We start from the raw sequence: 41,090 nt of genomic DNA on the forward strand, positions 1-41,090 counted from the left end.
TTGAGCAACATTATTTCGAGTTACCGAACCACATTGTTGCAGATGCAGGTTATGGTAGTGAACAGAACTATAATGATATCCTTTCTAATAGAAAAAAAGAAGCGCTTATTACGTATAATTTATATTTAAAGGAACAAAAGAAGAGGTACCGACAAAACAAATTTAATCCCGACAACTGGGAGTATGATGAGGAAACAGATACATATACATGCCCAAATCAAAAACGTCTTCAATTTCAATATCATTCTATTCGCAATGATCGTACAGGATTTGAACGGAAGTTCAAAATCTATGAGTGTGAAGATTGTTCCTCATGCCCCTTCCGTTCATTATGCACAAAAGCAAAAGAAGGCAACAATCGAAAACTAATGGTGAATGAAAAATGGGAACAGCAAAAAGAATATGTAAGAGGGAAGCTTTTAGAAGAGAAGACGGGTGCCATCTATCGAAAACGAAAAATCGATGTGGAACCAGTTTTTGGATTTTTGAAGGCGAATTTGTGTTTCTCTCGATTTTCTGTACGTGGAAAATCGAAGGTAGAAAACGAAATTGGCCTCGCGTTAATGGCAGTGAATCTAAGAAAACTCACTGCCAACAAATAGGATAATAGAGGCACTACCACTCTAAATAGAAAAAGGCGAATTTGAGCTCGCTCAAATTCACCTTTTTCACTTTTTGAGGCTAGTTATGTCCCAGCCTCTTTTATCTTTAAGCATTGATAATTATATCAAATCATATTTAACAGCTCTAATTTATTTTATTTTTTAAATAACTGAATAAATTGAAATATTTGTTAAGTTAAATACAACCGACAAAAAGATATAAGTCAAAATGAACTATTATAGTAGGGTCACCGAAGAAAGGTGGTGAAAACGTGGACTATCGTATTGTTTCCTCTATAGTGTTCCTAATATCCTTATTTCTCGTCATACCTACTTACGTGTCTGGGGCAAGCAATGGTAATGCTAATAAAGACCTTAAAGTAGAGGCTGAAATAAAAATAAACAGCAAGAATAAAAATAACAACAAAGAAAAAGGGACGTATAACAGTCAGGCGCAAAAAGAAGTTTCAAAAACTAAGAAAAATGAAAAACAGAATCAAGCTAAGGAAAATCACAAAAACATCCAGTCAACCAAGAAGACTAATAATGGTAAAAAATCTTTTAAGAATACCAAAGTTCTAGACAAGACAAAGGACAAGGCTAACCAACTGAAAAAGATAAAGGGTAGTCCATCTGATCAAGTTGTAAACCATAGTGATGATGGACAGAAAGCCAAACAATTTAAGCAATCTATTATTAGGTCGACTAAGACTGAACAAAATATGCAAGAAAGAACTAAGTCAAGTACAACCAACTATAACTCAAAATCTGAAGAACAAAGTAAAAGAGGAATGCTACTAGACTATTACTATGTTGTGGTGAACATTAACAACTTGCACAGTTCACCTAGCTCTTCTACTGATGGAGGAGGGCAAGGGTCTAACTTAAATCACCAATTACAAGCACTTGAATTAAATCAACATAGATTTAAAATTTCACAGAAGAAGGATAGTGTTTCAAATATCCAAGCCTTGAGCAATCAATGGATAAATGCGCCTCCTTCTCAACCACCGGATTTATCTTCTTCTTGCTAATTATCAAAATAAATTCTAAAAGAAGAAGGAGAGATTATTAATGAACAAGGTTGTTAAATCATTTGTTGTAGCGGGAGCAATTTCAGTGAGTCTATTAGTTGGAGCTGGTATGAGTGAAGCTTCAGAACAACAAGAAATAAGTGATATCCAAAGTGTTCAAAAATATGATGAACGTGATGATATTGATGAAGTAAAGACGAAGGAAAAGAACAATCCTTCTAAAGAAAATAAAGCAAACTCAAAAGCAAGTGAAAGAGCAAGTGAGAGAGCCAAAGAAAGAGCTTCAGAAAATTCAGCAGTGCATGCATCAATTGAGGAACATATTGAAAGTGATGATATCATTACAAAGCCTCAAAAAGATGAAGAAAGTATAACTGAAGATGATTCTGAGGATCAAGAAGTTAGTCGTGAAGAAGATAGTCAGGATAAAGAAAATACTGAAGAAGTAGATGAAGAATTAATTTCAGATAAAAAGACAAATCCGTCTTCACAGAATAAAGCTAATCAACAAGCTAAAATACATGCGTCAGTTAACTCTGCGGTACATGCTACAATAGAAGAAGTGATGAATGATGAAACTGAAGAAATCGCTATAGAGCTTAATGAACTAGCATTAGAAGAGGATGCTGAACAAGAAGTTACTGATGGAGAAAAGAAAGATGAAGAAACTGTAGTAATAAATCACGTTGACACAAAAATAAATCCATCTTTGGAGAATAAAGAAAACTCAAAAGCGAGTGATAAAGCGAGTGATTCAGCTAAAGAACATGCTGCAACAAATTCAGCTGTACATTTCATGTCTTTAAAAGATGAGGAAGAAGTTGAGTAACTACATTTATGAAATGTTCTATCTAAAGGATAAATAGATGAAAGAAAAAACGCTTGGTTTTCCAAGCGTTTTTTAAAAAAATTTATTAAAGAATAACATCTTTTAAAGGGAAGCGAGGTGTCGGATGAGCTGGTGCAACTGCTTTACCGATAGAAATAAGCATAACAGGAACGTAGCGCTCAGGAACATTAAATTCTTCAACAAATTTTACTGAATCGTAACCACCCATTGGGACAGTGTCATATCCAAGTGACTTAGCAGCTAACATTAATTGCATCGCAGCTAATGATCCATTACGAATTGCTTCATCACGTGCTGCGTTCGGAATGCTAGCATATGCACCGTTAATTTGAGCGATTAATGTATTTTTAGCTTCTTCAGGCATAAAGCCTTTTTTAACTGCTTCGCCATACACGATTTCTGCATTTTTATTCGCTTGTAAATCACCTAAAACTGCAACCGTTACGCTGCTGTCAACAACTTGTTCTTGATTATAAGCGATTGGAAGTAGGCGTTGTTTATCTTCTTCTTTGTCAATAACGATAAATTTCCAATGTTGTAAGTTCCATGAAGATGGTGCTGTTACTGTTAAGTTAAGAATTTCTTCTAGGTCTTCCTTAGGCATTACATGTCCCTTTTCATATTTACGTACTGATGTGCGTGCTTTCATCACTTCTGATGCAGACATATCTTTTTTTGTAGTTGTCATGAGTTAAATTCTCCTAACCTATATTTAATGTAATTTTTTTTGTTACAATTAACTGTCAAAAAAGTTTAATCATTCGTGACAATTAATATTATACTGTAATTCTAGATGTTACAGTTAGAAAAGTCAATAAAAACTATTTAATATTTATAAACATTCTTCGTAACGCATATCCACTTGTTTTTTCGATCTGTGTGATTGTATTGATGTTTTCAATTTTTGTAACAAATTTGTAGGCTGTGAAATTTGTTTGTCTAAATATTGATTAGATAACTCTTCAACGATATTTAAAGCAAGCTTAGGATTATTCCCCATTAATTGAGCATAGTTATAAGCATCAATTTGAAAGAATTCAGCATTAGACAAAGCTTTGGCACTTATATGCTTTGAAGAAAAAATTGATCGGTCACCAAAAAATTCGCCTTCATGAACGATTTTCTCAGTACCTTTTTCAGCATCTGTTAAAAGGATCGTTCCTTTTACTAAAAATAACACAGAATTGATAGGTGCTTGAGGACTATATATTACCGTTCCATGTTCGACTTGATGGTTTTGTCCGTATGCTTCTAATTTATTTTGATCTTGAAAAATTTGTTCATTATTAGTTGTATAAGACACAACGTTCATATTCATATGATCCCTCCTGAACTGTAATTGTTTAAATTACATTTAGATCAAATGCTTGGTCGAAACCAAGTCATTTGCTTATATATTTTGTGCATCTTTTTCTTTAATTTGAACTAATATATCAGCAATTGTAAATTGCCCTAAGAAATTGCCTAGATGCTCTTCAGCGTCTTGGAAGATGGAAAAAAGCACATGCTTCATATTTGCACCAATGATACATTGTTCATTTGCTTGGGAGCATTTTGGCTGCAGAGTTCCTTCAGAAGTTATTGAATAAATTTCTTTTAATGTTACTTCGCTAGGTTCACAAGCAAGTATAAAGCCTCCACCTGCACCCTCTTTTGATTTAATATAGCCATTTTTTTTGAGTAAGCTGAGCATCTTACGTATTCTCACTGGATGAACTGAAGCGCTCTCGGCTAAATAGTCACTAGTAGCCATTTTGCCAGGTAATAACGCAAGATATGTGAGGCTATGCACGGCAAGTGAAAATTCACTGTTCATTTTTGTTTTTCTCCCTCCCTTAACTACATGTCAAAAGGCAATTTCACCTTATTGTGTGAACAAAGTTATTGACGGTTAAGTTCTCTATCGCTTACAGCTGTTGTAGCATTCTTTACGCCAACTAGTTCTTTGTTATTGTTGCGAATAGCATTTAGTTTTTTTGTTAGCTTCATGAAAGTTTCTTCATCACGTTCAATAAGTGCGATGTCAATTAAGTTTAACAGATAACCCTCTTGTTGTAAGTCTGAGTGTTGAATAATCGAAATGGTAGTTATTGGTATTTTAATGGATTTTCCTTCAAGTTCATGGTTATCACTCTGAACAATACGAACGACTCCAGTTTGTCCTTCTAAGGATTCAATAAAACCATGATATAGTTCATCATTTCGACTTGTACCTTTCACCCAATCACCGATAAGTAAAGGCTTCATATTTATTCCCTCCTTTGTAATTAATGCTCTGTAACTTAGTTGCAAATGTTGCTAAAGTGAGCAGATCAAAGTAGTATTATACGATTTCATCAGCTTTTATTTTATGTGAAGTTTTTCTTGTACGAAAACAAATTAATAATAATAATTACTGTAATTATAAATGTTACAGTAGTGTTCGTCAAGAACTTGGTTTCTATTGGAAGAAGATTAGGTTATTGTATATAATAGGTAGAACATTTTTAAATATTGAAAACAGTTATATGAATGAGTTGTTCGAATTTATTGGTAAGTGGAATTTAACTATTATGCGATAATAAATAGTGGTTCATTAAACTTATGACATATATATATGGGGATTATTTAGGAGGTAATGACTTTGATAAATTTTGATATGAAATTAGAAAAATACGCTGAGACTGTAGTACAAGTCGGTTTAAATGTTCAAAAGGGTCAAACTGTTTATATTAACACACCTATAGAGGCAACAGATTTCGTTCATAAAGTGGTGAAGCAAGCTTATAAAGCTGGAGCAAAGGATGTATTAGTCGAATACATAGATAGTCAACTAGATCTACTTAAATATGAACTAGCACCTGAAGAAGGTTTAAAGAGTTTTCCACAATGGAAAGTGAAGGGCTTATTAGATATGGCTGAGGATAATGTAGCATATTTAAACGTTTATGCTCAAAACCCAGAACTGTTGAAGGATATTGATCCAAATCGTGTAGCGGTGGCAACAAAGGCTGCAAGAGCAGCTATGAAAGAGTTTCAAGGTTATATAGGTGGGGGAAGAATAAGCTGGGCAATTGTATCAGTGCCTACACCTGAATGGGCGCAGATGATATTTCCGAACTTAAATAAAGAAGAAGCTGTTGAACAGCTTTGGGAACAAATTTTTGCAGTTACACGTATTAATAATGGAGAACCAGTTGAAATGTGGAAGGATCATATTAGCTCCTTAAATGAACGTGCGAATTATTTAAATAATAAAAAATACAAAAAATTGCATTACAGTGGGCCTGGTGCGAATTTAACGATTGAATTACCAGATGCACATCAATGGTTATGTGCAAAATTCACAAACGACGCAGGAACAAATTTTGTGCCTAATTTACCTACCGAAGAAGTATTTACTATTCCTGTGAAAACGGGCGTGAATGGGAAGGTGTCGAGTACGAAGCCCCTTCATTATAATGGTACAATTATTAATAATTTTAGTCTGACATTCAAAGATGGGAAGGTTGTAGATTTTGCTGCAGAGGAAGGCTTTGAGGCATTGAAAGGTCTATTGGAAACAGATGAAGGCGCTTCATACCTTGGGGAAGTAGCGTTAGTACCACATCATTCACCAATATCTAATTCGAATCTAGTTTTCTATAACACTTTGTATGATGAAAATGCATCTTGTCACCTTGCATTAGGTAATGCATTGCCTATTTGTATTAAAAACGGAAAACAAATGAGTAAAGAAGAGCTACTACAAATCGGGTTTAACGACAGTATTACACATGTAGACTTTATGATTGGATCTGACAAACTTCATATAGACGGTGAAACTGTTGAAGGACTAGTTGAGCCGATTTTCCTTGATGGAAACTGGGTTATTTAATAGCTTGGAGGAAGTATAAGTTTAGAACAGTTTTTACATGGCAAAGTTAATGAATTATTAGTAAATCTTAAAAGTAAGAATATTGATGACAAGAAATACATGATAAAGGATTTTATTTACGTAGTAAGTGGGAGAAGACAATTGCAAATCATCTAAAGGAAAGTGGAAAGGTGAAGATATACTTAAATAGTGTCGGAGGTTTTTTATGGCACCTTTTTAGCTTTAAGAAGGTGCCGTTTTTACAAGGGGAAGAAGCCGACCTTGTATTTAATAATGAACCTAAAGGGACATGTTATATATTTTATCAGCAATTAGATATGGTGTTACTCATAGAAAATGCTGCTCACATATGTGCGGATGATTTTAAAGATGAACAGGATGTTTATATAGTAGATGAATATTTTAGTTAGACATATGTTGTTACACATGAACAAGGGGAATTAGGTCCGTATTTTAGTAGAAAAGAGTAACATAAAAGTAACAAAGAGGATTTTTGAATACATCGAAGAATAAAGTATGAGCATACATTTTTCAAGCAGGAGGTTTTATCGTTGTTATTATATTTTTAATACCCATCTGTTAACAAATATTTTACTAAAATGACAGATAGGGAGCTGGAAATATTGAAATATACATCGTCACTTAATGGAGTTACTCATGAAATGCTTGAAGGTTTTTTTGTAGATTGGCCGAATCCGCCTAGTCCACAAACACATTTAAGGTTGTTGACAAATAGCTATAAAGTTATCATTGCAATAGATGAAACAAATAATCAAGTTGTTGGGTTTATTACAGCTATAAGTGATGGCGTTCTTTCTGCTTACATTCCTTTGCTAGAAGTGTTGCCGACATACAAAAACAAAGGAGTTGGAAAGGAATTAGTCACTCGAATGCTACAAGAACTTAATGACATATACATGATAGACGTGATGTGTGATGAGGACCTTCAGCCTTACTATGAAAAGTTTGGCATGATGAGGTCTACCGGTATGATAATAAGAAATTATAATAAGCAATCAGGTAGAGGTTAAAAAAATTACATATGTTAAATGGAAAGAGATTGGATGCTTTTCCAGTCTCTTTTGTAAATTAGTGCTAGTGATATTCATTGATCGAAAGGATCTTCGTATACAGTTAAGGCGATATAACAGGCTATTTGCTTCTTTAAAATAAGGTGTTTCATGGATAGTTGTTTTTCGTTTAAAGATATAAGCACGTAAACATCTAGCGTTCGTGACAACTTTCCTTTTGTAAAATAATAAGCCACTTTGTATGGTCCCAATTTATAGAAAAAATTTTACGAAAAGAGCCTTACAATAACATGACTATCGAGGTGTGATTAATATGACTGATGAGGTTTGCATAAGACCAATTAAACGTGAAGAATTACAATCATTATTACATTTGTATACACATTTGAATTCAGATGATCCAGAGCTATCTGCTACCGATATAGCACCTTTATGGGAGCGAATTTGCTGTAACCCTCATACATACTATATCGTTGCAGATAAAAATGGTCAGCTAGTTGCATCATGTGTGCTAAACATTATAATGAATTTGACGAGGAACGCACGTCCTTACGGCTTAATGGAAAATGTGGTTACTCACAGTAATTATAGACGTAAAGGGTATGGAACGAAGGTATTGCAGGCAGCGTTGGACATTGCATGGGAACAAAACTGTTATAAAGTGATGCTTCTTACTGGCTCCAAAAAAGAAGAGACATTATCTTTTTACGAACGTGCAGGGTTTAAAAAAGGGATAAAAACTGGTTTTATCGCTACTCCTTGAAAACATCGCACGATATCGTTTTTAGCTTCATTTGTTGGAAATACAGACCTGAAAAACTTAATTCTTTAGTTTTCTTGCCTCAAAGGTGACCATATTTATGTACTAGAAGGCTACAATGAGCCTTCATGTATACAGTTGTATTTGTACTGCTTAATAAAATCATCGTTTTAGTTTAAAAAGGATGATCCCTAATAGAATAATACATATTCCGACTACTTTATTCCATGTAATCGTCATTGTATCAAACCCAAACCAACCGAAGGTATCGATGAGAAGCGCTACAGTAAACTGTGATACTAAAACAACAGAAACAGCATAAGCTGGCCCAATATGTCGAATACCTTTCATAATACAAAATACAATTCCTACGCCAATTACTCCGCTAAAGAGATAGAGTTTATTTATGTTTTCTAATTTGAATAAACTAGTATCATTATTCAAATAAAAGATGGGTAATGAGGCTATGAAGCCTAATCCTAGAACGAGTGTAGTCGTTGCCCATGAACCTACACGTTCACTAACTCTTGCATTAAATACCGTTTGAATGCTAATCAATATACCTGTAACGATTGATAATATAACGCCTTGCATATTATTCCTCCCTAGTTATTCATAAATATTCCCTTCTGCTCGTTCACTTAATAGACTAAGGTTTTTTACGTAAATTGAACCTTTTCTACGCTCTATCACACCTTCTTCATCTAGTTTTTGAATGACACGATTTAAATGTCGATAGCTCGTCCCAATTAAATCAGCTAGCTCAGTTAAGTTCGATGTTCTCATTTCTTGATGAAATAATGAACCCTCTTCATCAGATGAAATCGATAGTAAATAGCTTGCAAGCCGTACTTCGACAGAGTAAAGTATATTTAAACTAGATGTTTGGGATTCAGTAAAAAATTTTTGGGTCATTATTTCAAGTAAAAATTTCACAAAAGTGACTCGGTTCTCCTCTTTATTTCTAATTTGCTCATACGATACTCCGATTAAATAGCCATCAGAAGCAGCTTCAACCGTATAAATCACTTTGTTTTTTTTAATAAATTCTATATCTCCAATGATTGCTATAGGTTTTTTGAAGCGTACTATCCTTGTCTTTCCTTCAGGAGAAATCGTATATATTTTAATTTTTCCTTTTACTAGAAAATACATATGATTTAATGTATCTCCTCTTGTGCATAAGGTCTCTCCTTTAACGAAACGATGTAATGTCATCTTCTTTTGGGTTTCCTGTGAAAAAACGGAATCTAACTGATGGTAATTAAGATAAAGGATTAGTAAACTTGGATTATTAACCTTGTCCATCATGTATCACCAATCTTCATTAAATTTTAAAGACAATCACTCCACAAAACATTAAAGCAATACCAAGCAACTTTGACCAGGTGATGCGCTGTTTTTGCTCTTCAAACAAACCTTTAGTCTCAATAATGAATGCTGAAAATAACTGAGCTATTAATAGTACTGCAACAGCAAAAGTGGGACCTATAAGGTTGATTGCGGTCATTTGTCCGAATACGATCATAACCCCAAAGGTTCCACCTAGAAGGTATAGGAATGGTGTCTTTTGAAATCCACCTCTTTGTCCATCTCTCACAAACAAATAAATGACGAATGAAATGATAAATCCAATCAAATGAATGAGTGAGGTCGTATGCCATGGTCCTAGATCATCACTTAACCGGGCATTAAAAGCACCTTGTAAAGTTATAAAAATTCCTGCTGCTAGTGAATATAATAAACCTTTCATGATATCCCTTCCTCTCAAATTCGTTATAGATTAATTAAAATATAAAAGTAAAGTAAGAAGAAAGGACATATGTCCTTATTGTAGTCATTTTCTTTAATTCATAATATAGGGAAGTAATTTATTGATTTGTTAATAAATTACTTCCCTATATTAGTAATCGTATCTACGTCGTGCTGTTGTCCTTAAGGAATAGCAACATAGTTTGCAAAAGCCCCTAACAATTAAGGTTGATGAGGTGAGGATAGCCAAAAAATTAATTCTAAATTGACATGCCATTATAATTAGATTAATATCTAATTAGATATATATCAAATTCGCGAGGAGGTTAAAGCGTGCAATTAGAAAAGATTGTTCAATTTCATAAGGTTCTTGGTGATCCGACAAGAATTCGGATTTTAGTGTTGTTGGCACAAGGACCGTTACATGGTCAAGCAATAGCGGGAAAGTTAGGGTTAAGTCCACCGACGATTACTCATCATGTTACTAAATTAAGAGATCTAGGACTCATTAAAGAAAAAAGAGAGAAAAATACGATTTATTTTTATTTAAACAAGAAAGATCTAGAGCATAAATCGTTAGCACTAATAAATGTTATTAATCATAAGGGAGAAATAGGTATGAGTCGTGATACAAATAATCAGGCAATACTAAATAATTTTGTTACGAGTGATGGGAAATTAAAAACGATACCTGCACAAAGAAAGAAGAAGTTAATTATCTTAGAATATATTATTAAAGGACTAGAGCAGGGACGAAAGTACACCGAAAGAGAGATTAATGACCATATTAAACAATTTCATGATGATTATGCGACTTTACGTAGAGAGCTTATTATGGGACATTATATGTATAGAGAAAAAGGAATTTATGAATTAAATCCCCAAGAAATGTGGGCAAAAATTGATTAGATTGAATGGCTCTTTTCGTAAACTATGAGATATAATAATCAACTTTTATGATGGTTCATAATTATAAAAAGTAGAAAAGATGCCCTGAAGTCTAGAGGAATAATACGTGTTTATAGCATAGAGCGAAAAGCAACATTTAATGCGAAAACAGCGTTGTTGTTTGATTATAGAGGGGGATGTTTTATACGATACTCCTTTGGCTGTTGTAAGAGGTGAGGAAAGTGGAAGAGTCCCAGCTTTATGTAGTCATATAATGATGGTCATTTTAAGTTTCATTCTCATTGGGGGAGTAGTCTTGGAGGTTATTAGTACGCGGAAAAATTATGGCGTCGTTATGGAATCTAAGATTTTTTTTCTCATGAATGTAGTTGTAACCATTCTATTTCCGTTTATTTTTCAAAAATACGGTAATATTATGGCGAATATAAGCTTTTATCTAATTTTTGTTTTCTTCATTTTCGTCATCCTTTTTTTGAGATTTTATTATGGTGGAAGAAGTATATCAGTTTATGAGATTACACAACAAGAGGTAAAAGCTATCATTAAAGAAGTGTTAGATCATTTGCAAATCGTATATGAAGAGAAGGAAGATGATGTGAATGATAAGTACATATTTGACTTAGTCAATGACCGAGCGAAAGTAGTGATGAGTTGGCACCCTGTAAAAGGTCATAAAAGGACGACGATAAATATATCTATTAAGCGGTGGTGGAGAATATCTCGTCATGAAGAGGTATTGCAAGACATGCTTCTAAAATTAAAGGCAAACAGACAAAAAAAGTGGTATTGGGAAAAGCATACTCTCAGCTTTATCGTATTGTTAATCTATATTGTTTTTGTAATTAATATTATTGCTAAAATCAACTCATGAAATTAAATTTGGCTACCAACCAATGTATTTATATGAACCGATACGGTTTTTGGATCAAGAATCGTATAGATGACTAGCGCAAAGAGCTTTATCAAATTTAGCAATTCAAACACCCCTCATACATAAATTTTAACTATTATATGAATGTAAGGTTTATTTTGCTTGTGTATAAACAACAGCTCAATGAAAATCATATGGAATAAATGACGTATGAAATAAAGAAATTTAAGATCTAGCTCCATAGTAAAACGGGATAATAGCATGAATGGGGTTAAGAACAAGGCTAAAATACAAAAATGCTTTTATGATATTCCAGTATACATAAAATCAGAAGATAAGCTGAATTACTAATGGTGAATAAGTCTGAAATAATCCACATAAGCAAGCTAAAAAAGAATCTAAATCTAAAAATAGGGTTGTCTCATAAGTCGAATCTTTGACTTAGAGGCAACCTTTAATTGTACTTTAGCAACTTTATATAAATTATTATTACAAGATATAACATGAACTTTATGAACAATATTGCCTAAATAAAGCTAAAAGTTGTTATTTTTATAATATTCACAAAATAATATTCTTACTTTTATAATTGAAAGCGTTATCAAATATAAGATAAGGGGGGAATTTGTTGTGAAAAGATTGTGGGTTTTGATGTTCTGTACATTTATGTTACTGTTGGGTGCTTGTAGTAGTAATGCTAATAATGATGCTTCTACAGGTGAATGGCAACCAACTAAACCGATTGAAGTTATTGCTCCAGGTGGTGCTGGTGGCGGATGGGATACTACTGCACGTACTGTTTCAAAAGTTCTAGAACAAGAAGGGTTAGTAAGTGAACGTATGGCAGTTGTGAATAAACCTGGTGGTGGAGGTGCAGTGGGGTGGGCGTATGTAAACGAGAAAAAGGATGATAATCATACTATTTTCGTTACGTCACCACCTATTTTGTTTGTCCCATTAAATGGTCAATCAGATGTAGGTCATAATGATTTTACTCCCATTGCTGGGGTGATTGCTGATTTTGCAGCTTTTATTGTTCACGCAGATTCACCTTTTAATAATATGAATGACCTAGTGAAAGCCTTAAAAACAGATCCCCAATCAATTTCTGTAGTTGGTGATTCTGCTCCAGGAAGCATGGATCATTTGCAGTTTGTAAAAGCTGTAAAGGCTGCTGGTGTTGATATAAAGCAATTAAAATATGTATCTGCACAGGATGGTAGTGGAATGACCATGTTGCTTGGTAATAAGGTTGATGTGTATTCTACTGGATTGGCTGAAGCAACTGAACAAGCGAAAGCAGGAAAGGTCAAAGTATTGGCGATAACGGCCCCGGAGCGACTTGAAGGGGAAACTGTTTCGGAATTCCCAACATTAAAAGATCAAGGAATAGATGATGAGTTTGTAGTTTGGCGTGGTTTTATGGGAACACCTGATATGGACCCTATAGCAACAAAATACTATGAAACAGCTATTAAAAATATGATGGAGACTGAGGCTTGGAAGGGGCAAAGAGATAATTTTGGCTGGAAAGACAATTTTATGAGCGGTAAAGAATTTAAAGCATTTCTAGATAAAGAATATGAAACGATGGAAAAGCTTATGAAAGAAATTGGTCTTGCTGATTAGCAGTTGCAAGAGGTTGTTTTAAAAGGTCAGAATCTTAAATATTAAAAAAATGATGAAATATCAACATTCGTTAACATGGAGAGGGGTGTCTCTAAGCCGGAAATTCGACTTATCAGACACCCCCTTTAATATAAATATTTTAACATTCGGTTGCTCATTTCTTATAAAAGTAGGTGTTTTATGTGTTCAAGACAATGGATTGTAAACTATCATTGATATGTTTTACAATTGCTACTTGCTATTTGTTTTTAAGCTACCGGCTTCCAGAATATCCATACGCTATTATGGATGCTGATGTCATTCCAAAAGGACTAGGGTTTTTGCTTGTCATTCTTGCTTTCTTGCTTTTTCTTCAAAATAAGCCAGAGACGGAACAAGAGCGCGAAAAGAGGAATATTGATCCAAAGGAAATTCGTATGCTACTTGTCGTTCTTATCATTACAATTATTTATATTTTTTTACTAGAAATAATTGGATTTGTAATTAATACGTTTTTATTTTTGCTAGTACTCATACGTTTATTAGGATATAAAAAATGGTTAAGTAATATGCTTGTCTCAATCATTTTACCTATAGTCATTTATTTTGCATTTAATTACCTGCTCAAAATTTACTTACCTCAAGGAATCTTACCATTCTAATGAGAGGAGATAATGTTTATGGAAAGTTTAGATAGCTTATTATATGGATTTGATGTAGCACTCTCATGGACGAATATATTATATGCATTTGTAGGTGTATTAGCAGGGACGATTATTGGCATGTTACCAGGATTAGGTCCTATTAGCGCCATTGCAATAATGATTCCTCTTAGTTATGGTATGGAAGCTGCTTCTGCCTTAATATTGATGGCTGGCGTGTATTATGGAGCTGTATTTGGTGGCTCAACATCATCAATATTACTAAATGCCCCTGGCGTATCTGGAACAGTCGCAACATCTTTTGATGGTTACCCACTCGCAAAGCAAGGAAAAGCAGGAAAAGCCTTAGCAATTGCTGCAATTTCTTCTTTTTCAGGGGGGACGATGGGCGTTATTGCTTTAATGTTAATTGCTCCATTAATGGCACGTGTAGCCATTACTTTCGGACCAACTGAATATTTTGCATTAATGTTATTAGGATTGACAGCCATCTCAAGTTTATCAGAAGGATCAACAATTAAGGCATTAATTTCCGCAACAGTAGGTATGATGGTGGCTACGGTCGGCATGGAGCAACAAACCGGAACACAGCGCTTTACTTTTGATAGTATAAATCTAATAGAAGGGATCGACTTTCTTATTATAGCTTTAGGATTATTTGCTCTATCTGAAGTTTGTTCTTTAATTTTGTCACGACATCAAAAATCAAATGAAAAAACGAGTGTCGGAAAATTAACGATAACAAAACAAGAGGCAAAAGAAATCTCGGGGCCAATTGCGAGACATTCTATACTTGGCTTTTTACTCGGAGTATTACCTGGCGCGGGGGCTACAATTGCTTCGTTCATGTCTTATATTACAGAGAAACGGATAGCGAAGAATCCCTCTTCCTTTGGCAAAGGGAACTTGAAAGGGATAGCTGCTCCTGAAACTTCTAACAATGCAGCAACGAGTGGTGCATTCGTTCCATTGCTAACGTTAGGAATCCCTGGGTCAGGTACAACAGCTGTTTTACTTGGGGCACTTATGGTAGTTGGTGTCCAGCCTGGTCCACTAATGCTTCAAGATCATCCCGATGTTTTTTGGGGAGTTATAGCTAGTATGTATATTGGCAATATCTTTTTATTAGTATTAAATTTACCATTAATTCCTTTTATCGCAAAAATTTTGTACATCCCAAAACAGATGCTAATCGCTTTGATCATTGTATTTTGTTTAATTGGTGTTTATGGAGTGAGTTTTAATACATTCGACTTATATTTACTAATAGCATTTGGTGTTTTTGGTTATATGATGCGACTCTTCTCATTTCCAGCACCGCCGTTTATTTTAGCTTTTATATTAGGAGGGATGATGGAGCAATATTTCAGTCAAGCATTGACAATTTCTAACGGACATTATAGTACTTTTATAGAAAGTCCGATAACAATTATTTTATTAAGTTTATCTTTGCTTTCGCTATGTATTCCATTTATTCAAAGTCGTGTGAAAAATAATTATAATGGAATAAATAAGGGTGTGTAAATGTAGTTGTGTTTAACACTATATAGTAAAATATCTACGTTCAGGCCTTCCAACAGTTCCATAGGTAAGGTCAGCCCTAACTTTATCCACAGAAACTAAATATTCTAAATATCGGCGAGCTGTCGTACGACTGACGCCGATATCTTGTCCTAATTCTTCAGCAGTTATCCCTTTATCATATGAGCCCACTTCATCTAACACTTTGGTTAGTGTTAACGGGTCTATTCCTTTAGGTGTTAATTGTTGTTGATCATCTTTTCTAATTGAACGAAATAAATCATCTACATCTTGCTGTTCAAACATAATAGTATTTTCAATTTGTTGCTTATAAACTTTATATTTTTCTAATGTATCTTTAAACCTTGGAAAGATAATTGGTTTAATAATGTAATCAATTGCTCCGCCTCTTATAGCATCCTGCACCTTTGCTGCTTCTTTTGCAGCCGTTATCATGATTACATCTGTATTTCGGTAATGTCTTCTAATATACCATAGCAAGTCCATTCCATCTTCTCCAGGAAAATAAACATCTAGCAAAACAAGATCTGGATGTAATATTTCTAATAATTCATAAGCTTCTTCCGAATTTGTTGCGATACCGCATACAATAAAATTTGAAATCTTTTCAGTAAAGCGTCGATTGATCTCTGCTATACGCGTATCATCCTCCACAATAAGTACCTTGATTTCACTCATGTTTTGTCTCCCCTTTGGCTTTTGGAACAACGACTGTAAAGTTTGCCCCACCTAAGTTGCTTTTTGACAAAGTTATATACCCTTGTAAATTGTCCACGGCTTTTTCTACTAAGTGTAAGCCGTAACCTCGGTTTGAATTCTTTTTTGTACTAAAGCCTTTAGTGAAAATTTTCTCCTCCATATTTTTTGGTATGCCATTTCCTGAGTCTTCAACTTCAAAAATGATATCGTGTCCAATATCTGTCATAAATAATTGTACGACTCTGTCTTTTGGAGGTAATTCAAGAACTGCTTCGAAGGAATTTTCAAGTAGGTTACCTAAAATGGTAACTAATTTTTCTTTCTGAATGGTAGTAGGGATATCTTTTAAACTACTATCATTATGAACTACAAAATTTACTTTCAACTCATGCGCCCGATTATACTTTCCTAGAATTAAAGCTGATATAAGAGTATTAGGAACCGCTTTCATTAAAAAGTGAACTAAATTTTGGTACCCTGACGTCTCCGACTGTATTAAATCAAGTGCTTCTTGATGTGATTCCAACTGAATTAATCCTGCTATTGTATAAAGTTTGTTTGAATACTCATGAGTTTGTGCACGAAGTATTTCCGTATACTGTTGAACTTGAGAGAGCTCATTCGATAATTGGTCAATTTCGGTTTTTTTTCTGAAACTTGCGACAACTCCGCTTATATGATTGTTAGTGAAAATAGGTATTCTATTAACAATCGTATCATAATTTCCAATTTGTAATTCATCATTATAGTGACTTTCACTTGTTTCAAGTACTTCCAGCATTTTTGTATGTGGTAAAACTTGTTGAATTTGTTTTCCTACTATTAGTTCAGATGGAGGTAAAGCTAAAATTTGATACGCCTTTTGATTGGCTAATGTGATTTTCCCTTCATGATTAATTGCTATAATCCCTTCATGTATTGATTCGAGGATGGCATTCTTTTCTATAAATAACTGTGCGATCTCTCTTGGCTCTAAACCAAAAATTTGGTTTTTGAAATTTGTAGCGATAGAAACTGCACCTAAAATACCAATTGCTAGCACGATAATAATTAAAATGATCACTTTTGTTTTATACTCTTGGATAATGACTTGTACGTCTTCAGTTAAAAAACCTACAGACACAATTCCTATAACAGAGCCATCTTCATCAACTATGGGGACTTTACCTCGGATGGAAGGACCTAATGTCCCTACTGCTTGAGAAACATAAGATTCTCCTAGTAGTAACCCGCGATCATTATCACCACCTACCATATGTTTCCCAATTCGATCTTGAATTGGATGGGAGTAACGAATACCATCCTGATTTCCTACTACTATGAATTCAGCACCAGTTTGTACTCTAATATTTTCTACAAGTGGTTGAATGATAATAGAAGGATTATCAAGCTCAAAAGCATCAGAAATTTCCTGGATAGATGAAACTGTTTTAGAGACAGCCAATGCTCGTTTCCCAATTTGGCTTTCTATACTTTCTGACAACATCGAATTAAATAAGGCGCCGGCAATGATCAGAATAAACATTAATAATAAAACAATTAATAAAGCCATTTTTGTTTGAAGTTGAAGTGACTTTATCGATTTCATCCCATATGTCTCCTTTGTAGACATTCTCTAAACCTATTATAACGTTTTCTAAAGTTATTATAATAATAAATTAAGATAGTAAAACATTTTACTTTTGCTAAAATATAGATATTGAATATAGTTCTTGGGAGGATCAAATTATGTCTACATTACAAAAAGCAATTAAGCTGAGGGAAGAAGGTCATTTGGAGTCTTCAAAGGAGTTAATGCTAAAGCTTGTTGATGAAGAGCCTAACAATCCAACAGTGCTATATCAATGCGCTTGGTCACATGATGTACTTGGACTTGAAGTTGAAGCAGTCCCTTATTATGTGAAAGCACTAGAAACTGGTTTAGCTGGCGAAGACAAAAGGGGAGCATTGTTAGGATTAGGGAGCACATATAGAACGATAGGTGAATACCAGCTAGCAAAAGAAACGTTAGAAAATGGCTTAAAAGAATTCCCACATGCAAATGAGTTTTATCCTTTTTATGCTATGGCTTTATACAATTTGGGACATCACAAAGAATCAATGGAAGTGTTATTGCGTAACCTGGCTGAATTAACAAATGATGAGGGTATTAAGCAATATCAAAAAGCTATTCTCTTTTATGCAGATAAACTAGATAAAGTATGGACATGATTATTTAATTAAACGTTTGTTTAAATTTGCCCTATTCAATTGCTGTCTTATATATATAGCAACATCAAGGTGAGGTTATATACGACAAAGATATTAACTTTGTTGCTTATACGACAAAGATAAAAATGCTCTGTTAGTTAACTTTGTTGTTTGAATTTGAGTAACTGATGTGTATGCTATGGATTATAGAAGAGAGAAGAGAAGGTGCCCCGATCGTTAGTTATACTCGTGTTTAGATCTTATTAAAAAAGCAACAATTAACATGAAAACAGCCAAGTACAAAGAAAAGTTATCACAAAAGTTTGCTATTATTATTGCTAAAATTAAGATAGGAAACAGCCTCTAATTATAGCTTACTTGGATTTGAGTCAATATCTTGGACACAAAAAGATTAAGTTTTATGCAGAGTCTTTGAATAGTTCTTCTATTGCTTGAGGTGTTTTATAAGCAATGCTGCTATGCTTTCTTTTTCTGTTATACCAAGCTTCGATAAATTCAAAGATGGCGATATTGGCAGTATTATAGTCTAGATATTGAACATGATTTACTTCTTCTTTCTTCAATATAGCGTGGAAAGATTCAATACAGGCGTTATCATAAGGGTATCCTTTTTGGCTAAAGGAGTGTGTTATACCATAAGATTTAATACGGTCAGTAAATGCTTGGCTTGTATATTGTGAACCTAGGTCAGTATGTAGAATTAACCCTTCGGGTGGTAATTGAGTTACGTAAGCATTTTCTAGAGCTTTTATTACGACGTCTGTTGTCATTTCCTCTGAAAAGGAATAGCCGACAATTTTTCGCGAATGTAAATCCATCACCGATGCTAAATAGCACCATCCGTCTTTCACCGTATGCACATAAGTTATATCAGCCACCCACTTTTCATTAATTGATGCAGTTGAAAAATCTCTTTTCAAGATGTTTTCTCGATTTACAACTTTCTCATTTGAACTATATGGACGGAATTTCTTTTTAACAATAGAGTGGATATCAGCTTTTTTCATTAAACGTTGGACACGTTTCAAACTGATGTGTATTCCTTCTTCTGTTAGTTGATGGTGAATTTTTGGAGCCCCATAACGTCCTTTACTCTCTTTATGGATCGTTGTCATTCGCTCAGTGATTTGTCTATTTTCTTTTTCACGTTTTGATTCAACCTTATTTAATGATTGATAATATGTACTGCGAGGTACATTCAATACCTCACACATAAGTGACACTGGATGTTCTGTCGTTTTCTCTTGGATGAAGCCCGTTAGCTCGTCTGGATTTACTTTTTCGCGAATATGGCCATAGCCTTTTTTAAGATCTCATTCTCCTCTTGAAGACGAAGCATCTGCTTTTGCATCTTTGAAATATCATCAGCCGTAAAGCTTGAACCATCTTCTGTTTCAATTGGAGAGTACTTCTTATTCCAATTATAAATAGTTACTTCCGATACGCCATATTCATTACTAAGTTCTTTGACTGAGCTACCAGAACGGTAAAGTTCAACGATCATCTTCTTGAAATCTTGAGTATATTTTTTGCCTGTATTTTTGTTTCCCATCCGGACACAACCTTTCTAAGTACATTTTAAGTACTTAACGTTTTTGTGTCCATAAAACTATACTAACTCCATACTATTAATTGTTGTATGTAGTTTATTATATAGAAGGTTAGTAAAAATGAACAAAAGCCAGTACCGTTGTTGAACTAAAGGTACTGGCATTTCATAAATTAAGAAGAATGACTTTTAATCTCTTTTATCGCCTGTGTAAATTGTTGTTTTTCTTTCTTAGAGACATCTACTTCTCCGTATCGTGCTTTTTTATAAATCGCTTCAAATTCTGCTACGTGAATATGATTGATGTCTAGACGGTGTAGCCATTCATGGACAGTTTCATTGACTTTTCGACCTCTTCCCTTTTTAGCCATATAATGTTCAAGACGGTCAAACCTTTTCCGAATCATTCGATTTCCATGAGATGAATACATTCCTCTCCCATACATAATGGTTGTATGACTAACATCGTTATTAATGGCTAGCGGTTGTACTTTATGAGAAGGGTCATTTGTAGCATGAGCTTTTCTTTTGAACAAAAGATAAATAACTAACCCTGCAATGATAACAATCAAAACATACATAAAAGTGTTATTTCCGGTAGCGTCTTGATTAAAATTATTTTGCACTAGCTGGTCTAATCTTTCTTCCTCTTTGCCTTCGGTCTCGAATAGTTCTGGAATTGTCAACGGAGGTAATGGTAATTTCGAAACGATCCATGATATTGCGATAAAAGCTCCGGTAGCAACATATGCAATGCCAAGCGTCACTACTTTATAAATCATCGGAATAATAATTTTACCAACAAAAACGATCGTAATTACGATTAATAGAGAAAGTAACCCCCATAACCGGTTCGCCGTCTGACCTCCTGACAGTTCATTATTTTCCCGCCTAACGATTGGGAAGAATAATACCTGTACTACTAATAAATACAACATTTCGGGTTTGTTTAATACTAATACAATAGGGATGACTAACATCGAAACGATCATATGCTTCTCAAAACTTTCCCATTTTCTTAATTTAAGATGAACTAGAAGCCTCCAAACAGAAACGATAGAGATTGCAGCTGCTTCAATTACTGGGATATTAAGAAATAAGGCAACAACAAATAGAAATGGGATGTATAATAAGGCTCCTTGATTAAAGGCTTTTCCCTCCATTTTATATATGATCATTGCAATTGGGATTGCACCCACGACATATAGTAAAAAAAATAAACTTACTGGTACAATCTCATTAGTGAATATAGATAATAAGACTATACAGAAATACACGATCAAACTTTCGTAAAGATAATTTATAAAAGGGACGTAATTCGCTTTAAACCAGTTAAGCAAGTGCATCACTCCTTAACTTGAATGGCTGTAAATATCCATATTCTTCATTGTTTTCCACATTAAATAGTGACATACCACCGCGTGACCAGGATGCAAGGTAGTTTGCAATGGTTGATCCATAATCACCGAAATATAGCACGATTGCATCTTCATCAATTCTCCTGTCTAGAGAGTGGAAAAAATGGTTAATATGCTTGATGTAGTTCCCTTCATTGATTCTTGCAAGCATTTCGAGTGCAATGGATAGGTGTTTACCCCCAGTTCCTGGCTCCAAATGAAAGATTGAATCATTGCTGTTTGTAACTACATTTGCGTATATTTCAAAAGGGATATTTTGTTTGTAGGCATATTGACATATAAATGCAACATAGCTTATGTAGTCCTCCATCTCTTCTGACAAATCAAATGACATTTGACGATCTTTTAAAACATTTAATATGATCGTCCATTTATGGTAAACTGTTTTGTCATATTCCTTAGTCATTAGCTGACCGTTCTTTGCGGACAAATTCCAATGTATACGTGAAAATGGGTCATTGGCAGCATACTCTCTTGCACCTCTAATACGTGATACGTCCTCAAATAAAGAATGTGGGTAAATTTGTTCTCCAGCCCTCATCTTACTAAATGTTTGTATGTTTGCTAACGGTTTTGGTTCTGGATAAACAAGTATTTCTTGTCCGATCCCCCAAGTATTATAGTGTGATACCGTTCCTATATGAAATGGGTCAAATATTTGTAAATTAATCTCTCTTATACGTGTGACCCCTCTTTTATTGGCAACGATGTTTACAGGATATGATTTGGATGACTTGTATTGATATGTAAGAGGTAGTTTATAAGGTGACCTCTTAGCCATAACATTATCGTACAATTTAGGGATATTTGTACATTTTATTGTATTATTGCATGTAAACGTTACGTTTCCTTGAAGTAATGGTAGTATACCTTTATGATGCAACTTCAAATACAATGTAGCTTCATCGTTTGGAAACATCCTTATGGTCGTCTTCTCATCTTCAATGCGAATGTACTTCCCTATATTGTTCAAATATAAATAGATGAAAAAATATAATGAGCACAATAGGAAAATACAAAAAAATAAAATATTAGATTTGATAAAGATGAATTCGATAAATAGCAATAAAGAAACCAACCAAATAGATCGGGAAAATATGGTAGGTATGTGCACCGTTTTATACCAATTCATTATAGTGTGGCTCCTGATTCAACCGGTACTTCAACTGAATCTATAATATGCTGTATGATTTCATGAGATTGTGTTTTTAACATACCCTCTGTTGAAAGAACAAGTCGATGACTCAATATGTATGGTGCAAGTTCTTTAACATCTTCAGGGATACAATAATCTCGCTCTTTGAGAAAAGCTCTTGCTTGAATGGCTCTCATGAAAGCTAATGTACCCCGTGGGCTTACGCCTGTTTCAATGAGATCAGATTGTCGTGTTGCATGGATAATTGCTAGAAGATATGTTTCAATATCTTCAGATATTTTGATTTGTTTTATCTCATCTTGGTAGTTTAATAGTAGTGTTGAATCAACAATACTTTGTATATGTTTAAGCGGGTCTTCATTGCGATAGCGTTTAATCATTTCTTTCTCTTCATCAAATGAAGGATAGCCGACAGGAATAACCATAAAAAATCGGTCAAGTTGAGCATCTGGTAATGGAAATGTTCCGTGCGATTCAACAGGGTTTTGGGTGGCGAATACAATGAATGGCTCTGGTAATTTGTATGTACGACCATCAATTGTTACTTGTCGCTCTTCCATTGCCTCAAGTAAGCTGGATTGTGTACGAGGTGTTGCTCGATTAATTTCGTCAGCTAGTAAAATATTTGTATTTACTGGACCTAAGCGTAATTGAAAATCCTGTTCTTTAGGATTGAAAAATTGAATTCCAGTAACATCGCTTGGAAGTACATCAGGGGTGAATTGTATTCGTTGAAAAGAGCCATTAATGAGTGAAGCAAACGTTTTAGCTAGTTTTGTTTTTCCTGTACCAGGAACATCCTCCAGAAGTACATGACCCTTGCTTAGAATGGATACTAACAAAAGCTCGGTCACTTTTTCTTTGCCAATTAACACTTCGTTAACCGAATTTTGGAAATTTTTTAAAATCGAAGACATAGTTATCACCTTTCTTTGTAAGATTCGTAGTTATTTAATGTATTAGATGGGATTATTAGGATGATTATCATTATATAATAAATTTTTTATATATGAAATAAGAACTACAGACAACTTACCATTAACTGTTGTAGGTTCGCTTTCAGGTTGTGATACAAGCATCATATCACATATAAGTGTATTAACCGAAACGTAAAGTTAGGTGCAACATGATATAATAGAAATCAAGTATAATTCCAAAATGGCTGTTTTCGCATTGACCTACTAAGATATAAAAACGTAAACATTTATCTTCTGTCGTGCCTTTATTACTATAAGATTGTGGGACTTAAATGTCATTCTTAGTAAAAATAGCAACGAAGTTTACGAAAAGAGCATTTTAAATAGATTTATTTCAACTGTATAAGTTTATAATTGTCGAGCTTAAGGTGTCTTGAGGCCATAAGTCAATCTTTCAATAATGTAACAAGTATCTTTTTCGCCAGCTTATTTTAAGCTTGTCACCTATAAATCGTCGCTTTACACATTTGGAATCCCAGTTTTAGGCGCTCATCGCCTCAAGTTGCTTAGTCCACCATGTGAAATGGTTGCAACTCTTGTAGGGGGTTAACAAGGTGTCTATGTATTACTTAAATTATGGAGGTTTGTTATATGAAAATAAAATTAGGATTGCTGTACGGAGGGAAATCAGCTGAACATCAAGTTTCATTGCAAACAGCACTTGCAGTTATTAAGGCATTAAATAAAGATAAATTTGAAATCCATCCCATTTTCATAACGAGTAATGGGGAGTGGGTCCGTGGTAAGCAAATTACAGATTCAATAGATAATGTAAGTTCTTTAACATTAGTCTCGGAAGAAAATTCAATTGTCCCTAATACTTTTGCTAATGAGCTTTTCAAATCTTCACAAAGTGCTGATGGCAATCAGGATTCACTTGATGTCATTTTCCCATTACTCCATGGGACAAATGGAGAAGATGGTACTGTGCAAGGGCTACTGGAATTATTGAACCTTCCTTATGTTGGGAACGGAGTATTAGCATCAGCAACGGGAATGGATAAAGTGATTATGAAACAATTGTTTGCCCAAGCGGGGCTAAAACAAGTGAATTACGTAGGCTTCACTCGTAACGAGTGGCATAAGTTAAAGGAAGAAGCATACGAACAAGTAGAGGAGCAGCTGGGTTATCCATGCTTTGTAAAACCTGCAAACCTAGGATCAAGTGTAGGAATTAGTAAATGTAATAGCCGTGATAGCTTGGAGAAGGCTTTCGATGAGGCTTTCACTTACGATCGTAAAATAATTATTGAAGCTGCAGTAGTTGGTCGTGAAATTGAAGTAGGTGTACTTGGTAATGATGAACCGGAGGTTTCGGTTGCGGGAGAGATTGTACCTAAAGACGATTTTTACGATTATAAGGCAAAATACGAAGACGGAGATACTGCGCTAATCATCCCAGCCGATATAACAACATCAGAGTATGAAAAAATTCATAAAATGGCTATTAAAGCATTTAAGGCAATTGATGGCACAGGTCTAGTCAGAGCTGATTTCTTCCTAACAGAAGATAGTGAAGTTTATATTAATGAAGTGAATACAATGCCAGGCTTTACACCAGTTAGTATGTTTCCATTATTATGGCAACATACTAGTGTCACATACCCTCAATTAATCGAAAAGCTTGTGCAATTAGCAATAGAACGACATGAAGAGAAACAACAAATTAAATATACATTTTAAGTAAAGGATGATCGATAAATGATTAGACGAACATTACAAGAAATTGTTGAGATGGTTTTAGGAGAAGCAGTGCAATTTCAACATAATGGGCAGTTTATCGAGGGTGTATCTATTAATTCACGAGAAATTCAACATGGGAACTTGTTTATCCCGATCATTGGGGAACGCTTTAATGGACATGATTTTGTTAACGATGCGTTTGAACAAGGAGCCGTAGTTTCTCTATGGCAAAATGGGCAACCAAATATGCCAAAGGAAAGACCGTTAATTGTTGTTGATGACACACTTATGGCATTACAAAAGCTTGCTACACAATATCGACAGCAGCTAAATGTTAAGGTTATAGGTATTACAGGTAGCAATGGAAAAACAACAACCAAAGACTTAATTTCAGAAGTGCTTTCTACTAATTATAAAGTACTGAAAACAGAAGGTAATTTTAACAATCATTATGGGTTGCCTTTGACGCTATTACGTTTGGAAGAAGATACCGATATTGCAGTTCTTGAAATGGGAATGAGTGATCGTGGCGAAATACAATTACTATCTGAGATTGCTCGCCCTAACGCAGCTGTAATTACAAACATCGGAGAATCTCATTTGCAAGATTTAGGATCACGGGAAGCCATATGTGAAGCGAAGCTAGAAATATTAGCAGGGTTACAACCTGGTGCTCCCCTTGTGTACAATGGTGATGAGCCGCTGCTTTTAGAACGGGTGTCTAATCTGGATGGAGAGTTAATTTCATTTGGTAAAAATGAACGAAATAATTTTAAGGTAACTTCCATTTCACAACAAAGTGACCAAACTCTTTTTTCAATTAATCAATCTCAGAGCATTACATATATTCTTCCAGTGTTAGGGGAGCATAACGTCTATAATGCACTTGCAGCTATTGCAACTGCACGATATTTTCATGTTTCTTGGGATAAGATAAAAGAAGGTCTAGAGAAAGTTAAACTTACGAACATGAGAATGGAACGTATAGTAGCACCTTCAGGTTTAACAATAATTAATGATGCCTACAATGCTAGTCCTACTTCCATGAAGGCTGCGATTCACCTACTAAATGAACTACCGAACTTTTCGCGTAAGTTTGTTGTTTTTGGAGATATGCTAGAGCTAGGGAATAACGAAATTGAATTTCATCGTTCTATAGGAAAAATGTTATCACCAGCAAAGGTTGATTACGTATTTACTTTGGGCAGATTAGGAGCAGAAATCGCCCATGAAGCACAAAAAGTATTTCCAGCAGGGAGAACAAGAGTTTATAGTGATAAAAAAGAACTTATTAGAGATGTAAAGGAAATTATACAAGCTAATGATGTAATGTTGGTCAAGGCATCGCGTGGGATGGCGCTTGAGGAAGTTGTTGAAGCATTGAAATGATAGGTTGTTTATGCATTCATGGATTTACAGGTGGTCCTTACGAAGTTCAGCCATTAGTCGACTATTTAACTCAAGAGACTGATTGGGAAATTGTCACACCTATACTACCTGGTCATGGTGAACAACTCTCGTTGAGTGGTGTGAGATACACTAATTGGATTGATTGCGTGGAAGAAGAGCTGAAGAAATTGTTAGACAAATTCGACATCGTATATTTAATTGGGTTTTCAATGGGCGGTGTAATTGCTAGTTATTTAGCAGCGAAGTACTCAATAAGAAAACTTGTCTTATTGAGTGCAGCTGTATATTATACGAATCCAAAGCAACTTATTAGTGATGTACATGATTTATTCAAGCTAGGGTTGCAAGGAAAAATAAACGAAAATGAATTATATGAGAGGTATAAGAAAAAAATAATTGCAACTCCTCTTAGTGCAATAATTCAGTTCCAACAGCTCGTTCGAAAGGTTAGACCAGCTTTAAAGAAAATCTCTGTACCTACATTGATTGTGCAAGGGAAATGTGATGGGATTGTTCCAATGAAAAGTGCAGAGCATATACATCAAACAATCAGTTCTACAAGGAAGAAACTTATTTATATAGAGTCAGCCAAGCATCATGTCTGCTACTGTGACGAGCGTAAGGAGCTTTTTTCTGAGGTATATACCTTTTTAATGGAGTAGGAGTTTATTTACACATTTAGAAGTTGTTGGACAAATAGGAACAACTATTTAGTAATAACATTAATTTAATTTCATTAGAAAATTGCAAATGAATATTATTAGTGATATGATGTTGGTTTGGTACTTCATTATTAAATAAGCTCGAAGTAATGTTCGGATGCAAAGTAACTGTAGTTATTATGAAATAGATGTAAAAAGGAGTTAGAAATCAATTGATCATGTTTAATGAATTAGGTTTAAGTGAGCCTTTATTAAAGGCTATTAACAAGATGGGCTTTGAAGAAGCAACCCCTATTCAAGCTCAAACAATTCCGCTCGGTTTGCAGGAAAAAGATGTTATTGGACAAGCGCAAACAGGTACTGGAAAAACTGCTGCGTTTGGTATTCCATTAATTGAGAAAATTAATATAGCTGAAGATAAGACACAAGGTATTGTTATTGCACCGACTCGGGAATTAGCAATTCAAGTGTCAGAGGAGCTATATAAAATTGGATCGTATAAAGGTGTAAGGATCCTTCCTGTTTATGGTGGACAAGATATTGGTCGTCAAATTCGTGGGTTAAAAAAACGTCCTCATTTAATCGTTGGAACGCCTGGACGAATGATTGATCATATTAAACGTAAAACTTTACGTTTAGATAATATTCATACTGTTGTGCTAGACGAAGCAGATGAAATGTTAAATATGGGATTTATCGAAGACATTGAGTCGATTTTATCTCATATTCCAAATGAACGCCAAACATTACTTTTTTCAGCAACAATGCCTGGTCCAATTCAAAGAATTGCTGAACGGTTTATGAATAACCCTGAAGTAGTGAAAGTAAAAGCAAAAGAAGTGACTGTTCCTAATATTGAGCAGTATTACATTGAAATTCATGAAAAGAAAAAATTCGACATTTTAACACGTTTATTAGATATTCAATCTCCTGAGTTAGCAATTATCTTTGGTCGAACAAAACGACGTGTAGATGAGTTATCAGAAGCTCTTTCTCTACGTGGTTATTCAGCTGAAGGTATCCACGGAGATATGACGCAAGCAAAACGTATATCTGTGTTAAGAAAGTTTAAGGCAGGTTCTATAGACGTCCTAGTAGCAACAGATGTAGCTGCGCGTGGTCTAGATATTTCTGGAGTCACTCACGTATATAATTTTGATATTCCACAAGATCCAGAGAGCTATGTTCATCGCATAGGTCGTACAGGTCGAGCTGGTAAGACGGGGGCAGCTATTACATTTGTCACATCAAGAGAAATGAGTCACCTTAAGAATGTAGAACATACGACTAAGAGAAAAATGGAGCGTATGAAGCCACCTACACTCGATGAGGCTCTTGAAGGTCAACAGCATCTCGTTATTGATAAAATTGTAGAAACTGTTGAAAAAGGAAACGTATCCTTTTATAAACGAGCTGCAGAAGAGCTGCTTGAGGATCATGATTCGGTATCAGTAGTTGCAGCAGCAATTAAATTAATGACGAAAGAACCTGATCAAACGCCAGTTAATTTAACATCAGAACCGCCTTTACACATGAAAAAACAACAAAGGTCACAAGGTGGTAATAGTCGAAATCGTCATAAAGGCCATCATTCAAAGTCACGTCAACATTCAAATAGGAATCATCGTGGCAACCCGAAAAGAAGACCAAGAAAACAAGAATCAAGATAAATTAAGAGGTGCAAAGCTGATAAGCTTTGCACCCTTTTTACGTGGAACGAGGCTTAAGGATGTCTTGTTGTAGAACTTTTCCCTTGAGGATAAGCTTTACCAGTCAATTCTCCAAATTTATCGGTTATTTTATACAATATACTGGTCAAACTTACAGGTTTAACAATCAATATGCTAATTTATAGATCGATTGACTGCTTTTGATTATAAAACCCTTTTTATACCAAGAGTAATTTTGTATATAATAATAAGTTATAGTGTGTGTTTAAATTATGCTATGAATTTGAACATCCTCTTATAGACACGAAAAGATACAGTAAGGAGGAGGAAATTGTGAGAAATGCACCTATAAATCGAATAAGCAAACGTGCATTGCCGGTTTGGCGTATCGGTGGAATAATCGAATTTTTAGTGTCGTTAATTGCTTTTATTGTATTACTTATACTTACGATTATTTATCGTTGGCCAATATGGATTATTGTAGTTGGTTTATTGCTCACTTTGATAATGGGTTATATATTTATTATGCTTATTCCTAAATTAAGGTGGAAGCGATGGAGATATGAGGTGAACGAACATGAAATAGATATTCAACACGGCATATTTATTATTAAACGAACATTGATACCGATGGTCCGTGTTCAGCATGTTGATACGAAACAAGGCCCTATACTAAGAAAATATAGTCTTGCTACTGTTACAGTATCAACAGCAGCAACTGTTCATGAAATACCTGCTTTAGATCTTAATGAAGCAGATGAACTAAGAGATAGAATATCTATTTTAGCGAGGGTGGAGGATGATTAATGTTTGAAAAACGTCGTCTTCATCCAATATCAGCACTACTATCTATAATTAGCTTTATTAAAAGTCTCATTATCCCGATTATAGTTTTCTTTTTCATTGGCTCAGGTGATGACGGTATGATCTTATCATATGTGAAGTTTATATCGTTTGGAGTAGGCTTCATTGGTGTGTTAGTTGCAGGATTTCTCTACTGGTACAGCTATACATATAGAGTGGAAGATGGAGAATTACGAATTGAACACGGCGTGTTTATTAAAAAGAAACGGTATATCCCCATAGAAAAAATCCAAACCTTTGATATTTCTCAAGGGGTTCTGCATCGTTTATTCAAATTGGTTAAGGTTAGAGTAGAAACTGCTGGTGGTGGTAAAGAGGCAGAAGCAGAGTTAACAGCTATAACCTCTATAGAATCAAGACAACTTGAAAGAGCGTTGATGGAACAAACGGCCCAACAATTTGAGGAACAAATGGAGGAAGAGCATACTCATTCATTAGCTGAGGAAGGGAAGGACAAAGTACTATTTAATTATAAAGTTTCTACAAAGGAACTTCTTATTGCTGGATCAACTTCTGGTGGTATTGGTGTAGTACTATCAGCTATTATTGCTTTCTTTTCACAATTTGAAGAACTCATACCATATGAAATAATTGTAAATCGATTTGAACAGTATTTAAATCTTGGTCCATTGCTCGTAATAATAACTGCTATGTTTGCTATATTTATTGCTTGGGTTATTGCATTCATTAACACGATGTTAAAATACGGGAATTTTACAATTGAAAAATATGAAAATGAATTAGTTATAATTAGGGGAATCATTGAGAAGCGGAAGGTTACTGTCCCATTAGGAAGAATACAAGCAATTAGAATTTCAGAAAATATTATTCGTCAACCTTTAGGTTTTGCTACTGTATTTGTTGAAATTGCTGGGGCATCAACTGATATGGAGTCAGGTATGTCAACAATGCTATTCCCTATTATAAAAAAGAAAAAATTAGCAAAATTAATAAATGAGATATTAGTTGATTATCACATTCCGATATCTAAAACTAAGCTTCCAAAACGTTCATTAATAAGGTACATGTTAAGATCAATTTATCCTGTAACTATAATTGTAGTGCCAATGGTAATATTTTTACGCCCTTGGGGTTATGCATCTATTTTGTTATTTGTAGTTGCTATGGTATTTGGTTATGTGAAGTACAGAGGTGCACAATGGTCATTAGATGAAAAACAACTGTTCATGCAATTTCGTACTATTGGTAAAACGACAGTATTAATGCAAAGGAAGAAAATACAAGCTTGTACAATGCAGCAGTCATATTTTCAGAAAAGAAAAAGCTTATGTACTATAACATCCTCCATAAAATCAAGCGCAAGTGGTAAACATTTTAATATGATTGACATGGAGTTTTTTGAAGGGCGAGCTGTTCATGAATGGTATTCAAATGGAGGAAGTAATCGCTCGGAAAATGTAAATAGTGAACATTTGCCTATTAGTTTATTGAATAGGAGCTAAACGATATGATATGTATGGGGGCTATAAGTATAGTTCCTTTTTTATTATATATATTATTGTTGTAACATAATATTTCAAATTATAGTTATTTTTATTGTAAAGGAATTGATCCTAGTTAAAGCTGCAAATATTGATCAAGAAGATAATTACTTTATTCAAAAAAACGTATTCGAAAGTTTCGAATACGTTTTTTTTACTAGTAATAAGGAAGCGTATGTTACGGTGCTGTCATCATACGAAACGACATTACCTAGCAAATAAACCTAGTATGACCAGAAAGATGATAATTAGCCAAATGAGATTGTTTTTAGTAAATAGATTCGAGTAGTTTACAGGACGTCTTTGTGATTCGACATAAGTATAAGATGATGTATTCTTTGTAATAAGTAGGGGAGCTAAAATGGCTCCACCGATTAGCCCGAATAAATGAGCGACTACATTAATATTTGAATTTATAAATGTCATGATTAAACCGATTACCAAAATGGTTATAATGACTTGGGAATTGGCATGGTCAATTAAATCTTTTCGGAATTGAACAATATACAAATAAACCCCGAACAAGCCGAATATAGCACCAGACGAACCTACATGCGCATATTGTAATGGCTCGATGAAGTATGTAGCTATATTTGCAATAAAACCAGCACCAATATAAACAACGATGAATTTCCATTTTCCTAGCATTTTTTCAAGAGCAGGGCCAAACAATATGAGTGAAAATGAATTCAACAGCATATGACCAAAACCACTATGAATAATAATTGGTGTAAATAAACGCCAATACTCTCCTTGTGATATAAGAAAGTTCATCCCAACCATTTGTTGGAATATTGTATTTGACATTGTTGTAGGAATGGCTAAAATCAACCAAAATAAAAGATGAATAGCAATGATAATTGAAATAATAGGATATAAAAACAAAAAGGTGCGAAAGTTTTCGGTTCTCGTAAACATAAATTAATTTCTCCTTTACGTTTATATCTTTCTATATAGTATTATTAAGTAATTATTATATGCATAGAGAGGGTTTTCATATGATTATCGGAATTGGGATTGATATCGTTGAAATAAAACGTGTAGCCAGTACTCTTGAAAGACAAGGCGAAAGATTTATAAATAGAATTTTAACACAAAATGAACAAAAAAAATTTAATCAGCTCCAAGGGCCGAGACAAATAGAATTTTTTTGTGGTAGATTTGCTGCGAAAGAAGCTTATTCAAAAGCTCTTGGCACGGGGATTGGGAAGGAAATTAGCTTTTTAGATATTGAAATTACTTCAAATGAGCAAGGAAGGCCAATCATCGAAATTTCCGGTGAAAATCATATACATCTTTCGATATCTCACAGTCAAGAATATGCTGTAGCTCAAGTAATAATTGAAAGCTCGTCAAGCTAGTCTGCATATTGTGATACTTTGTCTCATATATTTTTATAGCGATAGGTGAGCGGATATGATCATCGCTCTAAGCTACTTAGAAAAGAGGCAAAGGGGCTGAGAAGGAAAATGAGGAAGATAGTATGGTTGTTTTTTGTACTTAGTGTTCTTCTTGCACTTGTAGGTTGTGGGAATAAATCGCAAGAAGATGTTGTAAACGCACTAGACTCGAAGGTTGAAGACATGAAGGGTTATAAAACTGAAGCCAAGATGACCATTCAAACTGGAGATGAACCACAAGTTTATGATGTAGAGATTTGGCATCAAAAGCCGGATAATTACCGTGTCAATTTAAGAAATACTGAAAGAGATCAAAGTCAAATGATTCTACGAAATGATGAAGGTGTATTTGTTCTAACCCCAGCGTTAAATAAAAGTTATCGATTCCAAAGTGACTGGCCAAACAACAGTAGTCAGCCGTATCTTTATGAATCAATCGTCAATGATATAATGCAAGACACAGAAGCGACATTTGAAGCAAAAGATCAATTTTACGTATTTGAGACAAAAACGAACTATCAAAACCATAAAATGCTACCTAGGCAAGAAATCACAATTAATAAAAAAGACTTGTCACCATCAGTTGTAAAAGTGATGGACCCTGATTATAAGCCTTTAATAACTATTGAATTTGGGAAGATGGAATTTAACCCTAGTTTTGATGAAGATGCTTTTGATACGAAGAAGAATATGACTGCTGCGAGACTAGATGATTTATCAATTGTTAGTTCGACTGACTTATCCTTTCCGGTATACTATCCGAGTGACCAACTCGTCGGTGTAACACAACAAGAAGAAGTGACAGTTGAAACAGAAAACGGGAAACGAATCATTATGACATACGGTGGTGAGAAGTCTTATACGTTGATTCAGGAACAAGCATTTGATGTTCCAGCAATGAGTTCTGCAACGATTATGAATGGTGATATTGTCAGCTTAGGAGACTTCACAATTGGAGCTTTAACAAATAATAGTCTGACTTGGACGTATAACGGGGTTGATTTTATGCTCGCTTCTGAAGATTTAACTCAGGAAGAAATGATCATGATTGCGAGTTCTGTTAAGAATCAATCAATTAAATAGAAAAACCCCAAACAGGCTCTACAATACACGCTAGGCCTGTTTTCTTTTACTTGACAAAGGAAGATATACAGCTAATAATCATTTATACTAATGGTAATATAAGAAGAAAGGGTTTTGTTGATTTTGTCAACTTTTCACAGAGATACATGGGTAGAGATAAATTTGGATCATATCCATGATAATGTTCAAGCTATGAGAAATCACATAGCGGATGATGTCCAAATTATAGCAGTCGTAAAAGCAAATGCATACGGTCATGGTTATACTCAAGTTGCACGTACAGCACTTGAAGCTGGAGCCACCATGTTAGCTGTTGCTTTTATGGATGAAGCGATATTTTTAAGAAAGCATGGTATTCAAGCCCCGATCTTAGTAATGGGCGCTACAAGGCCTGAGGACCTATCAGATGCTGTAAAATTTAATGTTATTATTACTATATTTCAAGCAGATTGGTTACATGAAGCTCTTAAGTCTTATCATGAAGATCAAGCAATACATTTGCATGTGAAGTTAGATACGGGTATGGGAAGGTTAGGGGTTAGAACCGAAGCTGAATTAAAAGAAATCGAAACCGTGGTAAACAATGATAAAAGACTAGTTTTACACGGTGCATATACTCACTTTGCAACTGCAGATGAAATAAACACAACATACCTTGAGCAACAATATAGTTTGTTTCAGCAGATGTTAGATTGGTTTGTTGAAAAACCTTCAATGATACATTGTGCAAACAGCGCCGCAGCACTAAGGTTCCCACATCAACTATTTAATGCAATAAGATTCGGTATTTCGATGTATGGGCTAACTCCATCTGTAGATATAAAGCCACAATTACCTTTTCCATTGAAGGAAGCTTTTTCTTTGCATAGTCGTTTATCTCATATAAAGCTAGTCTCGCCTGGCAATAGCGTTAGTTATGGCGCCACCTATACGACTAAACAAGAGGAATGGATTGGAACAGTACCAATTGGTTATGCCGATGGCTGGTTACGGAAACTGCGTAACAATGAGGTATTAGTTAACGGAGAGAGAATTCCAATTGTTGGTACAATCTGCATGGACCAAATGATGGTAAAATTAGATAATGAGGTGCCAGTAGGTACTCAAGTAACATTAATTGGTCAACAGCTTAATAACTTTATACAAGTAGATGAGATAGCTGAGCAATTAGATACAATAAATTATGAAGTTACTTGCATGATTAATTACCGTGTTCCACGGCTTTATATTAGGAATAATAGTGTTATTGAAGTGGTAAATCACTTGAAGTAGGAGGATGGTTTTATAAAAAAATACTATTGTAATATAAACTTTATGAATAAAAATACCTTTGCCTAGACGATAATAGATAAGAATTTACTTAGTTACGCTTTGCATCTAAGGTGTTTAGTGGTATGATAAATGTTAGAATGGAATGATAATGTGTAGTGTACTGGTGGAGGTGTATGTTTGTGTCTGAATCTAGCGCAACGACAGAAATATTAATTAGGTTACCAAAAAACTTAGTAAATGAATTAGATGTTCTAGTAAAACAAGAAGAAGGTAATCGAAGTGAGGTTATTTATCAAGCTACAAAAATGTACCTTCGAGAACGCAAGCAGCGTCAAATACGTGAGTCGATGAGACGTGGTTATATGGAGATGGCAAAAATAAATTTAAGCATTGCATCAGAAGCCTTTTTAGCTGAATACGAAGCTGAACATACAGTAGAACGCTTAGTTAGCGGGGGGTAATCGTTTGATTGTTAAACGAGGCGATGTGTATTTTGCTGATTTATCCCCAGTTGTTGGCTCTGAGCAAGGGGGCGTTCGCCCTGTACTTGTCATTCAGAACGATATAGGCAATCGTTTTAGTCCAACTGTCATAGTAGCTGCTATTACCGCTCAAATACAAAAAGCTAAACTGCCTACACATGTTGAAATAGATGCAAAGCGGTATGATTTTGAACGTGACTCTGTAATACTGTTAGAGCAAGTTCGGACAATCGATAAGCAAAGGTTGACTGATAAGATTACTCATCTAGATGAAGAGATGATGGATAAAGTGGACGAAGCTTTACAAATCAGTTTAGGACTAATTGATTTTTAGATTTTCATATATGGAAAAAAGCCACACTGTAGTGGCTTTTTTATTTTCTTATCTAGGTATTTATTATATGGATGAGTTCTACTTATATTTTAGATAAGAAATTTAGAATATTTTTATAATTTTATGATCATTGTAGGGGGTATCGCATTGACTGTGGAATATACGATGGAAAAGCACTCAATATTAATGAATTCAATAGCTAGTGAACTAAAAATTTCAACTAAACAAATTAATAATGTTATTTCATTGCTGAATGAAGGTAATACGGTGCCATTTATTGCACGATATCGTAAAGAGCTTACTAATGCTTTGGATGAGGTTCAAATTCGAGCTATTCAAGAGAAATGGACATATTTACAAAATCTCGAGTCGCGTAAAGAGGAAGTTATTCGCTTAATAAGTGAACAGGGGAAGCTTAGTGAAGAACTGAAAAGAAAAATAGAAGAGACGACAAAGCTGCAGCAAGTAGAAGATTTATATCGTCCATACAAGCAGAAAAGGCGTACAAAAGCAACGGTTGCTAAGGAAAAAGGTTTGGAGCCTTTTGCAAAGTGGATAATGGATTTTCCGAAAAATGTAAATGTTGAAGACTATGCGCAACAATTCATATCGAAAGAGAAAGAGCTAGTTTCTGTTGAAGAAGTATTACAAGGTGCAAAAGATATTATTGCAGAATGGATATCAGAGGACGCAACTATTAGGCAATGGATTCGTAAAGAAACATTACAAAAAGGTAGAGTTGAATCTTCTGTAAAAGATGAAGCTGCTGATGAAAAAAAGGTATTTGAAATGTATTATGAGTTTGGGGAGTTAATTAATAAAATTGTTCCCCATCGTGTACTCGCTATGAACAGGGGTGAAAAGGAAGAAGTTCTGCGTATTTCAATTAAGCCACCGATAGAACAAATTTTAAGTTATGTACTTAATTCTGTCATAAAACAAACAGACTCTTCTGTTAACGTATATGTAACTGAAGCGATTGAGGATAGTTACAAAAGGTTAATTCAACCTTCTATTGAAAGGGAAATCCGCAAAGAGCTTACTGATAAAGCAGAAGACCAAGCGATACATATTTTTTCAGAGAATTTAAGAAACCTGCTACTGCAACCCCCGTTAAAAGGCAAGGTTGTGTTAGGTGTTGACCCTGCATATCGAACAGGGTGTAAATTAACTGTTGTAGATGAGACAGGAAAAGTGTTGCATATTGATGTCATCTATCCACATCCTCCAGCGAAAAAAATAACTGAAGCAAAGGATAAAGTCATTTCTACTTTAATAAAGTTCGACGTAGAGATGATTGCAATTGGGAACGGTACTGCGTCAAGAGAAACCGAGCAATTTATCGCCGAGACCATAAAGGAAACTAATTCAGACATATACTATTTAATTGTCAATGAGGCTGGAGCTAGTGTTTATTCCGCTTCCGATTTAGCAAGAGAGGAATTTCCAGAATTACAAGTAGAAGAGAGAAGTGCCATTTCTATCGCAAGGCGTTTGCAGGATCCTTTAGCTGAACTTGTGAAAATCGACCCTAAATCAGTAGGTGTAGGCCAATACCAGCATGATGTATCTCAGAAAAAGCTAAACGATTCTTTAACTTTTATTGTAGAAACAGTTGTAAACCAAGTAGGTGTTAATGTAAACACTGCCTCCCCTTCACTTCTTCAATATGTAGCAGGTTTATCAAAAACTGTTGCAAAGAATATTGTGAAGCAAAGAGAGGAGAGTGGGAAATTTAGTAATAGATCTGAACTGAAGAACATTCCGCGCCTTGGTTCAAAAACGTATGAGCAATGTATTGGTTTTCTTCGTATTAATGATGGTGACTCACCTTTGGATCGGACGAGTATTCACCCCGAAAGTTATGAAATAACAAGGTTGTTACTTGAGAGGCTTGGATTAACAATTGACCAAATAGGGTCAGGTGAATTAATTCAAGCGATGGGTAATGTATCAATAGATGAGATGTCAGTAGAATTAAGTGTTGGTAAATTAACGTTGAAGGATATTGTTGAAGCTCTTAAACGTCCAGAAAGAGATCCTAGAGATGATTTGCCAACGCCATTATTAAAGAAAGACGTATTGCAACTAGAAGATTTAGAAAAAGGTATGGAATTACAAGGGACAATTCGTAATGTAGTAGACTTTGGCGCGTTTGTTGATATTGGAGTTAAGCAAGATGGCCTAGTTCATATTTCAAAGCTAAGTAACCGGTTTGTTAAGCATCCACTGGATGTTGTGGCTGTTGGTGATGTTGTAACAGTATGGGTTGATGATGTTGATGAGAAGAAAGGAAGAGTTTCCTTAACGATGTTAGGTGCAAATTAATAAATGTATAAAACACTGCTATTTAATTAGTAGTGTTTTTTCTGTAAAAAAACCAGCATTGGTTAAGAAGCCTAATTTGATAGGAGTTTTTTTCATAATAAGCCTTTTGTATTTGGTTTTTAAACCAAGTTGGCATAACTATACCCTCCTTAATTTTAGATGATGTTTTCTTCTTATATTAAATGGCTGTTTTCGTATTGATTGTTGTTTTTTGTTCTAATATATAAGCACGTATAAACATAGCGGCCGTGGCATCTTTTCAACTTTTACAATTATTTAGAGTTCATAAGACTTTTCATACTGTCCGTTTTTATTAAAAATAGCAACAATGTTTACGAAAAGAGCCTATTAAATGGAACAGCGCTAGATGGAGACTTTATGAGGTCGCCATTGTTAAAGATACTTTTCATATGTGTATGATATGGTTTTTATAGTCTTAAGACGAACGAAAATTATATTCGTGTTTAGTCCATATTACGAAAAGCAACAAGAAAATAGTTTAGATTGTAGATGAAACGAATTTGTATGTGTAGTATTTATTTTATGCAATAATAGCTTGTTAGGTTTCATTTTCTAAGTAATTGGTGAACTTATTGTTGAGAATAAGGAGGAATAGTAATGGACGATCGTCAACTTCAGGATTTAGTAGAAGAAGTATCCCGGTTATCCTTTGGTAAGCCATTTAGACATAAGGCCGTATTTAATAATAGGCTACGAACTACTGGTGGGAGATATTTGCTAAAATCTCATAACATTGAATTGAATGTAAAGTATTATCAAGAACATGGGATAAGTGATTTGATCGATGTAATTAAACATGAGCTATGTCATTACCATCTTCATATTGAAGGTAAGGGGTATAAGCATAGGGATAGAGATTTTAAACAACTTCTTACATTAGTTAACGCTCCGAGGTTCTGTAAACCTATTCAGGCTGCTACAAAAAACAAGAAATATGAATATATTTATGAATGCATAAAGTGTCAAAAACAATATATGCGAAAAAAAAGAATGGATATGAATAAATATGTATGTGGTCAATGTAGAGGGAAAATAAGATTGCTTGACTTAAAATAGAAATCGTGATAAATTATAAAAGCGTCGCTGATGTAAGATGACAGATAATAGCCTATCATAGTCTTGACAACGATTGTATAGCTGAATATAATATGAAGAGTTGACATTTATTCCACAGTAGCTCAGTGGTAGAGCTATCGGCTGTTAACCGATCGGTCGCAGGTTCGAATCCTGCCTGTGGAGCCAAGGAGAAGTACTCAAGTGGCTGAAGAGGCGCCCCTGCTAAGGGTGTAGGTCGCGTAAGCGGCGCGAGGGTTCAAATCCCTCCTTCTCCGCCAGTGACCAGTTGTTTCTAGGCCCGTTGGTCAAGTGGTTAAGACACCGCCCTTTCACGGCGGTAACACGGGTTCGAATCCCGTACGGGTCATATATTATTTATGGGATGTGAGGAAGTTTAATGTGCAAACGCATATTAAATACTCGCCTCCCATTTCTTAACTCATGATGAGTGAAGTTTCGCTATCATCATAGGGAGGATTAGCTCAGCTGGGAGAGCACTTGCCTTACAAGCAAGGGGTCGGCGGTTCGATCCCGTCATCCTCCACCATTTATTATAAATTATTAGGTCCCGTGGTGTAGCGGTTAACATGCCTGCCTGTCACGCAGGAGATCGCGGGTTCGATTCCCGTCGGGACCGCCAGCTATATACTGTTCTACGTATGTAATAACAAGAATTAAGCATACTACTTATGGAGATCTCAATTACAAAGATCCATAACAATATATCTAAATATTATTGGGCTATAGCCAAGCGGTAAGGCAACGGACTTTGACTCCGTCATGCGCTGGTTCGAATCCAGCTAGCCCAGCCATTGTTAATTTTTATGTTATTAGGCATTAGCTCAGTTGGTAGAGCACGGCCGAGTATTCGTCGGAGCAAAACCACTGCGCACAAATCGAAAACATCATGAGTATACATGTAGGGATTTGGGTGTCTAGTTTTTTTAAAAAAATCTTTTAGTTTTACTTTTATGTTTACGAGCCATTAGCTCAGTTGGTAGAGCATCTGACTTTTAATCAGAGGGTCGGAGGTTCGAGTCCTCCATGGCTCACCATATATACGCGGGTGTGGCGGAATTGGCAGACGCGCTAGACTTAGGATCTAGTGTCCTTGTGACGTGGGGGTTCAAGTCCCTTCACCCGCACCAATGATTATTTTTTTATGCGGTCGTGGCGGAATGGCAGACGCGCTAGGTTGAGGGCCTAGTGGGGGAGACCCCGTGGAGGTTCGAGTCCTCTCGACCGCACCAAAAAAACACTTGCAATTATATTTGAATGGTGTTATTATATAAAAGTTGCTGATTTAATTAGCGCCCGTAGCTCAATTGGATAGAGCGTCTGACTACGGATCAGAAGGTTATGGGTTCGACTCCTTTCGGGCGCGCCAGTTAATTTCAAACGAAATTTGACTCCAATCCCATGATACGGGAAGTAGCTCAGCTTGGTAGAGCACATGGTTTGGGACCATGGGGTCGCAGGTTCAAATCCTGTCTTCCCGACCATTATAAAATAATATATAAGCGGGTGTAGTTTAGTGGTAAAACCTCAGCCTTCCAAGCTGATGTCGTGAGTTCGATTCTCATCACCCGCTCCAAAAAAACAAAAAAAGATATTGACATCACAATGAACAAGATGTTATATTAGTAAAGTCGCTTCTGAGCGATAGCAACAAAAAATGTTCTTTGAAAACTAAACAAAACAAAAGCGTCAACGTTAATTTTTTGAACAAATGAGCAATCAAACTTTATTGGAGAGTTTGATCCTGGCTCAGGACGAACGCTGGCGGCGTGCCTAATACATGCAAGTCGAGCGAACCAAAGGGAGCTTGCTCCCGGA

Annotated in this window: 41 protein-coding genes, 12 tRNA genes and 1 rRNA gene; 39 read left to right on the top strand and 15 right to left on the bottom strand. The window is 35.0% G+C overall.

The genetic code is table 11. From position 1 onward, the window contains the following. From ACSVDA_RS19620 to ACSVDA_RS19630, 3 genes are all read left to right on the top strand, one after another. Positions 1-602: transposase (locus ACSVDA_RS19620; protein WP_485885410.1), on the top strand; the 602-nt coding region annotated here is incomplete at its 5' end. A gap of 272 nt (positions 603-874) precedes the next feature. Beyond that, on the top strand, positions 875-1,636 hold the full coding sequence (locus ACSVDA_RS19625; RefSeq protein WP_485885412.1) for a hypothetical protein: 762 nt from the start codon (positions 875-877) through the stop codon (positions 1,634-1,636). Positions 1,637-1,676: 40 nt separating this feature from the next. Beyond that, complete coding sequence (locus ACSVDA_RS19630) at positions 1,677-2,465, top strand: hypothetical protein (RefSeq protein ID WP_485885414.1); 789 nt, start codon at positions 1,677-1,679, stop codon at positions 2,463-2,465. An 85-nt stretch (positions 2,466-2,550) separates the two neighbouring features. Here the strand turns inward: ACSVDA_RS19630 and ACSVDA_RS19635 are convergent, their stop codons facing one another. The 4 genes from ACSVDA_RS19635 to ACSVDA_RS19650 form a co-directional block, all read right to left on the bottom strand. Continuing rightward, on the bottom strand, positions 2,551-3,174 hold the full coding sequence (locus tag ACSVDA_RS19635) for a nitroreductase family protein (protein ID WP_485885416.1): 624 nt from the start codon (positions 3,172-3,174) through the stop codon (positions 2,551-2,553). A gap of 144 nt (positions 3,175-3,318) precedes the next feature. Continuing rightward, positions 3,319-3,804 (bottom strand): Crp/Fnr family transcriptional regulator, encoded by a 486-nt coding sequence (locus tag ACSVDA_RS19640; RefSeq protein WP_485885418.1) that lies wholly within the window; start codon positions 3,802-3,804, stop codon positions 3,319-3,321. Between the two features lie 72 nt (positions 3,805-3,876). Further along, positions 3,877-4,302 carry an RrF2 family transcriptional regulator gene (locus ACSVDA_RS19645; RefSeq protein ID WP_214484412.1) on the bottom strand — a complete coding sequence of 142 codons (426 nt, stop codon included), beginning with the start codon at positions 4,300-4,302 and terminating at the stop codon, positions 3,877-3,879. A 65-nt stretch (positions 4,303-4,367) separates the two neighbouring features. Continuing rightward, on the bottom strand, positions 4,368-4,733 hold the full coding sequence (locus tag ACSVDA_RS19650) for an IDEAL domain-containing protein (protein WP_485885420.1): 366 nt from the start codon (positions 4,731-4,733) through the stop codon (positions 4,368-4,370). 370 nt (positions 4,734-5,103) lie between these two features. Here ACSVDA_RS19650 and ACSVDA_RS19655 point away from each other — a divergent pair, with 370 nt between their 5' ends. The 4 genes from ACSVDA_RS19655 to ACSVDA_RS19670 all read left to right on the top strand — a co-directional run bounded on the left by ACSVDA_RS19655 (position 5,104) and on the right by ACSVDA_RS19670 (position 8,136). Next, positions 5,104-6,342, top strand: coding sequence for an aminopeptidase (locus ACSVDA_RS19655; protein WP_485885422.1), 1,239 nt, complete (start codon positions 5,104-5,106; stop codon positions 6,340-6,342). Between the two features lie 95 nt (positions 6,343-6,437). Further along, a complete protein-coding gene (locus ACSVDA_RS19660; protein WP_485885458.1) occupies positions 6,438-6,752 on the top strand; it encodes a DUF4275 family protein in 315 nt (104 codons plus the stop codon). Between the two features lie 213 nt (positions 6,753-6,965). After that, the gene (locus ACSVDA_RS19665) at positions 6,966-7,373 is read left to right on the top strand and encodes a GNAT family N-acetyltransferase (RefSeq protein ID WP_485885424.1); all 408 of its coding nucleotides are present in this window, start codon (positions 6,966-6,968) and stop codon (positions 7,371-7,373) included. 313 nt (positions 7,374-7,686) lie between these two features. Beyond that, the gene (locus ACSVDA_RS19670) at positions 7,687-8,136 is read left to right on the top strand and encodes a GNAT family N-acetyltransferase (protein WP_485885426.1); all 450 of its coding nucleotides are present in this window, start codon (positions 7,687-7,689) and stop codon (positions 8,134-8,136) included. A 159-nt stretch (positions 8,137-8,295) separates the two neighbouring features. On the opposite strand, the gene ACSVDA_RS19675 is transcribed toward ACSVDA_RS19670, so the two are convergent. Genes ACSVDA_RS19675 through ACSVDA_RS19685 form a run of 3 tightly spaced genes read right to left on the bottom strand, consistent with a single transcriptional unit; the run spans position 8,296 to position 9,886 of the window. Next, the gene (locus tag ACSVDA_RS19675; protein ID WP_320210926.1) at positions 8,296-8,727 is read right to left on the bottom strand and encodes a DMT family transporter; all 432 of its coding nucleotides are present in this window, start codon (positions 8,725-8,727) and stop codon (positions 8,296-8,298) included. Between the two features lie 15 nt (positions 8,728-8,742). Continuing rightward, the gene (locus ACSVDA_RS19680; protein WP_485885429.1) at positions 8,743-9,441 is read right to left on the bottom strand and encodes a Crp/Fnr family transcriptional regulator; all 699 of its coding nucleotides are present in this window, start codon (positions 9,439-9,441) and stop codon (positions 8,743-8,745) included. 19 nt (positions 9,442-9,460) lie between these two features. Beyond that, the gene (locus ACSVDA_RS19685; RefSeq protein ID WP_214484420.1) at positions 9,461-9,886 is read right to left on the bottom strand and encodes a DMT family transporter; all 426 of its coding nucleotides are present in this window, start codon (positions 9,884-9,886) and stop codon (positions 9,461-9,463) included. Positions 9,887-10,218: 332 nt separating this feature from the next. Here ACSVDA_RS19685 and ACSVDA_RS19690 point away from each other — a divergent pair, with 332 nt between their 5' ends. The 5 genes from ACSVDA_RS19690 (at position 10,219) to ACSVDA_RS19710 (ending at position 15,459) form a co-directional block, all read left to right on the top strand. Beyond that, positions 10,219-10,794 carry a DUF2087 domain-containing protein gene (locus ACSVDA_RS19690; protein WP_485885431.1) on the top strand — a complete coding sequence of 192 codons (576 nt, stop codon included), beginning with the start codon at positions 10,219-10,221 and terminating at the stop codon, positions 10,792-10,794. A 139-nt stretch (positions 10,795-10,933) separates the two neighbouring features. Next, positions 10,934-11,665: a hypothetical protein gene (locus tag ACSVDA_RS19695; RefSeq protein ID WP_485885433.1), complete on the top strand. Its 732-nt coding sequence runs from the start codon at positions 10,934-10,936 to the stop codon at positions 11,663-11,665. Positions 11,666-12,316: 651 nt separating this feature from the next. After that, positions 12,317-13,294, top strand: a complete 978-nt coding sequence (locus tag ACSVDA_RS19700; RefSeq protein ID WP_485885459.1) for a tripartite tricarboxylate transporter substrate binding protein — start codon at positions 12,317-12,319, stop codon at positions 13,292-13,294. A 194-nt stretch (positions 13,295-13,488) separates the two neighbouring features. Further along, entirely contained in the window at positions 13,489-13,935 is a 447-nt protein-coding gene (locus tag ACSVDA_RS19705; RefSeq protein ID WP_485885435.1) for a tripartite tricarboxylate transporter TctB family protein, read from the top strand. 18 nt (positions 13,936-13,953) lie between these two features. After that, the gene (locus tag ACSVDA_RS19710) at positions 13,954-15,459 is read left to right on the top strand and encodes a tripartite tricarboxylate transporter permease (protein ID WP_485885437.1); all 1,506 of its coding nucleotides are present in this window, start codon (positions 13,954-13,956) and stop codon (positions 15,457-15,459) included. A gap of 18 nt (positions 15,460-15,477) precedes the next feature. Here the strand turns inward: ACSVDA_RS19710 and ACSVDA_RS19715 are convergent, their stop codons facing one another. Next, positions 15,478-16,155: a response regulator gene (locus tag ACSVDA_RS19715; protein ID WP_214484425.1), complete on the bottom strand. Its 678-nt coding sequence runs from the start codon at positions 16,153-16,155 to the stop codon at positions 15,478-15,480. Beyond that, positions 16,148-17,764 (bottom strand): ATP-binding protein, encoded by a 1,617-nt coding sequence (locus ACSVDA_RS19720; protein WP_485885440.1) that lies wholly within the window; start codon positions 17,762-17,764, stop codon positions 16,148-16,150. Before ACSVDA_RS19720 ends, ACSVDA_RS19715 begins: the two co-directional genes overlap by 8 nt. Positions 17,765-17,904: 140 nt before the next feature. Here ACSVDA_RS19720 and ACSVDA_RS19725 point away from each other — a divergent pair, with 140 nt between their 5' ends. Beyond that, on the top strand, positions 17,905-18,387 hold the full coding sequence (locus ACSVDA_RS19725; RefSeq protein WP_485885442.1) for a tetratricopeptide repeat protein: 483 nt from the start codon (positions 17,905-17,907) through the stop codon (positions 18,385-18,387). Between the two features lie 398 nt (positions 18,388-18,785). On the opposite strand, the gene ACSVDA_RS19730 is transcribed toward ACSVDA_RS19725, so the two are convergent. From ACSVDA_RS19730 to ACSVDA_RS19745, 4 genes are all read right to left on the bottom strand, one after another. Further along, positions 18,786-19,939 (bottom strand): IS3 family transposase gene (locus tag ACSVDA_RS19730; protein WP_485885444.1). Its coding sequence is split into 2 segments (ribosomal slippage): positions 18,786-19,687 and positions 19,687-19,939, totalling 1,155 coding nucleotides; the frame shifts between segments, so codons are not numbered across the junction. A 170-nt stretch (positions 19,940-20,109) separates the two neighbouring features. After that, entirely contained in the window at positions 20,110-21,276 is a 1,167-nt protein-coding gene (locus ACSVDA_RS19735) for a hypothetical protein (protein WP_485885446.1), read from the bottom strand. Continuing rightward, the gene (locus tag ACSVDA_RS19740; RefSeq protein WP_485885447.1) at positions 21,269-22,273 is read right to left on the bottom strand and encodes a DUF58 domain-containing protein; all 1,005 of its coding nucleotides are present in this window, start codon (positions 22,271-22,273) and stop codon (positions 21,269-21,271) included. The genes ACSVDA_RS19735 and ACSVDA_RS19740 overlap by 8 nt, the downstream gene beginning before the upstream one ends. Positions 22,274-22,485: 212 nt before the next feature. Beyond that, complete coding sequence (locus ACSVDA_RS19745; protein WP_485885460.1) at positions 22,486-23,418, bottom strand: AAA family ATPase; 933 nt, start codon at positions 23,416-23,418, stop codon at positions 22,486-22,488. A 660-nt stretch (positions 23,419-24,078) separates the two neighbouring features. On the opposite strand from ACSVDA_RS19745, the gene ACSVDA_RS19750 reads away from it, so the two are divergent. The 6 genes from ACSVDA_RS19750 to ACSVDA_RS19775 all read left to right on the top strand — a co-directional run bounded on the left by ACSVDA_RS19750 (position 24,079) and on the right by ACSVDA_RS19775 (position 31,239). After that, complete coding sequence (locus ACSVDA_RS19750; RefSeq protein WP_485885448.1) at positions 24,079-25,170, top strand: D-alanine--D-alanine ligase; 1,092 nt, start codon at positions 24,079-24,081, stop codon at positions 25,168-25,170. 18 nt (positions 25,171-25,188) lie between these two features. Beyond that, a complete protein-coding gene (locus tag ACSVDA_RS19755) occupies positions 25,189-26,559 on the top strand; it encodes a UDP-N-acetylmuramoyl-tripeptide--D-alanyl-D-alanine ligase (protein ID WP_485885449.1) in 1,371 nt (456 codons plus the stop codon). After that, complete coding sequence (locus ACSVDA_RS19760) at positions 26,556-27,242, top strand: alpha/beta hydrolase (protein WP_485885450.1); 687 nt, start codon at positions 26,556-26,558, stop codon at positions 27,240-27,242. Before ACSVDA_RS19755 ends, ACSVDA_RS19760 begins: the two co-directional genes overlap by 4 nt. 218 nt (positions 27,243-27,460) lie before the next feature. Next, positions 27,461-28,912: a degradosome RNA helicase CshA gene (cshA, locus tag ACSVDA_RS19765; protein WP_410629414.1), complete on the top strand. Its 1,452-nt coding sequence runs from the start codon at positions 27,461-27,463 to the stop codon at positions 28,910-28,912. A gap of 333 nt (positions 28,913-29,245) precedes the next feature. Continuing rightward, complete coding sequence (locus tag ACSVDA_RS19770; RefSeq protein ID WP_485885451.1) at positions 29,246-29,719, top strand: PH domain-containing protein; 474 nt, start codon at positions 29,246-29,248, stop codon at positions 29,717-29,719. Next, on the top strand, positions 29,719-31,239 hold the full coding sequence (locus tag ACSVDA_RS19775; protein ID WP_485885452.1) for a PH domain-containing protein: 1,521 nt from the start codon (positions 29,719-29,721) through the stop codon (positions 31,237-31,239). The genes ACSVDA_RS19770 and ACSVDA_RS19775 overlap by 1 nt, the downstream gene beginning before the upstream one ends. 246 nt (positions 31,240-31,485) lie before the next feature. On the opposite strand, the gene ACSVDA_RS19780 is transcribed toward ACSVDA_RS19775, so the two are convergent. Continuing rightward, complete coding sequence (locus ACSVDA_RS19780) at positions 31,486-32,196, bottom strand: rhomboid family intramembrane serine protease (RefSeq protein ID WP_485885453.1); 711 nt, start codon at positions 32,194-32,196, stop codon at positions 31,486-31,488. An 80-nt stretch (positions 32,197-32,276) separates the two neighbouring features. On the opposite strand from ACSVDA_RS19780, the gene acpS reads away from it, so the two are divergent. The 6 genes from acpS to ACSVDA_RS19810 all read left to right on the top strand — a co-directional run bounded on the left by acpS (position 32,277) and on the right by ACSVDA_RS19810 (position 38,177). Then, the gene (gene acpS, locus ACSVDA_RS19785; RefSeq protein ID WP_485885454.1) at positions 32,277-32,639 is read left to right on the top strand and encodes a holo-ACP synthase; all 363 of its coding nucleotides are present in this window, start codon (positions 32,277-32,279) and stop codon (positions 32,637-32,639) included. Positions 32,640-32,747: 108 nt separating this feature from the next. Then, a complete protein-coding gene (locus tag ACSVDA_RS19790; RefSeq protein WP_485885455.1) occupies positions 32,748-33,761 on the top strand; it encodes a LolA family protein in 1,014 nt (337 codons plus the stop codon). 123 nt (positions 33,762-33,884) lie between these two features. Next, positions 33,885-35,033: an alanine racemase gene (gene alr, locus ACSVDA_RS19795; RefSeq protein ID WP_485885456.1), complete on the top strand. Its 1,149-nt coding sequence runs from the start codon at positions 33,885-33,887 to the stop codon at positions 35,031-35,033. Between the two features lie 179 nt (positions 35,034-35,212). After that, the gene (locus ACSVDA_RS19800) at positions 35,213-35,494 is read left to right on the top strand and encodes a CopG family ribbon-helix-helix protein (protein WP_214484439.1); all 282 of its coding nucleotides are present in this window, start codon (positions 35,213-35,215) and stop codon (positions 35,492-35,494) included. Positions 35,495-35,498: 4 nt separating this feature from the next. Continuing rightward, positions 35,499-35,849, top strand: a complete 351-nt coding sequence (gene ndoA, locus ACSVDA_RS19805; protein WP_214484440.1) for a type II toxin-antitoxin system endoribonuclease NdoA — start codon at positions 35,499-35,501, stop codon at positions 35,847-35,849. 165 nt (positions 35,850-36,014) lie between these two features. After that, complete coding sequence (locus tag ACSVDA_RS19810; protein ID WP_485885462.1) at positions 36,015-38,177, top strand: Tex family protein; 2,163 nt, start codon at positions 36,015-36,017, stop codon at positions 38,175-38,177. 22 nt (positions 38,178-38,199) lie between these two features. Here ACSVDA_RS19810 and cmpA read toward each other — a convergent pair whose 3' ends face one another. Then, complete coding sequence (gene cmpA / locus ACSVDA_RS19815; protein ID WP_214484441.1) at positions 38,200-38,313, bottom strand: cortex morphogenetic protein CmpA; 114 nt, start codon at positions 38,311-38,313, stop codon at positions 38,200-38,202. Between the two features lie 482 nt (positions 38,314-38,795). Here cmpA and ACSVDA_RS19820 point away from each other — a divergent pair, with 482 nt between their 5' ends. From ACSVDA_RS19820 to ACSVDA_RS19885, 14 genes are all read left to right on the top strand, one after another. Then, the gene (locus tag ACSVDA_RS19820) at positions 38,796-39,254 is read left to right on the top strand and encodes a SprT family protein (protein ID WP_485885457.1); all 459 of its coding nucleotides are present in this window, start codon (positions 38,796-38,798) and stop codon (positions 39,252-39,254) included. Positions 39,255-39,365: 111 nt separating this feature from the next. After that, positions 39,366-39,440 (top strand) — tRNA-Asn (locus ACSVDA_RS19825). A gap of 1 nt (position 39,441) precedes the next feature. Next, positions 39,442-39,532 (top strand) — tRNA-Ser (locus ACSVDA_RS19830). A gap of 17 nt (positions 39,533-39,549) precedes the next feature. Then, positions 39,550-39,621, top strand: a tRNA-Glu gene (locus tag ACSVDA_RS19835). 104 nt (positions 39,622-39,725) lie between these two features. After that, positions 39,726-39,801, top strand: a tRNA-Val gene (locus tag ACSVDA_RS19840). A gap of 17 nt (positions 39,802-39,818) precedes the next feature. Beyond that, positions 39,819-39,894 (top strand) — tRNA-Asp (locus tag ACSVDA_RS19845). Positions 39,895-39,991: 97 nt separating this feature from the next. After that, a tRNA-Gln gene (locus ACSVDA_RS19850) sits at positions 39,992-40,066 on the top strand. Between the two features lie 167 nt (positions 40,067-40,233). After that, positions 40,234-40,309, top strand: a tRNA-Lys gene (locus tag ACSVDA_RS19855). Between the two features lie 7 nt (positions 40,310-40,316). Beyond that, positions 40,317-40,402 (top strand) — tRNA-Leu (locus ACSVDA_RS19860). A 16-nt stretch (positions 40,403-40,418) separates the two neighbouring features. After that, positions 40,419-40,504 (top strand) — tRNA-Leu (locus ACSVDA_RS19865). 60 nt (positions 40,505-40,564) lie between these two features. Continuing rightward, positions 40,565-40,641: transfer RNA gene (locus ACSVDA_RS19870), tRNA-Arg, on the top strand. Between the two features lie 38 nt (positions 40,642-40,679). Further along, a tRNA-Pro gene (locus ACSVDA_RS19875) sits at positions 40,680-40,756 on the top strand. An 18-nt stretch (positions 40,757-40,774) separates the two neighbouring features. Then, positions 40,775-40,848: transfer RNA gene (locus ACSVDA_RS19880), tRNA-Gly, on the top strand. Between the two features lie 150 nt (positions 40,849-40,998). After that, positions 40,999-41,090, top strand: a 16S ribosomal RNA gene (locus ACSVDA_RS19885); the annotation flags it as partial.

Origin of the sequence: Cytobacillus sp. Hm23, assembly GCF_051842895.1 — a bacterium.
Classification (GTDB): Bacteria; Bacillota; Bacilli; order Bacillales; family SM2101; genus Nanhaiella.

Excerpts from the sequence above, each read along its gene's own strand:
- ACSVDA_RS19630 (WP_485885414.1), top strand. The coding sequence starts at position 1,677 with ATGAACAAGGTTGTTAAATCATTTGTTGTAGCGGGAGCAATTTCAGTG.
- ACSVDA_RS19635 (WP_485885416.1), bottom strand. The coding sequence starts at position 3,174 with ATGACAACTACAAAAAAAGATATGTCTGCATCAGAAGTGATGAAAGCA.
- ACSVDA_RS19640 (WP_485885418.1), bottom strand. The coding sequence starts at position 3,804 with ATGAATATGAACGTTGTGTCTTATACAACTAATAATGAACAAATTTTT.
- ACSVDA_RS19645 (WP_214484412.1), bottom strand. The coding sequence starts at position 4,302 with ATGAACAGTGAATTTTCACTTGCCGTGCATAGCCTCACATATCTTGCG.
- ACSVDA_RS19650 (WP_485885420.1), bottom strand. The coding sequence starts at position 4,733 with ATGAAGCCTTTACTTATCGGTGATTGGGTGAAAGGTACAAGTCGAAAT.
- ACSVDA_RS19655 (WP_485885422.1), top strand. The coding sequence starts at position 5,104 with ATGACTTTGATAAATTTTGATATGAAATTAGAAAAATACGCTGAGACT.
- ACSVDA_RS19670 (WP_485885426.1), top strand. The coding sequence starts at position 7,687 with ATGACTGATGAGGTTTGCATAAGACCAATTAAACGTGAAGAATTACAA.
- ACSVDA_RS19675 (WP_320210926.1), bottom strand. The coding sequence starts at position 8,727 with ATGCAAGGCGTTATATTATCAATCGTTACAGGTATATTGATTAGCATT.
- ACSVDA_RS19680 (WP_485885429.1), bottom strand. The coding sequence starts at position 9,441 with ATGGACAAGGTTAATAATCCAAGTTTACTAATCCTTTATCTTAATTAC.
- ACSVDA_RS19685 (WP_214484420.1), bottom strand. The coding sequence starts at position 9,886 with ATGAAAGGTTTATTATATTCACTAGCAGCAGGAATTTTTATAACTTTA.
- ACSVDA_RS19695 (WP_485885433.1), top strand. The coding sequence starts at position 10,934 with ATGCGAAAACAGCGTTGTTGTTTGATTATAGAGGGGGATGTTTTATAC.
- ACSVDA_RS19700 (WP_485885459.1), top strand. The coding sequence starts at position 12,317 with ATGTTCTGTACATTTATGTTACTGTTGGGTGCTTGTAGTAGTAATGCT.
- ACSVDA_RS19705 (WP_485885435.1), top strand. The coding sequence starts at position 13,489 with ATGGATTGTAAACTATCATTGATATGTTTTACAATTGCTACTTGCTAT.
- ACSVDA_RS19710 (WP_485885437.1), top strand. The coding sequence starts at position 13,954 with ATGGAAAGTTTAGATAGCTTATTATATGGATTTGATGTAGCACTCTCA.
- ACSVDA_RS19715 (WP_214484425.1), bottom strand. The coding sequence starts at position 16,155 with ATGAGTGAAATCAAGGTACTTATTGTGGAGGATGATACGCGTATAGCA.
- ACSVDA_RS19720 (WP_485885440.1), bottom strand. The coding sequence starts at position 17,764 with ATGAAATCGATAAAGTCACTTCAACTTCAAACAAAAATGGCTTTATTA.
- ACSVDA_RS19725 (WP_485885442.1), top strand. The coding sequence starts at position 17,905 with ATGTCTACATTACAAAAAGCAATTAAGCTGAGGGAAGAAGGTCATTTG.
- ACSVDA_RS19740 (WP_485885447.1), bottom strand. The coding sequence starts at position 22,273 with ATGTTTCCAAACGATGAAGCTACATTGTATTTGAAGTTGCATCATAAA.
- ACSVDA_RS19750 (WP_485885448.1), top strand. The coding sequence starts at position 24,079 with ATGAAAATAAAATTAGGATTGCTGTACGGAGGGAAATCAGCTGAACAT.
- ACSVDA_RS19755 (WP_485885449.1), top strand. The coding sequence starts at position 25,189 with ATGATTAGACGAACATTACAAGAAATTGTTGAGATGGTTTTAGGAGAA.
- ACSVDA_RS19760 (WP_485885450.1), top strand. The coding sequence starts at position 26,556 with ATGATAGGTTGTTTATGCATTCATGGATTTACAGGTGGTCCTTACGAA.
- cshA (WP_410629414.1), top strand. The coding sequence starts at position 27,461 with ATGTTTAATGAATTAGGTTTAAGTGAGCCTTTATTAAAGGCTATTAAC.
- ACSVDA_RS19775 (WP_485885452.1), top strand. The coding sequence starts at position 29,719 with ATGTTTGAAAAACGTCGTCTTCATCCAATATCAGCACTACTATCTATA.
- ACSVDA_RS19780 (WP_485885453.1), bottom strand. The coding sequence starts at position 32,196 with ATGTTTACGAGAACCGAAAACTTTCGCACCTTTTTGTTTTTATATCCT.
- acpS (WP_485885454.1), top strand. The coding sequence starts at position 32,277 with ATGATTATCGGAATTGGGATTGATATCGTTGAAATAAAACGTGTAGCC.
- ACSVDA_RS19790 (WP_485885455.1), top strand. The coding sequence starts at position 32,748 with ATGAGGAAGATAGTATGGTTGTTTTTTGTACTTAGTGTTCTTCTTGCA.
- ACSVDA_RS19810 (WP_485885462.1), top strand. The coding sequence starts at position 36,015 with ATGGAAAAGCACTCAATATTAATGAATTCAATAGCTAGTGAACTAAAA.
- cmpA (WP_214484441.1), bottom strand. The coding sequence starts at position 38,313 with ATGCCAACTTGGTTTAAAAACCAAATACAAAAGGCTTATTATGAAAAA.
- ACSVDA_RS19820 (WP_485885457.1), top strand. The coding sequence starts at position 38,796 with ATGGACGATCGTCAACTTCAGGATTTAGTAGAAGAAGTATCCCGGTTA.